Annotated in this window: 59 protein-coding genes and 1 rRNA gene (1 of these 60 cut by a window edge); 29 read left to right on the forward strand and 31 right to left on the reverse strand. The window is 70.4% G+C overall.

Annotated elements, in window-relative coordinates:
• Positions 1 to 94: ribosomal RNA gene (gene rrf, locus AC0699_RS17115) — 5S ribosomal RNA — on the forward strand; the annotation flags it as partial.
• Between the two features lie 113 nt (positions 95 to 207).
• Positions 208 to 789, forward strand: coding sequence for a GNAT family N-acetyltransferase (locus tag AC0699_RS17120; RefSeq protein ID WP_478660698.1), 582 nt, complete (start codon positions 208 to 210; stop codon positions 787 to 789).
• Here the strand turns inward: AC0699_RS17120 and AC0699_RS17125 are convergent.
• The 8 genes from AC0699_RS17125 to AC0699_RS17160 all read right to left on the reverse strand — a co-directional run bounded on the left by AC0699_RS17125 (position 779) and on the right by AC0699_RS17160 (position 9751).
• Positions 779 to 2386 carry a type IV secretory system conjugative DNA transfer family protein gene (locus AC0699_RS17125; protein WP_478660700.1) on the reverse strand — a complete coding sequence of 536 codons (1608 nt, stop codon included), beginning with the start codon at positions 2384 to 2386 and terminating at the stop codon, positions 779 to 781. The genes AC0699_RS17120 and AC0699_RS17125 overlap by 11 nt on opposite strands.
• A gap of 1 nt (position 2387) precedes the next feature.
• On the reverse strand, positions 2388 to 3797 hold the full coding sequence (locus tag AC0699_RS17130; RefSeq protein WP_469766827.1) for an ATP-binding protein: 1410 nt from the start codon (positions 3795 to 3797) through the stop codon (positions 2388 to 2390).
• A gap of 44 nt (positions 3798 to 3841) precedes the next feature.
• Positions 3842 to 5395: an SCO6880 family protein gene (locus AC0699_RS17135; RefSeq protein ID WP_478660702.1), complete on the reverse strand. Its 1554-nt coding sequence runs from the start codon at positions 5393 to 5395 to the stop codon at positions 3842 to 3844.
• A complete protein-coding gene (locus tag AC0699_RS17140) occupies positions 5392 to 6741 on the reverse strand; it encodes a hypothetical protein (RefSeq protein ID WP_478660704.1) in 1350 nt (449 codons plus the stop codon). The genes AC0699_RS17135 and AC0699_RS17140 overlap by 4 nt, the downstream gene beginning before the upstream one ends.
• Positions 6731 to 7564, reverse strand: a complete 834-nt coding sequence (locus tag AC0699_RS17145; protein ID WP_478660707.1) for a DUF8175 domain-containg protein — start codon at positions 7562 to 7564, stop codon at positions 6731 to 6733. Before AC0699_RS17145 ends, AC0699_RS17140 begins: the two co-directional genes overlap by 11 nt.
• A gap of 192 nt (positions 7565 to 7756) precedes the next feature.
• The gene (locus AC0699_RS17150) at positions 7757 to 8065 is read right to left on the reverse strand and encodes a hypothetical protein (protein ID WP_017945892.1); all 309 of its coding nucleotides are present in this window, start codon (positions 8063 to 8065) and stop codon (positions 7757 to 7759) included.
• A 435-nt stretch (positions 8066 to 8500) separates the two neighbouring features.
• Positions 8501 to 8641 (reverse strand): hypothetical protein, encoded by a 141-nt coding sequence (locus AC0699_RS17155; protein ID WP_469766831.1) that lies wholly within the window; start codon positions 8639 to 8641, stop codon positions 8501 to 8503.
• Positions 8642 to 8911: 270 nt separating this feature from the next.
• Positions 8912 to 9751, reverse strand: coding sequence for a thioesterase family protein (locus AC0699_RS17160; RefSeq protein ID WP_478660709.1), 840 nt, complete (start codon positions 9749 to 9751; stop codon positions 8912 to 8914).
• Between the two features lie 345 nt (positions 9752 to 10096).
• Between AC0699_RS17160 and AC0699_RS17165 the strand changes: the two genes are divergently transcribed.
• Positions 10097 to 11107 carry a C40 family peptidase gene (locus tag AC0699_RS17165; RefSeq protein WP_469767300.1) on the forward strand — a complete coding sequence of 337 codons (1011 nt, stop codon included), beginning with the start codon at positions 10097 to 10099 and terminating at the stop codon, positions 11105 to 11107.
• A gap of 278 nt (positions 11108 to 11385) precedes the next feature.
• Entirely contained in the window at positions 11386 to 12102 is a 717-nt protein-coding gene (locus tag AC0699_RS17170) for a phosphatase PAP2 family protein (RefSeq protein WP_478660712.1), read from the forward strand.
• A gap of 54 nt (positions 12103 to 12156) precedes the next feature.
• On the opposite strand, the gene AC0699_RS17175 is transcribed toward AC0699_RS17170, so the two are convergent.
• Positions 12157 to 12330, reverse strand: a complete 174-nt coding sequence (locus tag AC0699_RS17175) for a hypothetical protein (protein WP_478660714.1) — start codon at positions 12328 to 12330, stop codon at positions 12157 to 12159.
• A 61-nt stretch (positions 12331 to 12391) separates the two neighbouring features.
• On the opposite strand from AC0699_RS17175, the gene AC0699_RS17180 reads away from it, so the two are divergent.
• A complete protein-coding gene (locus tag AC0699_RS17180; RefSeq protein ID WP_478660716.1) occupies positions 12392 to 13219 on the forward strand; it encodes an SCO4651 family lipoprotein in 828 nt (275 codons plus the stop codon).
• Between the two features lie 172 nt (positions 13220 to 13391).
• Positions 13392 to 13562, forward strand: a complete 171-nt coding sequence (locus AC0699_RS17185) for a hypothetical protein (protein WP_478660717.1) — start codon at positions 13392 to 13394, stop codon at positions 13560 to 13562.
• A gap of 24 nt (positions 13563 to 13586) precedes the next feature.
• On the opposite strand, the gene AC0699_RS17190 is transcribed toward AC0699_RS17185, so the two are convergent.
• A complete protein-coding gene (locus tag AC0699_RS17190; RefSeq protein WP_469766837.1) occupies positions 13587 to 13931 on the reverse strand; it encodes a metal-sensitive transcriptional regulator in 345 nt (114 codons plus the stop codon).
• Positions 13932 to 14124: 193 nt separating this feature from the next.
• Here AC0699_RS17190 and AC0699_RS17195 point away from each other — a divergent pair, with 193 nt between their 5' ends.
• Together AC0699_RS17195 and AC0699_RS17200 are read left to right on the forward strand one after the other, a co-directional pair.
• Complete coding sequence (locus AC0699_RS17195) at positions 14125 to 14745, forward strand: DUF47 domain-containing protein (protein ID WP_027731940.1); 621 nt, start codon at positions 14125 to 14127, stop codon at positions 14743 to 14745.
• A gap of 6 nt (positions 14746 to 14751) precedes the next feature.
• A complete protein-coding gene (locus AC0699_RS17200; RefSeq protein ID WP_478660718.1) occupies positions 14752 to 15750 on the forward strand; it encodes an inorganic phosphate transporter in 999 nt (332 codons plus the stop codon).
• 154 nt (positions 15751 to 15904) lie between these two features.
• On the opposite strand, the gene pstB is transcribed toward AC0699_RS17200, so the two are convergent.
• The 4 genes from pstB to pstS form a co-directional block, all read right to left on the reverse strand.
• The gene (gene pstB / locus AC0699_RS17205) at positions 15905 to 16681 is read right to left on the reverse strand and encodes a phosphate ABC transporter ATP-binding protein PstB (RefSeq protein WP_469766838.1); all 777 of its coding nucleotides are present in this window, start codon (positions 16679 to 16681) and stop codon (positions 15905 to 15907) included.
• 25 nt (positions 16682 to 16706) lie between these two features.
• Complete coding sequence (gene pstA / locus AC0699_RS17210; protein WP_478660719.1) at positions 16707 to 17786, reverse strand: phosphate ABC transporter permease PstA; 1080 nt, start codon at positions 17784 to 17786, stop codon at positions 16707 to 16709.
• The gene (gene pstC, locus AC0699_RS17215; RefSeq protein ID WP_478660721.1) at positions 17786 to 18778 is read right to left on the reverse strand and encodes a phosphate ABC transporter permease subunit PstC; all 993 of its coding nucleotides are present in this window, start codon (positions 18776 to 18778) and stop codon (positions 17786 to 17788) included. Before pstC ends, pstA begins: the two co-directional genes overlap by 1 nt.
• Positions 18779 to 18906: 128 nt before the next feature.
• Entirely contained in the window at positions 18907 to 20043 is a 1137-nt protein-coding gene (gene pstS / locus AC0699_RS17220) for a phosphate ABC transporter substrate-binding protein PstS (protein ID WP_478660722.1), read from the reverse strand.
• A gap of 408 nt (positions 20044 to 20451) precedes the next feature.
• Between pstS and AC0699_RS17225 the strand changes: the two genes are divergently transcribed.
• Entirely contained in the window at positions 20452 to 20598 is a 147-nt protein-coding gene (locus tag AC0699_RS17225) for a hypothetical protein (protein ID WP_478660723.1), read from the forward strand.
• Here AC0699_RS17225 and AC0699_RS17230 read toward each other — a convergent pair.
• The 8 genes from AC0699_RS17230 to mshD all read right to left on the reverse strand — a co-directional run bounded on the left by AC0699_RS17230 (position 20561) and on the right by mshD (position 28949).
• Positions 20561 to 20992 carry an NUDIX hydrolase gene (locus AC0699_RS17230; RefSeq protein WP_478660725.1) on the reverse strand — a complete coding sequence of 144 codons (432 nt, stop codon included), beginning with the start codon at positions 20990 to 20992 and terminating at the stop codon, positions 20561 to 20563. The genes AC0699_RS17225 and AC0699_RS17230 overlap by 38 nt on opposite strands.
• Before the next feature lie 8 nt (positions 20993 to 21000).
• On the reverse strand, positions 21001 to 22122 hold the full coding sequence (locus tag AC0699_RS17235) for a CHAD domain-containing protein (protein ID WP_478660727.1): 1122 nt from the start codon (positions 22120 to 22122) through the stop codon (positions 21001 to 21003).
• Entirely contained in the window at positions 22109 to 24331 is a 2223-nt protein-coding gene (locus tag AC0699_RS17240; RefSeq protein WP_478660730.1) for an RNA degradosome polyphosphate kinase, read from the reverse strand. The genes AC0699_RS17235 and AC0699_RS17240 overlap by 14 nt, the downstream gene beginning before the upstream one ends.
• A 292-nt stretch (positions 24332 to 24623) precedes the next feature.
• Positions 24624 to 25568: an ABC transporter permease gene (locus tag AC0699_RS17245; protein WP_478660732.1), complete on the reverse strand. Its 945-nt coding sequence runs from the start codon at positions 25566 to 25568 to the stop codon at positions 24624 to 24626.
• A gap of 124 nt (positions 25569 to 25692) precedes the next feature.
• On the reverse strand, positions 25693 to 26598 hold the full coding sequence (locus AC0699_RS17250; protein ID WP_478660735.1) for an ABC transporter permease: 906 nt from the start codon (positions 26596 to 26598) through the stop codon (positions 25693 to 25695).
• Positions 26595 to 27521 (reverse strand): ABC transporter ATP-binding protein, encoded by a 927-nt coding sequence (locus tag AC0699_RS17255; protein ID WP_478660737.1) that lies wholly within the window; start codon positions 27519 to 27521, stop codon positions 26595 to 26597. Before AC0699_RS17255 ends, AC0699_RS17250 begins: the two co-directional genes overlap by 4 nt.
• Positions 27518 to 27916 (reverse strand): GntR family transcriptional regulator, encoded by a 399-nt coding sequence (locus AC0699_RS17260; RefSeq protein WP_478660739.1) that lies wholly within the window; start codon positions 27914 to 27916, stop codon positions 27518 to 27520. The genes AC0699_RS17255 and AC0699_RS17260 overlap by 4 nt, the downstream gene beginning before the upstream one ends.
• Positions 27917 to 28022: 106 nt before the next feature.
• The gene (gene mshD / locus AC0699_RS17265; protein ID WP_478660741.1) at positions 28023 to 28949 is read right to left on the reverse strand and encodes a mycothiol synthase; all 927 of its coding nucleotides are present in this window, start codon (positions 28947 to 28949) and stop codon (positions 28023 to 28025) included.
• Positions 28950 to 29083: 134 nt separating this feature from the next.
• Here mshD and AC0699_RS17270 point away from each other — a divergent pair, with 134 nt between their 5' ends.
• Both AC0699_RS17270 and AC0699_RS17275 read left to right on the forward strand, forming a co-directional pair.
• Entirely contained in the window at positions 29084 to 30916 is a 1833-nt protein-coding gene (locus tag AC0699_RS17270) for a bifunctional metallophosphatase/5'-nucleotidase (RefSeq protein ID WP_478660743.1), read from the forward strand.
• Between the two features lie 157 nt (positions 30917 to 31073).
• Positions 31074 to 31946 carry a phosphatidylinositol-specific phospholipase C gene (locus AC0699_RS17275; RefSeq protein WP_478660746.1) on the forward strand — a complete coding sequence of 291 codons (873 nt, stop codon included), beginning with the start codon at positions 31074 to 31076 and terminating at the stop codon, positions 31944 to 31946.
• Here the strand turns inward: AC0699_RS17275 and AC0699_RS17280 are convergent.
• The 5 genes from AC0699_RS17280 to AC0699_RS17300 form a co-directional block, all read right to left on the reverse strand.
• Complete coding sequence (locus AC0699_RS17280; RefSeq protein WP_478660748.1) at positions 31911 to 33335, reverse strand: sensor histidine kinase; 1425 nt, start codon at positions 33333 to 33335, stop codon at positions 31911 to 31913. The genes AC0699_RS17275 and AC0699_RS17280 overlap by 36 nt on opposite strands.
• Positions 33332 to 34063 (reverse strand): response regulator transcription factor, encoded by a 732-nt coding sequence (locus AC0699_RS17285; RefSeq protein WP_478660750.1) that lies wholly within the window; start codon positions 34061 to 34063, stop codon positions 33332 to 33334. The genes AC0699_RS17280 and AC0699_RS17285 overlap by 4 nt, the downstream gene beginning before the upstream one ends.
• Positions 34064 to 34083: 20 nt before the next feature.
• Positions 34084 to 35121 (reverse strand): S1C family serine protease, encoded by a 1038-nt coding sequence (locus AC0699_RS17290; RefSeq protein ID WP_478660752.1) that lies wholly within the window; start codon positions 35119 to 35121, stop codon positions 34084 to 34086.
• Positions 35122 to 35451: 330 nt separating this feature from the next.
• Complete coding sequence (locus tag AC0699_RS17295) at positions 35452 to 36477, reverse strand: LacI family DNA-binding transcriptional regulator (RefSeq protein ID WP_478660754.1); 1026 nt, start codon at positions 36475 to 36477, stop codon at positions 35452 to 35454.
• Between the two features lie 24 nt (positions 36478 to 36501).
• A complete protein-coding gene (locus AC0699_RS17300) occupies positions 36502 to 37305 on the reverse strand; it encodes a response regulator transcription factor (protein WP_478660756.1) in 804 nt (267 codons plus the stop codon).
• Positions 37306 to 37559: 254 nt separating this feature from the next.
• On the opposite strand from AC0699_RS17300, the gene AC0699_RS17305 reads away from it, so the two are divergent.
• From AC0699_RS17305 to AC0699_RS17340, 8 genes are all read left to right on the forward strand, one after another.
• Positions 37560 to 38414, forward strand: coding sequence for an alpha/beta hydrolase (locus tag AC0699_RS17305; protein ID WP_478660759.1), 855 nt, complete (start codon positions 37560 to 37562; stop codon positions 38412 to 38414).
• Positions 38415 to 38469: 55 nt separating this feature from the next.
• On the forward strand, positions 38470 to 38724 hold the full coding sequence (locus AC0699_RS17310; RefSeq protein ID WP_450718855.1) for a MoaD/ThiS family protein: 255 nt from the start codon (positions 38470 to 38472) through the stop codon (positions 38722 to 38724).
• A 10-nt stretch (positions 38725 to 38734) separates the two neighbouring features.
• Positions 38735 to 39859, forward strand: a complete 1125-nt coding sequence (locus AC0699_RS17315; RefSeq protein ID WP_478660761.1) for a hypothetical protein — start codon at positions 38735 to 38737, stop codon at positions 39857 to 39859.
• Between the two features lie 152 nt (positions 39860 to 40011).
• Entirely contained in the window at positions 40012 to 40701 is a 690-nt protein-coding gene (locus AC0699_RS17320) for an LmeA family phospholipid-binding protein (RefSeq protein ID WP_478660763.1), read from the forward strand.
• A 337-nt stretch (positions 40702 to 41038) separates the two neighbouring features.
• Positions 41039 to 41119 carry a putative leader peptide gene (locus AC0699_RS17325; protein ID WP_355172694.1) on the forward strand — a complete coding sequence of 27 codons (81 nt, stop codon included), beginning with the start codon at positions 41039 to 41041 and terminating at the stop codon, positions 41117 to 41119.
• A gap of 150 nt (positions 41120 to 41269) precedes the next feature.
• Positions 41270 to 42115, forward strand: a complete 846-nt coding sequence (locus tag AC0699_RS17330) for a sulfurtransferase (protein ID WP_478660766.1) — start codon at positions 41270 to 41272, stop codon at positions 42113 to 42115.
• A 44-nt stretch (positions 42116 to 42159) separates the two neighbouring features.
• The gene (locus AC0699_RS17335; RefSeq protein WP_017945923.1) at positions 42160 to 42447 is read left to right on the forward strand and encodes a DUF1416 domain-containing protein; all 288 of its coding nucleotides are present in this window, start codon (positions 42160 to 42162) and stop codon (positions 42445 to 42447) included.
• 106 nt (positions 42448 to 42553) lie between these two features.
• Complete coding sequence (locus tag AC0699_RS17340; protein ID WP_469766861.1) at positions 42554 to 42838, forward strand: DUF3099 domain-containing protein; 285 nt, start codon at positions 42554 to 42556, stop codon at positions 42836 to 42838.
• Between the two features lie 93 nt (positions 42839 to 42931).
• Here AC0699_RS17340 and AC0699_RS17345 read toward each other — a convergent pair whose 3' ends face one another.
• A complete protein-coding gene (locus tag AC0699_RS17345) occupies positions 42932 to 43294 on the reverse strand; it encodes a DsrE family protein (RefSeq protein WP_469766862.1) in 363 nt (120 codons plus the stop codon).
• Between the two features lie 315 nt (positions 43295 to 43609).
• Between AC0699_RS17345 and AC0699_RS17350 the strand changes: the two genes are divergently transcribed.
• From AC0699_RS17350 to ygfZ, 3 genes are all read left to right on the forward strand, one after another.
• The gene (locus AC0699_RS17350; RefSeq protein ID WP_478660770.1) at positions 43610 to 44182 is read left to right on the forward strand and encodes a heme-binding beta-barrel domain-containing protein; all 573 of its coding nucleotides are present in this window, start codon (positions 43610 to 43612) and stop codon (positions 44180 to 44182) included.
• Positions 44183 to 44328: 146 nt separating this feature from the next.
• Positions 44329 to 44766 (forward strand): Fur family transcriptional regulator, encoded by a 438-nt coding sequence (locus AC0699_RS17355; RefSeq protein WP_478660772.1) that lies wholly within the window; start codon positions 44329 to 44331, stop codon positions 44764 to 44766.
• A 10-nt stretch (positions 44767 to 44776) separates the two neighbouring features.
• Entirely contained in the window at positions 44777 to 45757 is a 981-nt protein-coding gene (gene ygfZ, locus AC0699_RS17360; protein WP_478660775.1) for a CAF17-like 4Fe-4S cluster assembly/insertion protein YgfZ, read from the forward strand.
• Positions 45758 to 45797: 40 nt separating this feature from the next.
• On the opposite strand, the gene dtd is transcribed toward ygfZ, so the two are convergent.
• On the reverse strand, positions 45798 to 46223 hold the full coding sequence (dtd, locus tag AC0699_RS17365) for a D-aminoacyl-tRNA deacylase (RefSeq protein WP_478660777.1): 426 nt from the start codon (positions 46221 to 46223) through the stop codon (positions 45798 to 45800).
• Positions 46224 to 46369: 146 nt separating this feature from the next.
• On the opposite strand from dtd, the gene AC0699_RS17370 reads away from it, so the two are divergent.
• On the forward strand, positions 46370 to 47032 hold the full coding sequence (locus AC0699_RS17370; protein WP_478660779.1) for an RsiG family protein: 663 nt from the start codon (positions 46370 to 46372) through the stop codon (positions 47030 to 47032).
• Positions 47033 to 47162: 130 nt separating this feature from the next.
• Entirely contained in the window at positions 47163 to 48410 is a 1248-nt protein-coding gene (locus AC0699_RS17375; RefSeq protein ID WP_478660782.1) for a GNAT family N-acetyltransferase, read from the forward strand.
• A 13-nt stretch (positions 48411 to 48423) separates the two neighbouring features.
• On the opposite strand, the gene AC0699_RS17380 is transcribed toward AC0699_RS17375, so the two are convergent.
• Positions 48424 to 48591, reverse strand: coding sequence for a hypothetical protein (locus tag AC0699_RS17380; RefSeq protein ID WP_478660785.1), 168 nt, complete (start codon positions 48589 to 48591; stop codon positions 48424 to 48426).
• A 213-nt stretch (positions 48592 to 48804) separates the two neighbouring features.
• On the opposite strand from AC0699_RS17380, the gene AC0699_RS17385 reads away from it, so the two are divergent.
• From AC0699_RS17385 to AC0699_RS17395, 3 genes are all read left to right on the forward strand, one after another.
• Positions 48805 to 49665, forward strand: a complete 861-nt coding sequence (locus AC0699_RS17385; protein ID WP_478660787.1) for a GntR family transcriptional regulator — start codon at positions 48805 to 48807, stop codon at positions 49663 to 49665.
• A 38-nt stretch (positions 49666 to 49703) separates the two neighbouring features.
• Positions 49704 to 50432: an HAD family hydrolase gene (locus AC0699_RS17390; RefSeq protein WP_478660789.1), complete on the forward strand. Its 729-nt coding sequence runs from the start codon at positions 49704 to 49706 to the stop codon at positions 50430 to 50432.
• Between the two features lie 205 nt (positions 50433 to 50637).
• The gene (locus AC0699_RS17395; RefSeq protein WP_478660791.1) at positions 50638 to 51828 is read left to right on the forward strand and encodes a phosphotransferase; all 1191 of its coding nucleotides are present in this window, start codon (positions 50638 to 50640) and stop codon (positions 51826 to 51828) included.
• A 92-nt stretch (positions 51829 to 51920) separates the two neighbouring features.
• Here the strand turns inward: AC0699_RS17395 and AC0699_RS17400 are convergent, their stop codons facing one another.
• Positions 51921 to 52892 carry a zinc-binding dehydrogenase gene (locus tag AC0699_RS17400; protein ID WP_478660793.1) on the reverse strand — a complete coding sequence of 324 codons (972 nt, stop codon included), beginning with the start codon at positions 52890 to 52892 and terminating at the stop codon, positions 51921 to 51923.
• A 175-nt stretch (positions 52893 to 53067) separates the two neighbouring features.
• Here AC0699_RS17400 and AC0699_RS17405 point away from each other — a divergent pair, with 175 nt between their 5' ends.
• Both AC0699_RS17405 and AC0699_RS17410 read left to right on the forward strand, forming a co-directional pair.
• Entirely contained in the window at positions 53068 to 53778 is a 711-nt protein-coding gene (locus tag AC0699_RS17405) for a TetR family transcriptional regulator (protein ID WP_478660795.1), read from the forward strand.
• Positions 53779 to 53821: 43 nt separating this feature from the next.
• Positions 53822 to 55558, forward strand: partial view of a HelD family protein gene (locus tag AC0699_RS17410; RefSeq protein WP_478660798.1) — the 5' portion only. It continues 378 nt past the right edge of the window; 1737 of the gene's 2115 nt are visible here — the first part of the coding sequence; it begins with the start codon at positions 53822 to 53824; its stop codon lies off the right edge, out of view.

A 55558-nucleotide genomic window follows, 5' to 3' on the forward strand; every position in this document is an offset into this window, starting at 1 on the left:
AACGCCCGGTTACATTCCGAACCCGGAAGCTAAGCCTTTCAGCGCCGATGGTACTGCAGGGGGGACCCTGTGGGAGAGTAGGACGCCGCCGAACACTTTTTAGCCTCAACCCCCGGACCATGTCCGGGGGTTGAGGCATTTTTGCGTTCAGCCGGACCCGGGCGATATCGCGTTGCCATGCGGCGGGGCGGTCGCCAGGATCGGGACATGGAACACGTGATGCGACCCGTACGGGCCGACGAGTGGGAGAAGTGCCGCGAGATCAGGCTCGCGGCGCTGCAGGACCCCGCCGCGCCAGTCGCCTTCCTGGAGACGTACGAAGACGCGGCCGCCCGGCCCGACTCTTTCTGGCAGGAGCGTACGGCCCGGGCCGCCGGGGACGAGGTGCACCAGTTCGTCGCCGAGGCGCCGGACGGGACCTGGTCGGGGACGATCACCGTCCTGGTGGAGCGGCCGGACGGAATCATCCGGTTCGGGGAGCCCGCGCGGGTGGACCAGACGCATGTGGTGGGGGTGTTCGTACGCCCCGAGGCGCGCGGGGCCGGCCTTGCGGACGCGCTGTTCCGGGCGGGTGTGGCGTGGTCGTGGGGACTGAGCGGGGCGCCGATCCAGCGGGTGCGGTTGTACGTCGACGAGCGGAACCCGCGAGCTGCCGCGTTCTACCGGCGGTTCGGGTTCGTGCCGACCGGGAGGACGATCCCGGTGCCGGGCGCGGAGTCGGGCGCGGCGTCGGGGGAAGAGCCGGCGCGGGAGCTGGAGTACGAGCTGGTGAGGCCCGTCACGGAGTGAGGGTCCCTTCCGGCCAGCGGGCGCGGGCCTGCTCCTGGGAGCGGAGCAGGACCAGGGGCGGCAGGCCCTGTTCCTGACCGGTCGCCAGCAGCTCCGGAAGCCGGGGAAGCGGAGCCACCGCCGCGACGTCGTCGAGGACGAGCGTCAGTGGTGGGTCGAGCCGACCGTCGGATGACCGTGCGGCCATGCGGCGGCCGTGCTCGACCACGCTTGAGGTGAGGGCGGTCAGCAGAGGCATCGCACCGGGGCGGGTGCGGGGATCCTCGATCGGTTCACCCACCACATAAAGGGTGCCCCCCTCGTCCACGAATGATTCCAAGGCGAGCGAATCTGCACGGTTGGGAGTGCAGGCCTCGCGGATGTGGATCGAGGAGAGAGAACTGAGCGTACGGGCCGTCAGTTCCTGGGCGATCTCGCGGCGTTCGACGTGGGCGGTGAGAGCGGACTCGAGGAGTCCCGCGAGGCCGGATGCGGCCTTGGGGTGAGTGCGGAGGATTCGTACGGGCTCATGGGCGCCGTTCCCGAGGGCCCAGCGGTGGACCTGTTTGAACGGGCGCCCGTCCACAGCGGCGGCGTGCAGCCAGCAGCGCAGGAGCGTTTCGGCGGTGTCGGCGACGGCAGCGTCGAGGCGGGAGTGCGGGCGTACGGGGGCGAAGAGTGCGGTGGCGCGGGCCGCGGCGGTGGCGGGGTCTTCGCAGCCGGTGGTGGGCGACCAGTGGAGGCGGGCGGGGGTCTCGCAGAGGTGGCCCGGGTCGTAGACGAGAACCGGGCCGAGCTTGGCCCGGGCGTCCTTGGTCTCCGCCCACACGGTGGGATCGGACGTGACGACGAGCGCGGGGCCCTCGGCGTCCCGGATCGCCTGGAGGGTGGAAGGCCGGCGGGCGGACGGGTCTCCGTAGAGAAGGCGGGGGCGGCGCGGCGCGGGGACGGTGTGCTCCACGAGGTGGTGCGATGCGGGGACGCCGGGCACCCCGGGGGCGGTGTGCACGGCGTCGGCTGCCGGTGCCGCCGGTGCTGGCGGTGCCGCCGCTTCGACGGCAGGCGCGGAGAGCACGGACGTACCCGTGCTGTGGCTCGTGTCCGATGCCGCGCCCGCCGCGGTGGCCGACGGTGTACTCGACGGCGTACCCGGGTCGAGACCCGTGCCCGCCGCTGCCGTGGTCGACGGCAGACCGGTGGCGTGTCTCGACCCCGGGCGGCCCCTGGCCGGCGCCTCGCCCGGGGCTCCCCGAGAGGCCCGGACCGCGCGCCAGCGGGCCAGGGTGCCGAGGGCGAAGACCGTCAGGACGACCAGGACCATCAACTGGCCGATGAGGAGGCCCCAGAAGAGGCCGTAGCCGGAGAGCTGGGCCGCCGGTGTGCCGGGCCAGGCGGCGGGGAGGTCGTGCGGCTCGGAGACGAGGCTGCGCATCGCCAGCGGGGTGTTCGTGAACGTCACGCCGTCGGGCCAGGAGCCCCGGGCGAAGAGGCCCGCCAGGCCCGTGGCCGTCCAGACCAGGACCGTCAGGCCGAGGAGGAAGCCCAGGACACCCACCAGCAGGCCGTCCGGGATGCCCCGCTCCTCGGCGCCCCGTCTCTCGCGTGCCTCGTGCGGCATGTCAGGCCACCGTCGACTCGGAGGACCGGGGGTTCAGCTGTTGCTGCTCGATGAGGGCCGCGCGCTGCTCCGCCTCCCGTTCCGCGGCCCGTACGTCGTCGGGCAGCGCGGAGGACTCCGTCATCGCCCGGTCCGTGTAGACCAGGGGCCGTTCCGCCTCCGTCACCAGGTGTTTGACGACCTGGACGTTGCCGTTGACGTCCCACACCGCGATGCCGGGAGTCAGCGTCGGGATGATCTCGACGGCCCACCGGGGCAGGCCCAGTACCCGGCCCGTCGCCCGTGCCTCGTCCGCCTTCTGGGCGTAGATGGTCCGAGTCGACGCCATCTTGAGGATCGCCGCGGCTTCCCGCGCCGCAGCCCCGTCGACCACATCGCTCAGGTGGTGGACGACCGCCACGAAGGACAGGCCGAGCCGGCGGCCGAACTTCAGCAGACGCTGGAAGAGCTGCGCCACGAACGGGCTGTTGATGATGTGCCAGGCCTCCTCGACGAGGAAGATGCGCTTCTTCCTGTCCGGCCGGATCCAGGTGTGCTCCAGCCACACACCCACGATGGCCATCAGGATGGGCATGGCGATCGAGTTCCGGTCGATGTGCGACAGGTCGAAGACGATCAGCGGCGCGTCGAGGTCGATGCCGACGGTCGTCGGACCGTCGAACATGCCTCGCAGGTCACCGTCGACCAGCCGGTCCAGGACCAGGGCGACGTCCAGACCCCAGGCCCTTACGTCGTCTATGGCGACGTTCATCGCTTCGGCCGACTCGGCCTCGGGGTGGCGGAGTTGTTCGACGATGTCGGTCAGGACGGGCTGCCGGTCGGTGACGGTCTCGTTGACGTAGGCGTGCGCGACCTTGAGGGCGAAGCCCGAGCGCTCGTCGAGCCCGTGCCCCATCGCGACCTCGATGATGGTGCGGAGCAGCGCGAGCTGGCCCGTGGTGGTGATGGCAGGGTCGAGCGGGTTGAGCCGGATACCGCCGTCGAGGGCGGCCATCGGGTCGAGGCGGATAGGTGTTATTCCCAGCTCCTCGGCGATGAGGTTCCACTCGCCGACCCCGTCCTCGCCCTGGGCGTCGAGGACGACGACCTGCCGGTCGCGGAAGCGCAGCTGCCGCAGCACGTACGTCTTCTCCAGCGCCGACTTGCCGTTGCCGGACTCGCCGAGGACCAGCCAGTGCGGGGCCGGCAGCTGTTGCCCGTACAGCTGGAAGGGGTCGTAGATATAGCCCTTTCCGCTGTAGACCTCGCGGCCGATGATCACGCCCGAGTCGCCGAGCCCTGGCGCGGCGGTCGGCAGATAGACGGCCTGGGCCTGGCCCGTGGACGTGCGCACGGGCAGGCGGGTCGTCTCGACCTTGCCGAAGAGGAAGGACGTGAAGGACTCGGTGAGGACGGACAGCGGATCTCGCATCGGATCAAGGCCCCTATCAGCGCGTATCAGCGCGTATCAGCGCGCTAGCGGCGGATGCCGGTCGCGAACGGCAGCGTGTTCACAAAGGCCCGGTGGTGCTCGCGGTCGCACCACTCCAGCTTCAGATACGACTTGCCCGCCGAGGCTCTGATCGTGCGTTTGTCCCTGGCCAGGGCTTCGGGCGTACGCGACGACACAGTGATGTACCCGACAAGATTGACGCCTGCCGCGCCACTTGCGAGATCTTCACCCCGCTGGTCGAGCCGCCCGTGGGCGGCGATGTCGCGCGGGTCGACCGTACGGTTCATCTTGGCGGCGCGGCTCGCCTCCGCCTCGTCGTTGGTCTTCTCGGTCAGCATCCGCTCGATGGCGACCTCGGTGGGCTCCAGGTCCATGCAGACCGCGACCGTACGGATCACGTCCGGGGTGTGGACGAGCAGCGGGGCGAGGAAGTTGACCCCGACGGGGGTCATCGGCCACTCCTTCACCCAGGCGGTGGCGTGGCACCAGGGGGCACGGGTGGACGACTCGCGGGTCTTGGCCTGGAGGTACGTCGGCTCCATCGCGTCCAGTTCGGCGGGCCAAGCGTTTCGTTTCGTCATCGCCTGGATGTGGTCGATGGGGTGGTCCGGGTCGTACATGGAGTGCACGAGGGAGGCGAGGCGGCCCTGGCCGAGGGGCTGGCGTACGCGGATGTCCGCCTCGGCGAGGCGGGCGCAGATGTCGGTGAGCTCGCGGGCCATGACGACGGCGAGGCCGGCGTCCTTGTCGAGCTTCTTCGTGCCGCTCGCCTGGCCGGCCGCACGTGCCATGGCGTGGGCCTCGGCGGCCAGTTCGCGGGTGTAGTGCATGCAGGCGACGAGATAGGCGCGGTGCTGCTCACTGGAGGTGGACACCATCGACTGGAGCTGGTCGTACGACTGCTGGAGCCAGCTGGGGGCCTGGGTGTCCCCGCGCTGGGCGACGTCCTTCGCGTGCGCGTCGGGGTCGGCGGGGAGGGTGCGTGCCAGCATCTGAATGCGGGTCACAAAGCCGTCGCCGTTGGCGACATGCTTGAGCAGCGTGCCGAAACGGTCCACCAGGGCTTCCTGGTCCTCGCTGTCGCGCAGGCCGACGCCGGGGCCCTCGATCTCGATGGCGGCGGTGACGGTCCGTCGGTCCGCGTGCAGCAGTACGGCGATCTCGTCGGGCCCGAAGGGGGCGGCGAGCCAGCTGATCCGGCCGATGCCGGGCGGCGGGCCGACCTCGACCTCGCGCCCGTCGACGCGGGTGCCGGCCTCCATGGCTGCGGAGCGGTAGACGGTGCCGCGGCGGAGGGTGCGCTTGTAGCTGCGGTTGATCTCGAACCAGCGGTAGAAGGTGCGCTGCTTGTACGGGACGTACACGGCCGCGAGGGCGAGCAGTGGGAAGCCCATGAGCAGCACGATCCGCAGGGACAGGACGGGGACCAGCAGTCCGCTCATCATGCCGAGGAACGCGCCGGCGATGATCAGGGCGATCTCGCCGGTCTCGCGGTTCTTGCCGACGATCGCGTTCGGCCGGGCGCGGCCGATGAGGTACGTACGGCGGGGCGTGATGGGTTGGGACTGCGTCGTCAACGCCCTCCACCTCCTGTGTTTCCTGTGCCTGTGCCGGCGCTGCTGCCGGAGTTCTTGCGGTGGCTGTGCGGGGTACTGGGGCTGCTGCTACGGGGCGGAGGTGCGGCGGCGGGGACGGTTCCGCCGCCTCCGGTGGTGCCGCCCCCGCCTCCGCGTGAGCTGTGTGCGGCGACACCGCCGGAGACGGGATTGGCGGAGTGGCCGCCGCCGGACCCACCCTGCTGGTCGCTGCGGCTGCTGTGGGTCTTGATGCCCTGTGAGACGAGGGCGGCGGGCGAACTGATGACGGCGGCGGCCTTGTTCTCTGCGCTGTTCTGGATGCGGTTGTTGCGGGATGAGGCGATCTCGTCGCCGAAGCCGGGAACGAAACGGTAGATCATGGCGGAGGCGAAGATCGCGAGCAGGATGATGGCGAGTCCGGTGACGACCGCGGAGAACGAGTCCGGTCCGTCGTCCGCGGACAGCGCCCCGGCCAGGCCGAGCACGATGACGATGACCGGCTTGACCAGGATCACCGCGATCATGATCCCGGCCCAGCGGCGTACGTGCCCCCACATGTTCTTGTCGACGAGCCCCGAGTACACGACGACACCGAGCAGCGCGCCCACGTAGAGCAGAACGGCCCGGATGAACAGCTCCAGGTAGAGGATGCCGGCGGCGAGGACCGTCACGAGCGACACGACGATCAGCATGATCGGCCCGCCGCCGATGTCGTCGCCCTTCTTGAGCGCCTCTCTGAAGCTGCCGAAGAAGACGTCTGTCTGGCCGCCGGTGCTCTGTGCGATCACATCGGTGATCGCGTCGGTCGCGGAGACGAGGGTGTAGAGGATCAGTGGTGTGAAGGCGGACGCCAGGACGGTGAGCCAGAGGAACCCGATCGCCTCGGAGATGGCGGTGGCGAGCGGGACGCCGCGGATGGCGCGCTTGGCGACGGCGAGGAGCCAGAGGAGGAGGGTGAGGAAGGTGGCGGCGGCGAAGACGACGGCGTACTGGCCGAGGAAGGTGGTGTTCGTGAAGTCCACCTCGGCGGTGGACTTCACGGCCTTGGAGAGGGTGTCGACGACCCAGGCGGCGGCATCGGCGCAACCGCGGGCGAGGGAGGAGAGGGGGTCGAGGGTGGTGGTGGGGTCGTCGAGGGAGGGGGCGCGGCGGGCGGCGCCGTCGCCGTTTTCGCAGTAGTCGCGTGCGGGGCCGACGATGAGGTCGCAGTTGTCCTTATTGGACGGGGACGGCGTCGGACTGGGAGTAGGAGCTGCGTGGGCGCGCGTCGCCAGCAACACGGCCGCCGCCTGAGCGGCCGCCAGCGCAGCTGTGATGGGAAGCGCGCGACGCGGGCTACCGGGCATACGTGAACCCTCCGTACTCCTCGACAGCCTTGGCGATCTCGTCGGCATTGGAGGCTGTGCGGTCCGCGTTCACCGGGGCGGGGCCTTCCTTCTGGGAGAAGCTCTCGACCTTCCAGTCCCCGTCGGCCCACCGCAGTTTCAGCGTCATCGTGAACCAGTCGTTGGTCACCGGGTTGGTGGATCCGACGCCCGCAGTCCCGAACACACCCGTGCACCAGACCTCCACCGTCGCGGAGCTGTCTGCAAACTGCGTGGTCTTGGTGCCCACGGGAGCTGTACGGGAGACGTAGGTCAGCCCCTCGGCTGCGTTCCCGTTGGCGTCGAGCCCGACCTTGTCCAGGAACTTCTTGCTGTAGGCCTTGTCAAAGCTGGCCTCGAGCTCGCTTACCTTGTCGGCGACAAACAGTTGGCGCACGATCTCGCCGCGTCGGGCGGGCTTGAGGATGTCGGCGGAAACGAGCGCAACGGCAAAGTTCGCCGCCGCACTCTGCGCCCCCTGCTCATCCCGCGCATACCCCACCGGAATCTCCCCGTCCTTCCCCGTCACCGGCCGCACCCCCGTCGCCGCCGTCGGGGCCGTGTGCTTGGCCTGTTCGGTGGTCTTCGGGGAGTCCGCTCCGTCGCCGCGGTTCGCGAAGGCGATGGCCGCGATGAGGAGAACCACCACGCCCACCACCGTGACGAGGGAGCGTGAGTTGTTGCGGACCGGGCGGCGGGCTCCGCCGTAGATGTCGCCGACACCGGCGTCGGGGAGGCGGGTGCGGGTCTGGCCCGTACCGCCGACGCCGCTGCCGAAGCCGTCGGTCTCGTCGTCGTGGCTCATGCCGTGTACGCCCCCTCAGCCGTGTGCGATGTCGCATCTGAGTACGACGGTAGCCGTGCTGGTTTCCGCGCGGGTGGGGTGTGATGACTCGACATCAGGGAGACGCAACCTCTGCCTAGGGCGCGACGGACGGATGGTGTCGGAGGCGGGTGGAGAGACGGGTGGAAACGGGCGCAGTGGGGTGACGGCCGGTCAGACAGCCATCCCGTACACGATGGTGAAGAGGGTCCCCAGCGACCCGATGATGAAGACGCCGGTCAGCCCGGCGACGATCAGACCCTTGCCCTGTTCCGCGCTGAAGGTGTCCCGGAGGGCCGTCGCGCCGATGCGCTGTTTCGCCGCTCCCCAGATCGCGATGCCCAGGCAGAGCAGGATGGCAACGGCCATCACGACCTCGATCATCACGCGGGCTTCGTTCCCGAGGCTCCCGAAAGGCCCCCAGTTCGGGGCGATTCCGCCGATGATGGTGGTGATGTCGCCCTTTTCGGCCGCCAGGTACATATAACTCACCGCCCCTGTTGGGTAGTTGTCTGCCCCTGCCCCACGGCACAGGCCATCGCTCTATCTTCGCTGATGAAACCGTCCGAGTGCGCCGACTTGGCGGCTCTCTTTACCCGATCCCCGCACGTATGACCGATCCAGCCGCGCTGACCTGGGGCGGCGTGGCCGGGTTCTTGCGTGAGGATGCGTATCGTCACTCTGTGTATCACGGAGCGTGACTCCGGGCAATGACTGTCGTTGTGGCACCCAGGGGCTGAAACAGGAGCCGGAAGAACAGCGGGAGGCGTGCGCCGGGACGGGATCGGGCGACGGCACGGGATCGGGTACGGAGCCGGAGCGGCGCGGGCCCGGCAACGGGAGCCGTGACGCGAACTCACATGCGCGCAGGGCGGCGCCGGAGTCCGGCGCCGCCCTGCATGAGGGTTGGTCACATGGTCAGCGGTTGGTGACCATGTAGCCGAGCAGGGCCACGGCCACAGCGATGAGCGCAATGACCGTCACCGCGGCGACCGTTCCCCCGGCATCGCCGCCGCGGCGTGATGCCGCCCTGTTCCCCACGTTCTGCACGTTCTCCACTTGATGCTCCTGAGCTGCTCGCCCCACCGTGGTCATCGGTGGGGTTGACCTCAGCCTTCCTGGCTGCGTGACACAGAGTAGCGGCGGCTGGTCCACACCACTTACGGGGGGCGTCGCCTCAGCAGTTGGCTCGTCGGTCGGCCCGGAGGTCCGGTCGACGACTCTCCGGCGGGTTGGCGTGGTGTCCCCTGAACGTGGTCGATCCCGATGGCGATGAAGCTGACGTCGATACGCCCCGCGGGACGGCCTGCCCCACGGTCCGGGCAGGGTTCAGCGAGGCGCGATGAAGAGGCTCTGCGCACTGCGGCCGATCGGGCCCTTCTCGTCGTGGAGCTGTGCGTCCGCCAGACCGATACCGGCCGCGTCCACGCTCGTACGGGCCTCGACGCACACCCATTCGCCGACCGGGTGGCGGTGCAGATGGACCGTCAGGTCCGCGTTGATGAAGACGTGCCGCCTGAAGTCGAGGACGTTGCTGATGCCGTTGCCGGAGTCGGCGGCGACCAGAACGCGGTCCAGGGGCCGTGTCTCCTCGTCGGCGACCAGCGGCATCCTCATCCGCATCCAGCACGTGCCGGGCCCCTGCTCCTGGAAGGTCCCTTCGGTGAACCGGGTGTCCATGGAGGTGTGGTAGCCCACTTCCCACGGCACCGCGAAGAACGGGGTCTCGGCGGTCTCCCCCGGCGAGGGCACCTGCGGCCCGGCCGCGACGGCCGGTCCGGGCTCCTCGAGCGTACGGATACGAAGTGCCCTGGCGAGCATCACCGGCGCCTCGCCCTCGGGCGCGAGGGCGGCCTCGACGAGCTCCACGCTACGCCCGGTCCGCAGCACGGTCGTGGTCACCTCGAGCGGCCGTATCGGCACCGGGCGGACGATCTCGTACGTGACCCGCGCGATCCGCATGTCGTCCCGCGCCCCCGGCCGCTCCTCCAGCGCCCGCCCCAGCAGCGCGGCGGGCGGCCCGGCGTGCTGGGAGGCCGCGTCCCAGGGGCCGCGGGTGTGTTCGGTCGACGTGAAGCGGTTCTCGGAGATCCGCTCGAAGAACGCCTCGGGCCACGACGGCCGCCTCTCCGCTTCCGATAGGTGTACGGCACTAGGTGTACGGCACACGCTACCCATGGGTAATCGGGCCGGGCCAGGGGCTGTGCCGAGGGAATTCCGAGTTTCTGCACCGTGACTGCTGTGACCGGCCGGCGAGCTGCCCGGACGGCCGGCTCGCCGGTCCCCGGGATGCCGCACCGGCCGTCGAGGTCATCTCCCGGTCCGGGAAGGGCCTCGCCGCCCCTCGCCGTCCCTCGCCGTTTACGGGCCCCCGGGCACGGCGAGTTGACGGCCCAAGGAGCCCAGGCTTCTGCGAACGATCCCGGACCGCCCCCTTCGACCGCCCCCTGATCCCCGGCCCTCCCACCTACACTTACGGACGGTGGACTGCCGTACGGCGGAGGGTGGTTGACGGTGCGTAAGGCGTGGCTGGTCGCGGGTGCCTCGATCGGGCTGTGTCTGAGCTTCGTCGGTCTGCTCGTCGTCGGGACGTACTCCGCCGCCGCGGGGCTCGGCGGCGGGGCCGGCAAGGGGGCTGTCGCGCTGGCCAAGGGGGCCGTCCCGGCGTTGTACCAGCCGCTGGTGCAGAAGTGGGGCAATCTCTGCCCGGCCATCAACCCCGCGCTGCTCGCCGCGCAGCTGTATCAGGAGAGCGGCTGGAATCCGCGGGCGCAGAGCCCGGCCGCGGCGCAGGGGATCGCGCAGTTCATCCCGGGGACGTGGGCCACGCACGGCGTCGACGGGGACGGTGACGGGGACCGTGATGTGTGGGACCCGGCCGATGCGATCCCGTCGGCCGCTTCGTACGACTGCGAGCTGGCCGGGTATGTGAAGAAGGCGCCCGGCGACGCGACGGACAACATGCTCGCGGCGTACAACGCGGGGGCGTACGCGGTCATCAAGTACGGCGGTGTGCCGCCGTACAAGGAGACGCGGAACTACGTGAAGGTGATCCGGACGCTGGAGAAGAGCTTCGCCCGGCCGGTCGGGCGGGTGGCGCCGTCGCGGCAGGCGGCCGGGGCGATCTACTTCGCGCAGCAGAGGCTCGGTACGGAGTATCTGTGGGGCGGGAACGGGACGCCGGAGCAGGGCGGGCGGTTCGACTGTTCGGGGCTGACGCAGGCCGCGTACCGGACCGTCGGGATCGAGCTGCCGCGGGTGGCGAACGACCAGTACAACGCCGGGCCGCATCCCTCGCGTGACGAACTGCTGCCGGGCGATCTGGTCTTCTTCTCGGACGACCTGACCAATTCGCGGGCGATCCGGCACGTGGGGCTGTACGTCGGTGGCGGATACATGATCAACGCGCCGTACACCGGGGCCGTCATCCGCTTCGACAAGATCGACACTCCCGACTACTTCGGGGCGACGAGGGTCACCAAGGACGGCGCCGCGGCACTGCCGACGCCCCCGCCCTCAGCCTGACGCGGGGCTGACGAAGTGTCGGCCTTGGCCGGAACTCTCCGTTAAGCCACGGCCCTGAGCTGCGACGATGTGTCACTCTTCGATAACGTCATGGTGATCGTTCCGTGGAGAGAGGAACGGACGCGCGAAGCGGGTCGTTCCCTGGACCGGAGCAGCACGTACACCGAGCAGTACGTACACACGGCACCGACCACGGGGGTTCGGGAGCGGCACACACGGGAGTGTGTGCCGCGGCACACAGAACGACGCAGGCGACACGAGGCAAGGGGCCGCACCGGATGGCTGGACTCGCACTGGACGGGGCGAATCCCGATGTCAGCCTGCTCTACGACATCAACGGGCTGGCCCGGTCGGCACCGACGTGGTTCGACCGTGTCATGGAGTTCGTCGGCGAGTACGGAATCCTGCTCGCGCTCGTCCTCGTCGTGCTCTGGTGCTGGTGGAGTGTGCGCCGGCGCGGCACGGTGGAGGACTCGGTCGGGGCGGTCGCCGCGCTGGTCTGGGCGCCGCTGGCCGCCGGTCTCGCACTGCTCGTCAACATCCCGATCCGCGGGTTCGTGGAGCGGCCGCGGCCGTTCGTGGATCACCAGACGCTGGAGGTCCTGGTCGCCGGGAAGACCGACTTCTCCTTCGTCAGCGACCACGCGACGATGGCGATGGCCATCGGGGTCGGTCTCTTCGTCGCCCACCGCGGTTTCGGGCTCGCCGCGATCGGGCTCGCGCTGGCGGAGGGTTTCTGCCGGGTCTACATGGGCGTGCACTACCCGACCGACGTCCTCGGCGGTTTCGCGCTCGGTACGGCCGTGGCACTGCTCCTCGCGCCGCTCGCGCTGGCGTTGCTCACCCCGCTGATGTCGGCGGTCGCGCGCTCCGGGCGGGCGGGGTGGCTCGTGCGGTCGCGGCGGAGCATGGCACGGGAGCGGCAGCACGAGACGCTGGACATCGCGGAGCCGCGGCCGGGCATGGCGCCCGGGCAGAACGACCTCGCCGCATAACTCCCCGAGCCCGGCCCGGACCGTCCGTCAGCCTCAGGCTGCCCCAGACCCGGCTCAGTCCTCGCCGAGCGTCGTCGACTCGCGGCCCTCGTGGCACTCATGGGATTCCGCGTCCGCGCGAGCGCGGTCCCGGGAACGGCGTGCGGGGCCCGCCCAACCGCAGGTGCAGTGCGCCAGGGTGAAGGAGCCGCGTTCGATGGTCGTCGTGTGGTGAGCGGAGAAGCGCACCCTTCAACGGTACCGGTCGTTATGCGATGCAGCGGCGAGACGTGTTGGGGGTTCGCAGGCGATGGTGGTGCAACAGCACAGGCTCAGGCGCGGCGCGTGTGCCGTCGCCGCCGTGGCGGGTGTGGCCGCGACCGCGGGGTGTTCCGGGGGCGGGGACGCAGTGGCCGACGCGAGGCCCGCCGCGAACCCCGTCGCCGCCGTACGGAAGGCCGCGGATGTGCTGGCCGGAGCCGGTACGTCGAAGGCGCGCACCGCGATGGAGATGGCCGCGGGCGGCACCCGCGTCACCATCCGCGGTGAGGGCGGATACGACTTCCGCCGGGCCATGGGCCGGCTGCGCGTCGTCCTGCCGAAGGACCCCGCGGGCACCAGCGGGCACCGGCCGATCACCGAACTGCTGGCCCCCGGCGCGCTGTACATGAAGGACCGCGGCGCCGGCGTACCCCCCGACAAGTGGGTCAGGGTCGATACGACGACCCTGGAGGACGGCAATCTGGTCACCGGTGGCGCGACCGATCCCGCCGCCGCGGCCGAGCTGCTCCGCGGGGTGCGGAGCGCGACGTTCGTCGGCCATGAGGAGCTCGCCGGGGTACGGGTCGCCCACTACCGCGGCACCACCGATATCGCGCACGCCGCGAGGGACGCGTCACCGCTGGCCCGCGGAGCGCTCGTCGCCGCGGCGAAAGGGTTCACCGAGGACACCGTTCCGTTCGACGCGTATCTCGACGACGCGGGCCGGCTGCGCAAGGTACGCCATCAGTTCAGCTTCGAGAACCGGGGCCGTACGGTCGCGGTCTCTTCCACGACACTGCTGTACGAGTTCGGCGCCCCCGTCGTCGTACGGCTCCCGGACCGCGGCGACATCTTCGCGGGCAAGGTCCGCGTGTAGGGCTCGGGACCGCTGGCCCAGGGCCATGGCTCAGGGCCTGCGCAAGGGCCGTGGGCTCAGGGCCTACGTATAGGCAACGCACTGTCGGTAAATGGTCCGGACGTGCCATGCGCGGTGTGTGTCCCGCTCCCTACGCTAGGAAGCCGACACCGGCCGGAAGAGGTGAAAGCACGTGGCTCCGCCCAGTACAGCGACAGTCCAGGACCACGTGGCCCTCGCCGAGATCGAGCTGTGCGGTGAGTTGATGATCGCGGCGTCGGCCGCGGACGGAGAGCGGCTCAGCCCGGACCGTATCGACGAGGTGCTCAACGTGAATGCCGTGACCACGCCCGACACCCCTTGACGCTTACGGGCGTCGTATCGCCGCTCACGTGCGCAGCATGCGCGCGATCGCCTTCGTGGCCTCCTCGACCTTGGCGTCGATCTCGTCACCACCCTTGACCGCGGCGTCGGCGACGCAGTGGCGCAAATGCTCCTCCAGCAGCTGCAGTGCGAAGGACTGCAGTGCCTTGGTGGACGCGGAGACCTGCGTGAGTATGTCGATGCAGTACGTGTCCTCGTCGACCATGCGCTGCAGACCGCGGATCTGGCCCTCGATCCGGCGCAGCCGCTTGAGGTGCTCGTCCTTCTGCTTGTGGTAGCCGTGCACCCCCTGGTCGTGGCCGGGGCTGTCGTCCGTGACCGGAAGGCCGGCCGTGTCCGTGGTCGTCATCGCGTCCTCCCGTTGTACGCCTGTACCCGATATACCCCTCGTGGGTATATGGTACCGATCCCTGACGGTTCGGGCAGGGCCCCGTGCTGATCGCTGTGTTCGATGGGCGACACTGAATGGACGCCGGTTAGCCGTGGCCGGATGATGCGCCTAGCATCAGCCTGACCGAAACCCAGTACCCCGAGGACCCCACGTGCGATTTCGTCTGACCCCCAGGGAGACGAGCTTCTACGACATGTTTGCCGCGTCCGCGGACAACATCGTCACGGGCTCGAAACTCCTGATGGAACTGCTCGGGGCGGACGGTCCTGCCCGGGCCGAGATCGCCGAACGGATGCGGGCAGCGGAGCACGCCGGGGACGACGCTACCCACGCGATCTTCCACCAGTTGAACTCCTCGTTCATCACGCCCTTCGACCGCGAGGACATCTACTCCCTCGCGTCGTCCCTCGACGACATCATGGACTTCATGGAGGAGGCCGTCGACCTGGTCGTCCTCTACAACATCGAGGAACTGCCCAAGGGCGTCGAGCAGCAGATCGAGGTGCTGGCGCGGGCGGCGGAGCTGACCGCGGAGGCCATGCCGCATCTGCGGACGATGGACAACCTCACCGAGTACTGGATCGAGGTCAACCGTTTGGAGAACCAGGCGGACCAGATCCACCGCAAGCTCCTCGCGCACCTCTTCAACGGCAAGTACGACGCCATCGAGGTGCTCAAGCTCAAGCAGATCGTGGACGTGCTGGAGGAAGCCGCCGACGCGTTCGAGCACGTGGCCAATACCGTGGAGACCATCGCGGTCAAGGAGTCCTGAGGCTTCGTGGACACCTTTGCGCTGGTCGTGACCATCGGGGTCGCGCTCTTCTTCACGTACACCAACGGCTTCCACGACTCCGCCAACGCGATCGCCACCTCGGTGTCCACCCGGGCGCTGACCCCGCGGGCCGCCCTGGCGATGGCCGCGGTGATGAACCTCGCCGGTGCCTTCATGGGCAGCGGGGTCGCCAAGACCGTGAGTGAGGGCCTGATCGAGACGCCCAAGGGCGATCGCGGCATGGGCATTCTCTTCGCGGCGCTCGTCGGCGCGATCATCTGGAACCTGGTCACCTGGTACTTCGGTCTGCCGTCGTCGTCCTCGCACGCGCTGTTCGGTGGCATGGTGGGCGCGGCGCTGGCGGGCGGGACCGAGGTCATCTGGGGCGGGGTGCTCGACAAGGTCGTCATCCCCATGTTCGTCTCGCCGATCGTCGGCCTGGGTGTCGGCTATCTGGTGATGTGCGCGATCATGTGGATGTTCCGGAAGTCCAATCCGGCCAAGGCGAAGCGCGGCTTCCGTATAGCGCAGACCGTGTCGGCGGCGGGAATGGCGCTCGGCCATGGTCTTCAGGACGCGCAGAAGACCATGGGCATCGTGGTGATGGCCCTGGTCATCGCCGATGTCGAGGACTACGGCGACCCGATCCCGGTGTGGGTGAAGATCGTCTGCGCGGTGATGCTGTCGCTCGGAACGTACGCGGGTGGCTGGCGCATCATGCGGACGCTGGGCCGGAAGATCATCGAGCTGGACCCGCCGCAGGGTTTCGCGGCGGAGACGACGGGGGCGTCCATCATGTTCGGCTCGGCGTTCCTGTTCCACGCGCCGATCTCGACGACGCATGTGATCACGTCGGCGATCATGGGTGTCGGGGCGACGAAGCGGGTGAACGCCGTGCGGTGGGGTGTCGCCAAGAACATCGTCATGGGCTGGTTCATCACGATGCCGGCCGCGGCCCTGGTGGCGGCGTTCAGCTTCTGGATCGTGAATCTGGCGTTCGGCTGAGGCTGGTCGGGGTCTGGCTGGGGGTCCGGGGGTCGTCCCCCGGTGAGACGCAGCCCCCCACGAGAAATGGGCCGGCCCCCTCTCTGTCGAGAGGGGGCCGGCCCTTTGCCTTGCGGTGGCACCGCCATGCAGCACCGCAGGCAGTCGGGGTGTCCTATCCGAAGCGGCCCGAGATGTAGTCCTCGGTCGCCTGGACGGACGGGTTGGAGAAGATCCGCTCGGTCTCGTCGATCTCGATGAGCCGGCCGGGCTGGCCGACCGCCGAGAGGTTGAAGAACGCCGTGCGGTCGGAGACGCGCGCCGCCTGCTGCATGTTGTGCGTCACGATGACGATCGTGAAGCGCTCCTTCAGCTCGCCGATCAGGTCCTCGATCGCGAGGGTCGAGATCGGGTCGAGGGCGGAGCAGGGCTCGTCCATCAGCAGGACGTCCGGCTCGACCGCGATCGCGCGGGCGATGCACAGACGCTGCTGCTGGCCGCCGGACAGGCCCGAGCCGGGCTTGTTCAGACGGTCCTTGACCTCGTTCCAGAGGTTCGCGCCCTTGAGGGACTTCTCGACGACTTCCTCGAGCTGGCGCTTCTTGTACGAGCCGTTCAGCCGCAGGCCCGCCGCGACGTTGTCGAAGATCGACATGGTCGGGAACGGGTTCGGGCGCTGGAACACCATGCCCACCGTGCGGCGCACCGCCACCGGGTCGACGTTCGAGCCGTACAGGTTCTCGTCGTCCAGGAGCACCTTGCCCTCGACGCGGCCACCGGGGGTGACCTCGTGCATCCGGTTCAGGGTGCGCAGGAACGTGGACTTTCCGCAGCCGGAGGGGCCGATGAAGGCCGTCACCGAGCGGGGCTCCACGGTCATCGAGATGTCCTCGATGGCCTTGTGGGAGCCGTAGAAGGCGGACAGGCCGCTGACGTCGATTCGCTTGGCCATTGAAATCACTTCCAAATCGCCGCGGTCAGCGGCCGGTCTTCGGGGCCTTCCAGCGGGCGATGCCGCGGGCCACCAGGTTGAGGATCATGACGAAGGCGATCAGTACGAGGGCGGCTGCCCAGGCGCGGTCGTACGACGCCTCGCTGCCGACCCGGTACTGCTCCCAGATGTAGAAGGGGAGCGAGGACTGGGCGCCTTCGAACGGGTTGGTGTTGATCAGCTGGCTGCCGAAGACAAGCAGGAAGATCGGGGCGGTCTCACCGGCGATACGCGCGACAGCGAGCATCACGCCGGTGGAGATTCCGCCGACCGCGGTGGGGAGGACCACCTTCAGGATCGTCCGGTACTTCGGGACACCGAGGGCGAGGGAGGCCTCGCGGAGCTCGTTCGGAACGAGCTTGAGCATTTCCTCGGTGGAGCGGACCACGACCGGGATCATCAGGATCGTCAGGGCGAGCGAGCCCATGAATCCGGACGGCTGAAGGCCGGCCATCAGCATGATCGAGAGGATGAACAGACCCGCGACGATGGACGGGATGCCCGTCATGACGTCGACGAAGAAGGTCACGGCCTTGGCGAGCGCGCCCTTGCCGTACTCGACGAGGTAGACGGCGGTCAGCAGGCCGATCGGCACGGAGATCAGGGTCGCGATACCGACCTGCTCCAGTGTGCCGATCAGTGCGTGGTAGACGCCGCCGCCGGGCTCGAAGCCGGGGACGCCGGCCATCGAGTGGGTGAGGAAGTATCCGTCGAGGGCCTTCACACCGCGGCTGATGGTGACCCAGATCAGCGAGAGCAGCGGGACGACGGCGAGGACGAAGCACACCCAGACGACGCTGGTGGCGAGGCGGTCCTTGGCCTGGCGCTGGTTCTCGACGACCGACGTGGTCACGTACGAGATGACGACGAAGAGCAGGGCCGCGGTCAGGCCCCACTGGACGCGGCTCTCCCAGCCGGCAGCGACGCCGATGCCGATGCCGAGCGCGATGGACACGACCGCGAAGACGGGCTGGGCCCAGCGGGGGAGCCGGCGGTGGCTCAGGGAGTTCCTGCGGTGCGGAGCGGGCCCCGAGGTGCGGGCGTCCTTGATGGTTGCGTGGCTCATCAGGCGTTCGCCCCCGAGTACTCCTTGCGGCGCGCGATGATCAGTCGAGCGGCGCCGTTGACCAGCAGCGTGAGGATGAAGAGGACCAGACCGGAGGCGATCAGGGCGTCACGGCCGAACTCGTTGGCCTCGTCGAACTTCGCGGCGATGTTCTGGGCGAACGTGCCGCCGCCCGGGTTCAGGATGTGCAGCGAGATGAGGAAGCTCGGGGAGAGCACCGCCGCGACGGCCATGGTCTCGCCGAGCGCGCGGCCGAGGCCGAGCATCGAGGCGGAGATGACGCCGGAGCGGCCGAAGGGGAGCACCGACATCCGGATGACTTCCCAGCGGGTGGCGCCGAGCGCGAGCGCGGCCTCCTCGTTCATCCGCGGGACCTGGAGGAAGACCTCGCGGCTGACGCTGGTCACGATCGGCAGGATCATGATCGCCAGCAGGATGCCCACGGTGAAGAGCGAGCGGGCGACGCCGACCTCGGTCTTCTCGAAGATGTACGTCCAGCCGAGGTACTCGTCGAGCCAGAGGTTCAGCCCCTCCAGGTACGGGACCAGGAAGAGGGCGCCCCAGATGCCGTAGATGATCGACGGCACGGCGGCGAGCAGGTCGACGACGTACGCGAGCGGCCCGGCGACCTTGCGCGGTGCGTAGTGGGAGATGAACAGCGCGATGCCGACAGCGATCGGAACCGCGATGACCATCGCGATGATCGAGCTGACGATCGTGCCGAAGAGCAGGACGGCGATGCCGAAGACCGGCGGGTCGCCCGCCGGGTTCCAGTCGAAGGTCGTGAAGAAGTTGCCTTCGTCCTTGGAGATCGCGAGCGCTGCGCGGTAGCTGAGGAATCCGGCGATGGACGCCATGATCACGAGCAGCAGAATGCCCGAGCCGCGGGAGAGGCCCAGGAAGACCTTGTCGCCCGCGCGGCCGGTGGATGTGGCTCGGCGCGAGGCTGCCGGCTTGGCCGGCGGTGTCTCTATGGGTGTAGTGGAAGCCATGATCTTTCCGGTCTGGGTGGGGGAAGAGCACGCGGGTTCGCGGCTTCCCTTGGCGGCGGTGCACCGGATGTGGCGGGAGGCCGGCCCGGAGTGGTGCTCCGGACCGGCCGTCGCCTTATGACGCCGGGTTACGAGAGGCTGTTGACCGTCTCGCGGACCTTGGCGTTGATCTCGGTCGGGATGGGGGCGTAGCCGGCCTCGGACAGGACCTTCTGGCCCTCGTCGGAGGCGGTGTAGGTCAGGAAGGACTTGACCGTGTTCAGCGTGTCGGCCTTGTTGCCCTTGTCGCAGACGATCTCGTAGGTCACCAGGACGAGCGGGTAGGCACCCTCGGCCTTGGTGGTGTAGTCGAGGCCGAGCGCCAGGTCCTTGCCGGTGCCCTTGATCTTGGCGGCGGCGATGGCCTTGGACGCGTTCTCGGAGGTCGCCTCGACCGGGGCGGAGGCGCCGGTGGCGATGGTGACCGCCGGGATGCTCTGCGACGTGGCGTAGGAGAGCTCGAAGTAGCCGATGGCACCCTCGACCTGCTTGACCTGGGCCGCGACACCGGAGGAGCCCTGGGCGGCCTGGCCACCGGGGGCGGGCCACTTCTTCTCGGGCTCGTACTTCCAGGCGTCCGGAGCGGCCTTGGCCAGGTACTTGCCGAGGTTCTGGGTGGTGCCGGAGTCCTCGGAGCGGTGGAAGGGCTGGATCGCCTTGTCCGGGAGCTTGGCGCCCGGGTTCAGCTTGGCGATCGCCGGGTCGTTCCACTTCTTGATGTCGGTGTTGAAGATCTTGGCGATCGTCGGGGCGTCCAGGACGAGCTTCTCCACGCCCGGGAGGTTGTAGCCGATCGCGATCGGGCCGCCGACCATCGGCAGGTTGATGCCCTGGCCGGTCTTGCAGATCTTCTTGGAGTCCTCGACCTCTTCGGGCTTGAGCGCCGAGTCGGAGCCGGCGAAGCCGACCGTGCCCTGGTTGAAGGCCACGATGCCCTCACCGGAGGAGGACGCCTTGTAGTTGACCTCCACGCCGGTGCAGGCGGCCATGTAGTTCTTGACCCACAGGTCCATGGCGTTCTTCTGCGCGCTGGAACCGGATGCCAGCAGCTGGCCCTTGGCGTCGCCGCACTTGATGTTCGACGCGGCGTTGGTCTTGCCGCCGCCGTTGCCACCAGTGCCACCGGCGTTGTCGTCCGAGCCGCACGCCGTGAGAACCAGGGCGCCGGAAACGGCGAGGGCACCGAGCGCTGCGGCGCGAAGCCCGTTCTTGCGCTGAAGCTTCACTTTCGGGTGTTCCTTCCAAGGAGCCGCCTGGACTCCGTCGGGGACTTCTGCTCGTCCTCGACGTTGTACGACGGCGTGCGTCGGGGTGTTCGGTGCGGCAGTGAGCCGGTCACCGTGTAAGCCCGAAATTAGGCAGAACAGGTGAAGCGGTCGACGGGTGGTGGTGAACGGAAGGTGAACCCTGTCGGTCGATGGGGTTCCGCCTTTATCTGCGCGTGACCTCGAGGAGGGGGAGGGAGTCTCCGCCGCCGTCAGGCTCCATGGTCGTAGGTGTTGTGGCTGTTAGCTCACCGGTAACAAGGCGACAGGAAGGAACGCCGAGTACTTGGAGGAGGAAGAGAAGGACCATCTGAAGGCCGAGGCCGGAAGGAATCTCCTCAGGGGATGGCACGGAGAAAAGTGGGATCCATGGATCTGCAGCAGAAGCGCGAGGTGATCGGTCAGGTCATCATTTCCGTGGCTGTTCTGCCGGTCCCGGAAGGTGTCAGCGACAAGGCCCCGTTCGATCCCGCTTTGCTCAAGGTCTCGTGGCGTGAGGGAAGTGAAGGGTGCTGAGAAGGACGGTGACCAGCTCTTTGTCCCTGTCCTGCGTCAGGTGGTTTTGTGCGGCCGCAGGAGATAGCCACAGCAGGCGGTCCACCTCGCGGTTCGGCACGAACGAGCCTTCGATGGCCTCTGCCGCCCAGTAGCGGACCTCCTTGGGCCGGTCGCCGACCACGTACCGGACCGTGGGCAGTTCCGGTCCCAGGACGCAGGTCATTCCGGTTTCTTCCAGTACCTCGCGCACCGCACCGTCACGTGCGTCCTCCCGCCGTTTCAACTTGCCCTTCGGGAGGGACCAGTCATCCCACTTGGGGCGATGAACCAGGGCGATCTCAATCCCGTGACCAGAAGGCGAGCGGCGCCACAACACGCACCCTGCCGCGAGAATCACGACTTCGCCTTCCATGCCGCCATTCATGGCGCGGCCACCGCCTGCTTCCCCAGGGGCCCGTCCGGTCCGGGTGCTGCCTCCTGCCAGATCTGCTGGAAGGCGAAGCGGGCGGCCTCGACCTCGTGGCGCTGGTCGGCGTGGAGCACACCGAGGGCGTATGCCGTGGCCGGGGCGATACGGGGAGTGCGCGCCGCGGCCGCGGCGGCCGCGGCGGCTTCCGCGGCGTCGCGGTGCCGGTCCAGGGTCCGGCCCGCCATGGCGAGGTGCGGGTCCGGGGCGGGCGCGCCGTCGACGGAGGACAGCACCTCGCGCGCGTACCGGTGCAGCCGCAGCAGCTGTCGCACCTGGTGCCACGGGGCGTCCTGGGCCTCGCCCGCGGAAGCGGCCGCCAGGCCGTGGACCAGTGCCTCCGCGTTGTACGGGTGTGCCGCGCGGGCCAGCGGCAGCACCGTGACCGCCTCCAGGAGCCTGCGCTCGGCGACATCGGCCTGCCCGGCCAGGGCGGCACCGGGCGCGGCCGCGGTCCCTGCCAGCGGCACCTCGGAGGCGAGCAGCGCGACCGCGTCGGCGACCGCGTGGAACCGCGAGGAGCCGAGCGCCTGCAGTGCGGCGGAGTGCGCCCGGGTCCGCGCGAGCGTCAGCTGCCGCTCCAGCAGGGCGCCGGCGCGCGCGGCCCCGACGGTGAGCGCGCTGCGTCCGGCCTGGGCCGCTCCGCCGGTGGCTGTGGCCGGCGCGGCCGGAGCTTCCGTACCGCCGTCGCCGTCGCCGTCGCCGTCCGGGACCCGGGCCGCCGGGACCGGAGCCGTGCCCGAGAGGCGGGCGAGGGCATCGAGGAGGCGGGCCAGCCGGGCCGTGCAGGCGTGCTCGGAGGCGAGGACGCCGGAGAGCCAGGCGAGCTCGGTACGGAGCTGGTCCGCCCAGGCGTGATCCAGCAGCGGGCGGAAGGTGTGGAGGGTGCCGCCGATACGGCGGGCGGCACGGCGCAGGGACCGGGCGGCCATCTCCGCGCCGGCCGTGTCCGCACCGCTCTCGCCGTGCAGCCGCAGGCTGCGGAGGAAGTCCCCGGCTTGAGTGTGCAGATACCGGGCCAGGACCTGGTCGGCGCCGGCCCCCCGCGGCACCAGGGGAAGGTCAGGGCTGTGCACGCCGGCGCCTCCGGGCGTCTATGAGCATTTCCTGTACGTGCCGCAGCGGCTGGCCGTCCGGATCCGTGGCATGCCGGGTCCACTCCCCGTCCGGGCCGAGATGCCAGGACGAGGTGGAGTCGGACATGCCGGTCTCCAGCAGCCGGGTCAGGGCCGCGCGGTGCGCCGGGTCGGTGACCCGGACGAGGGCCTCGATACGGCGATCGAGGTTGCGGTGCATCATGTCGGCACTGCCGAACCAGACCTCGGGCTCGCCCCCGTTGCCGAAGGCGAAGATCCGCGAGTGCTCCAGGAAGCGGCCGAGGACCGAGCGGACCTGTATGTTCTCGGAGAGGCCCGCGACCTCGGGACGGATCGCACAGATGCCGCGTACCCAGATGTCCACCGGCACACCGGCCTGGGACGCCCGGTACAGCGCGTCGATGATCGCTTCGTCGACCATCGAGTTGACCTTGATACGGACGTACGCGGGGCGGCCCGACCGGTGGTGGGCGGCCTCCTTGTTGATCCGGGCCACCAGCCCGTCGCGCAGCGACTTGGGGGCGACCAGCAGCCGGCGGTACGTCTCGCGGCGCGAGTAGCCGGAGAGCCGGTTGAACAGGTCGGACAGGTCGGCGCCGACCTGCGGGTCGGCGGTGAGCAGGCCGAGGTCCTCGTACAGCCGCGCGGTCTTCGGGTGGTAGTTGCCGGTGCCGACGTGCGAGTAGCGGCGCAGCGTCTCGCCCTCCTGGCGGACGACCAGCGACAGCTTGCAGTGCGTCTTCAGGCCGACGAGCCCGTAGACGACGTGGCAGCCGGCCTCCTCCAGCTTCCGCGCCCACTTGATGTTGGCCTGCTCGTCGAAGCGGGCCTTGATCTCGACGAGGACGAGGACCTGCTTGCCGGACTCGGCGGCGTCGATCAGTGCGTCGACGATCGGGGACTTGCCGGAGGTCCGGTACAGCGTCTGCTTGATCGCGAGGACGTCCGGGTCGGCGGCGGCCTGCTCCAGGAAGGCCTGGACGGAGGTCGAGAACGAGTCGTACGGGTGGTGCAGCAGTACGTCGCGCTCGCGCAGCGCCGCGAAGATGTCGGGCGCGGACGCGGACTCGACCTCGGCGAGGTCGCGGTGGGTGCCGGCGACGAACTTCGGGTACTTCAGCTCGGGCCGGTCCTGCGAGACGATCCCGAACAGGCCTGTCAGATCCAGCGGCCCGGGCAGCGGATAGACCTCGGACTCGGAGATCTTCAGTTCGCGTACCAGCAGGTCCAGGACGTACGGGTCGATGGACTCCTCGACCTCCAGGCGCACCGGCGGGCCGAAGCGGCGGCGCAGCAGCTCCTTCTCCAGAGCCTGGAGCAGGTTCTCCGCGTCGTCCTCCTCGACCTCCAGGTCCTCGTTCCTGGTCACCCGGAACATGTGGTGCGCGAGCACCTCCATGCCGGGGAACAGCTCCTCCAGGTGGGCCGCTATGACGTCCTCGAGCGGGACGTACCGCTGCGGCGACGCCTCCAGGAAGCGGGACAGCAGCGGCGGGACCTTGACCCGGGCGAAGTGGCGGTGGCCGCTGACCGGGTTGCGGACGACGACGGCGAGGTTGAGCGAGAGCCCCGAGATGTACGGGAACGGGTGCGCGGGGTCCACGGCCAGTGGTGTGAGGACCGGGAAGATCTGCTGCCGGAACAGGGTGAAGAGCCGGGCCTGCTCCTTCTCGGTGAGCTCGGGCCAGCGGATGAGGTGGATGCCCTCGTCGGCGAGAGCCGGCGCGACGTCCTGCTGGTAGCACGCGGCGTGGCGGGCCATGAGTTCCCGGGAGCGGTTCCAGATCAGCTCCAGGACCTCGCGCGGCTGCAGACCGGAGGCCGATCGGGTGGCGACGCCGGTCGCGATGCGGCGCTTCAGTCCGGCGACCCGGACCATGAAGAACTCGTCCAGGTTCGAGGCGAAGATCGCGAGGAAGTTCGCCCGTTCGAGGAGGGGTGTCGCGGGGTCCTCGGCAAGCTCCAGCACCCGTTCGTTGAACGCGAGCCAGCTGCGCTCGCGGTCCAGGAAGCGGCCCTGGGGCAGCTCGGCCCCCTCGCCGTCCTCTTCGTAGATGTCGAGGTCGGCGTCGATGTCGGGTTCCAGGTCGGACACCGCGGCGGACACCGTGTGGGGGCGGTGCGCGGCAATGGAACCCACGGACGGCTGGACGTGCTGGACCGGTACCTCGGCGGGCTGCTGACTCATGGCCCCATTCTTCCGCGCAAACGGGTGGTTGGGCGCGTCGGAGCGGGCCGTGGTGGAGGGAGGATGCCCATTTCGCGGGGCTGGGGGCACGGCGGGCTGCATTCACTGAGGGTCGCAAGGATCCCTGAATGCCTGGTAACGAGAACATGACACCTGGGCAAGCGGGGGCGTCGCGCCGGGAGTTCCGGGGGCGGTGCCCTGCCCTCCGCGGGGCGGATCCGCTCCGGGCGTCCGGCGACCGCCCGCGCGGATGTGGAGACCCCCGTCCACCACGCCCGCGCGGGAGCGCCCGTCAGGCGTGCAGCCGGCGCAGGACCCGGAAGGCCGCGAACGCCGCCGCGGCGGTGAGCGCCAGCACGATGCCGGTCTCGATCAGCTGGATCGGCCAGAAGTGCGAGGAGGGGTGGAAGACGGCGTACCACTCGCGGATGCCGGTTCCGGGGTGGCAGCCGGGCGGCATCGCCACATGCGGCTCCCAGCACTGCTCGACCCGTTGTCCGGTGGCGGTGACCAGGCCGTTCTCCATCTGCCAGGCGCTGCCCGGGAGCTCGCCCCGTGAGTCCCTCCAGACCACTTCCGCCGTCGGCCACAGCCGGTCCCGCCAGAGGTCGGCGGCCAGCATCACGAGCCCGGTGACGGCGAGGGCGAGTCCGCCGGCCGGCAGGGCGCGCCGGATCAGCAGGCCCGCGAGCGCGCCGGTGGCGAGGGCGAGCAGGTGATAGGCGAGCACCGCCGGGCCCAGTGCCAGGAAGACATCGGTGTAGTACCACTCGTCGCCCAAGGAGTTCCCGAGGGCGCCGCGGGTCCAGCGGTAGAGCAGGCAGAGGGCCGTGACGCCTCCGGTGATCATCACGGCGGGGACAGCGAGTTTGGTGGCGAGCCACCGGGCCGGGGTGACGGTCTGCGTCCAGGCGAGGCCGGCCGTGCCGCGCTCCAGCTCCGCGCCGATGAGTACCGCGCCCGCGAAGAAGGCCACGGCGAGGGGCAGCCAGGCGATCACGGTGGCCGCGGAGCTCATGTTGGCGCCGACATCGAGCCAGTCCCGCAGGAGGGACGGCGGGCAGGATCCCCCGTCGCTGACGCAGTCCGCCAGCATTCGCTCGGTCTTCGGCCCGGCGAACCGCAGGAGGGCCAGCCCGGCGGCGGACAGCGCGAGGAAGACCCCGAACAGCAGCAGGGCGCTGCGGTGCAGCCGGAGCACGGTCCGGGCGAGTCCCCTGGCGGCGAGGGTGCTCATGCTGTCGCCTCCACGGTCGGTCGGTGGCCCGTCGTGGGCGGTTCGGCTGCCGGGGGCCGAGCGGGCCCGCGGACCGGTCCGGTCGGCGGAGTGTGCCGGGTGGTTCTGGTCATCGGTGTGCTCCTCAGGCGTGCAGTCGGCGCAGGACCCGGAAGGCGGCGAACGCCGCCGCGGCGGTGAGCGCCAGCACGATGCCGGTCTCGATCAGCTGGATCGGCCAGAAGTGGGTGGACGGGTGGATCTCGGCGAAGTCGGTGACGCCGTCCTCCCAGGTGAAGCAGGGGTCCCGGTAGCCGGTGCAGTGGACCGTGGAGACACGCTCGCCCGCTCCGTCGAGATTGCCGGTCGCCACCCACCAGGCGGCGCGGGGGTGTTCCAGGGGCCGGCCGGTGATGATCTCTGTGGGCCACAGCTTGTGCCGGAGAGTGCCGAGGGCCAGCATGACCGTGCCGGTCGCGAGGCCCGCGATGCTCATCGCGGCGAGAGCGCGGTGCACAAGAAGCCCTGTGAGCGTGCCGACGGCGACGGCCAGCAGTGCGTACGCCACGGCGGTCGTGCCGTATGCCGCGTAGATCTGGTTGGACCACAGCGGGAGGAAGGCGCTTTCGCCGACCGGGGTCCGGCTCCACCGGAAGACGGCCACGAACGCGGTGGCCCCGGCGAGCACGACCGCGGTGGTGAGGGCCAGCTTCGTGGTCAGCCAGCGCAGCGGCGTCACGGACTGCGTCCAGGCCACCCGGTAGGCGCCGGTTTCCATCTCGCGGGCGATGAGCGGCCCGGCCACGTACACCGCGATGAGCAGCGGCGCCAGCATGACGGCCGTGCTGCCGTAGTCGAGGGCGATCAGGAGCTCGTCGTACGGACCGGCGTACGGGTCCGACGCGGCGACCCCGGAGCTGAACAGGAGGCGCAGGACGGTGAGGGTGCCGCAGCTCAGGGCCAGGAGGCCGAGGACCGTCCACAGGGCGCGCCGGTGCTGGTGGACGACGACCCAGCGCATGCCCGTCAATGCGGTGCTGAGGGCGCTCATGCGGCGACCCGCTCGGCGGACGGGGTGAGCAGTGCCGGTGTGTCCGGGGAGCGGAGATGGGCCAGCAGCAGGTCTTCCAGCGAAGGGGCCGCGGTCTGCCAGTCGCCGTCGAGCGGGCCTTCGGGGCGTACCAGCGCGGTCAGCTGACGGCCTGTCGTGCGGGATTCGACGACGGTGTGCGGCGCGAGGTCGCGCACCGGTCCGGTCACGAGGCGATGCGCGGCCAGCAGGTCCTCGGTGTCGCCGCCGAGACGGATCCGGCCGTGGTCGACGAGCAGGACGTAGTCACAGGTGTTTTCCAGCTCGGAGAGGATGTGCGACGAGATGACCACGGTGGTGCCGTGCTCGGCGGCGTCGGCCATCAGGGTGCCCATGAGCTGGTGGCGGCCGAGCGGGTCGAGGTCCGCGGTCGGTTCGTCCAGCAGTAGCAGCCGGGGGCGCTTGCCGATGGCGAGGGCGAGGGCCACGCGGGTGCGCTGGCCTCCGGAGAGCGTGCGGACGCGGGCCGCCGGGTCCAGGTCTCCGGCGTCGACGATCCGCCGGGCGGCGGTGTCGTCCCAGCGGCCGGGGTTGAGTTCGCGGCCCATGCGCAGGGTGTCGGCGACCGTGAGCTGAGGGAACAGCGGCTTGTCCTGGCCGACGTACGCGAGCTGTTCGCGGGCGGCGGCGGGGTCGGTGCCGAGGACGCGGACGCTGCCCTCGGTGGGCCGCAGCAGGCCGGCCGCGAGCGTCAGCAGGGTGGACTTTCCTGCCCCGTTGGGGCCGACGAGGGCGCAGATCCGGCCCGCGGGCAGCCGGAAGGAACAGTCCCGCAGCGCCCAGGTGTGCCGGAGTCTCGGGCCGGCTCCCCTGCCGGGACCCTTGCCGAGTCCCCTGCCGAACCTCCTGCCGAGGCCGATGGCTTCGAGTGCCGTGCCGGTCATGCGTGGTCCCCCTGGTCGTGTCGCGTGAAGTGCTCGTCGAGTACGGCGGTGAAGAGCGCGGCCACGTCGTCCCGCTCCAGGCCCGCCGCGCGGGCGCGGGCCGCCCAGTCGGCGAGTTCGCCGCGCAGGGGCGAGTCGGCCGGGCCGCCGCCCAGTGACTTCCGTACGAAGGTGCCGAGGCCGCGGCGGGCCTCGACGAGGCCTTCGCGCTCCAGCTCGCGGTAGGCCTTGAGCACGGTGTTCGGGTTGATGGCGGTGGCCTCCACCACCTCGCGGGCGGTGGGCAGGCGGTCGCCGGGCTCCAGCAGGCCCAGCCGCAGGGCCTGTTTCGTCTGCTGCACGATCTGCACATAGGTGGCGATGCCACTGCGCCGGTCGATCCGGTACTCGATCACAACTCACCACCCTTTCACTAATCAAGTAGTGAAAGGGTGGTGGAAGAAAGGGGGCGGTGTCAACCGCCCCCTGTCGTTCTCCTGCGGCCGGCTCCGCAGTGCCGGTTCACGTCTCCGTGCGGTACATCAGATCCACCTCGTGCGTGGTGAAGCCCAGCCCCTCGTACACCCGCAGTCCCGCCGTGTTGTCCGCGTCGACGTACAGCATCGCCGTCGGCAGGCCCTGGGACGCGAGGTGGCGCAGGCCGACCGCGGTCAGGGCCTTGCCGAGGCCGGTGCCCTGGGCGTCCGGGCGGATGCCGAGGACGTAGACCTCGCCGAGCTGCTCCTCCGCGTGGACCTTCGTCCAGTGGAAGCCGAGGAGCTCGCCCTCGCGCTCGGCGAGGAAGAAGCCCTTGGGGTCGAACCAGGGCTCCTCCTTGCGGTCGTCGAGGTCGCGCTGGGTGAGTGCGCCCTGCTCGGGGTGGTGGGCGAAGGCCGCCGCGTTGACCGCGAGCCAGGCGGCGTCGTCCTGGCCGGGGACGAAGGAACGGATCGTCACTCCCTCGGGGAGGACCGGATCCGGGATGTCGAGCGGGCTCAACGAGCGGCGCAGCTGGCGCAGTTCGCGGAAGAGCGTCAGCCCGAGGACCTGTGCGAGGTGGCGGGCCGCGGACTTGCCGCCGTGCGCCCACATGCGCAGCCGCTTGCCGGACGTCGCCAGCAGGGCATTGCCGAGCGCCCGGCCGTGGCCGCGGCCGCGGTGGCCGGGGTGGACGACCAGCTCGGCCGCGGGGGCCTCCACCGGGTCGGTGTCCTCCAGTTGGGCGTAGCCGCGGAGATCCCCGGCGACGGTGAGCAGGAAGTGGCGCACGCCCTCGCGCCGCCCGTGGCGCAGCTGGAGCCGGCCCTGCTCGGAGACGGCCTGCATCCCGTCGGCGCGGGCGGCGACGGACAGCAGGTGGAGGACGGCTTCGGCCTGATCGGGGGTGAGCTCGTCGAGCGTCTGGATCTGTCGGCCGGGCTCTAGGGCGGCAGGGGCTGAGTCGGTCATACGACGAGGGTACGGCGCCGGGCGCACCCGATCAGAAACCAGCTCGTAACCTGCTACCCCCTGTCGCGCTACGCGCGTTGACTCTAGGCTGCCCGGCTGAGCACAGTTGTCACGCTGAACTGACAAGGGGACAGATGTCAGCGACATCGCACCAGAAGCGCCGCCGCGCACTCGCGGCCGTGGCCGGACTGACCACCGTGGGCGCACTGGTCGCCGCGATGCCCGCCGGGGCGCACGACCGCGGTATCGAACAGGACCGCGGCAAGGGACACGGCCACGGGTACGGTCGCACTGTCGACGTACAGCTGCTGTCCTTCAACGACCTCCACGGCAATCTGCAGCCGCCTGCCGGCTCGGCCGGGCGGGTCACCCACACCAACGAGGACGGCACCACCAAGACCATCGACGCGGGCGGTGTCGAGTACCTCGCCACCCATCTGCGCACGGCCCGTGAGGGCAACAAGTACTCCATCACCGCCGCGGCCGGTGACATGATCGGCGCCTCGCCGCTGCTCTCCGGGCTCTTCCACGACGAGCCGACCATCGAGGCGCTGAACAAGCTGAAGCTCGATGTGACCTCCGTCGGCAACCACGAGTTCGACGAGGGCGCCAAGGAACTCGCCCGCATGCAGAACGGCGGCTGCCACCCCACCGAGGGCTGCTTCGAGAAGACGGCGAAGGGCAATCCCAAGAAGTTCCGGGGCGCCGACTTCCCGTACCTCGCCGCCAACGTGACGAACGAGAAGACCGGCCGGCCGCTGCTCGACCCGTACTTCATCTGGGAGAAGAACGGCGTCAAGATCGGCTTCATCGGCGTCACGCTGGAGGGCACGCCGGACATCGTCAACGCCGAGGGCATCAAGGGCCTCAAGTTCGGCGACGAGATCGAGACGATCAACAAGTACACCAAGGTGCTGGAGCGCAAGGGCGTGAAGTCGATCGTCGCCCTCCTCCACGAGGGCGGCGCGCCGGCCTCGGGCTCGTACAACTACAACTGCGACAGCCCCGGCCCCGGCGACGGCATCTCGGGCCCGATCGTCGACATCGCCAAGAAGGTCAGCCCGCAGGTCGACGCGCTGGTCACGGGTCACACCCACCAGGCGTACGCGTGCACCATCCCGGACCCGTCCGGCAAGCCGCGCACCGTCACCTCGGCGGCCTCGTTCGGCAAGCTGTACACGGACACGACGCTCACGTACGACCGTCGCACCAAGGACATCGTCCGTACGTCCGTGGCCTCTGCGAACCATGTCGTCACCCGTGACGTGCCGAAGGCCGCGGACATGACCCGGCTGATCGACCGCTGGAACGCGCTGGCCGCGCCGATCGCGAGCCGGCCCGTCGGCTACATCTCCGCGGACATCGAGAACCCCTTCGAGTCGCCCGAGAAGCCGCTCGGCAATCTCATCGCGGACGCGCAGCTGGAGGGTCTCGCACCGGCCGACAAGGGCGGTGCGCAGCTCGCGCTGATGAACCCGGGCGGTATCCGCGCGGGCCTGGTCCACAAGGCGACCGGTGGTGAGGGCGACGGTGTGGTGACGTACGGCGAGGCGTTCACCGTGCAGCCGTTCACCAACATGATGACGGCCGTCGACCTGACCGGTGCCCAGCTGATCACCGCGCTCCAGCAGCAGGTCAGCGGCCCGAACCAGGCCGCTCCGAAGATCCTCCAGGTGTCGAAGGGCTTCACCTACACCCTGGACATGACGAAGACCGGCGCCGACCGGATCGTGGCCGGCTCGGTGAAGCTGAACGGCGAGGCGATCGACCCGGCGAAGACCTACCGGGTCGCGATGAACGAGTTCCTCGCGGGCGGCGGCGACGGCTTCACCGTCCTGAAGGAGCACAAGAACAAGCTGGTGGGTGCGTCCGACCTGGACGTCCTCATCGCCTACTTCGCCGCGCACTCCAGCGCGGGCGCCCCGCTGGCGCCGCCGGCCACCGGCCGGATCACGGTCGTCAAGTAACAAGCAGCGCAACTGAGGGGCGGCGGGCCATCGGCCTGCCGCCCTCGGATGTTCTCCGTTTCCGCGCAAGCGGTTTTGTGTCATGGGCATGTCTGACATCATCCCGTCTGCCGACCGCGACCCCCCACATCGCGGAGGCCGACGAAGGAGACGGCACATGTCCCTGACCAGACGTGGTTTCCTCGCGGGCGCGGCGGTCGCGTCCGCCACCGCCCTCATCGGGGCAGCACCCGCCGGTGCTGCCCCGCAGCGCGCACTGGGCCCCCAGGACTGGATGAGCGGCATCGACAGCGGCAGGGCCCTGGGGACACTGACGATCCCCGGCACCCATGACTCGGGCGCCCGCTTCGGCGGGCTCTGGGCCGAGTGCCAGAACACGACCATCGCCGAGCAGCTGAACTACGGCATCCGCTTCCTCGACGTACGGTGCCGGGTCACCGGAGGCTCGTTCGCCATCCACCACGGCGCCGCCTACCAGAACATGATGTTCGGCGATGTGCTCATCGCCTGCCGCGACTTCCTGAACGCCCACCCCTCCGAGACCGTCCTCATGCGGGTCAAGCAGGAGTACTCGACGGACAGCGACGCCACCTTCCGCGGCATCTTCGACGACTATCTCGACAACCGGGGCTGGCGTCCCCTCTTCCGTATCGGCGACACCCTCCCGTCCCTCGGCCAGGCCCGTGGCAGGGTCGTCCTCATCGCCGACAACGGCGGGCTGCCGGGCGTCAAATGGTGGGACGGCGGCGCCTTCGACATCCAGGACGACTGGAACGCCGCACCATGGGACAAGTACCCCAAGATCGAGACCCATTTCCGCAAGGCCGTCGAGCAACCGGGCAAGCTCTTCATCAACTTCGTCAGCACGTCCGCGTATCTGCCGCCGCGCTGGAACTCCGACAACCTCAACCCGCGCGTCCACGGCTTCCTGGACGGCACGGCGAGCGGCTGGAAGGGCCTCGGCATCGTGCCGATGGACTACCCCAACACCCGCTCAGGGCTGGTCGACTCGCTGATCCGCCACAACTGACGGCGGCGGCGTCGGAGCTCCCGGCAGGGTGATCACCGCGACCGTGCCACCGCCCTCCGCCGGCCGCAGCTCCACCTCGCCGCCGGACTGCTGCACGGTCCGGGCCACGATCGACAGACCGAGGCCCGAACCGGGCAGCGCACGGGCCGACGGGGAACGCCAGAACCGCTCGAAGACATGCGGGAGATCCTCCGGCGGCACCCCCGGCCCATGATCGCGGACGCTCAGCACACCGCGGTCCAGCAGCACCTCGACCGACCCGCGCGGCGGGGAGAACTTCACCGCGTTGTCCAGCACGTTCACCACGGCGCGCTCCAGCGCCGCCGGCTCGGCCCGTACGTACCAGGGCCGCAGCTCGGCGCTGACGGTCAGCTCCGGGCCGCGCAACCGGGCTCGCTCCAGCGCCGTCCGCGCGATGTCGTGCAGCGCGACGACCTGGACCGGACCGGGCGTCGCGCTGTCCGGCCGCGACAGCTCCTGCAGATCGCCGATCAGCGCGGCCAGTTCCGTCATCTGCGCCTTCACCGAGGCCAGCAGCGCCGCGCGGTCCCCGGGCGGAAGCGCCCGGCCCGTCTCCTCGCTGCGGGCCAGCAGCTCGATGTTCGTACGGAGCGACGTCAGCGGGGTCCGCAGCTCGTGCCCCGCGTCGGCGATCAGCTGCGCCTGCCGGTCGCGGGAGGTGGCGAGCGCGGCGGTCATCTGGTTGAAGGAGCGGGACAGCCGGGCGATCTCGTCGTCGCCCTCGGCCGGGATGCGTACGGTCAGATCCTCGGTGCGGGCCACGTGCTCGACGGCTTCGGTGAGGCGGTCGACCGGCTTCAGCCCGGTGCGGGCCACCCACAGACCGGCGGCACCGGCGGCGACGACACCGGCGCCCGCGAGGAGGGTGAGGAGGAGGGCGAGGCGGCCCAGGGCGGCGTCGATCTCCTTGAGGGGGCGGGCCACGGACACGGTGAGGTCGATCCCGCCGGGCCCCTGCATCCGTTTGGTGTGCACCTGCACGTCGTCGCCGTCGTCGGTCGTGCTGCCGTGCAGGACGTCGTCCGTGAAGCCCCGGGCGACGGCGATGTCCTCCGGTTGCACCCTCACGGGCTCGGAGTACGCCGACACGCAGCGGGACCCGTCAGGGCCGACGATCTGGACGTAGGCGAAGTTCTTCCCGGCCCCGGGAGGTTTGGGGCTCGGGCTGCGGCAGGCGCTCCAGGTGGCGAACACATCGCCGGCGGGAGCTTCGGTGTTCCGCAGTGACGTGTCGAGCTCGTGCTGCAGCTGCGCGCCGGCCAGCAGCCAGCACGCCACGGCGACCGCCGCCACCGCCGCCGCGACCGCGCTCGCGGTCAGCAGCGCCAGCCGCGACCGCAGCGGCAGCGCCCGGAATCTGCGGATCACTCCGGCGACCCCTCCCGCAGCGCGTAGCCGACCCCGCGCACCGTGTGCACCAGGCGCGGCTCGCCCCCCGCCTCCGTCTTGCGGCGCAGATACATCACGTACACATCCAGCGAATTGGAGCTCGGCTCGAAGTCGAAGCCCCAGACGGACTTGAGGATCTGCTCCCGGGTGAGCACCTGCCGTGGATGTGCCAGGAACAGTTCGAGGAGGGTGAACTCGGTACGGGTCAGGTCGACGCGGCGCGGGCCGCGGGTGACCTCGCGGGTCGCCAGGTTCATCCGCAGATCGGCGAACGAGAGGACGTCACCGGACTCCTCCCGGCCCGCGCCCGCCGCGGCGGCGTACGAGCTGCGCCGCAGCAGCGCCCTGATCCGCGCGAACAGCTCGTCGAGCTCGAACGGCTTGACCAGATAGTCGTCGGCACCCGCGTCGAGGCCGGTGACACGGTCGCCGACGGTGTCGCGCGCGGTGAGCATCAGGATCGGCAGGGTGGACCCCCCGGAGCGGAGGCGGCGGGCGGTGGTCAGGCCGTCCATGCGCGGCATCTGGATGTCCAGTACGACGAGGTCGGGCGCGTACGACTCCACCTTGGCGAGGGCGTCGATGCCGTCGACCGCGACCTCGGTGGCGTACCCCTCGAACGCGAGGCTGCGCTGGAGCGCCTCGCGTACGGCGGGTTCGTCGTCGACGATGAGGATGCGTTCGCCTTCACCGGGTGTGGTCGTCATGGAGCCAGCCTCGCACGTGGTCAGTCGGAGGAACCGGAGCGGAGGTCGTCCAGGTCGGCCTTGACCGTGTCGATCGGGATGGCGAAGCCGAGGCCGACGCTGCCCGCGGTCGAGCCGCCCGACGAACTCGGCGAGTACATGGCCGAGTTGATGCCGATGATCTCGCCGTTCATGTTGATCAGGGCGCCGCCGGAGTTGCCGGGGTTGAGCGAGGCGTCGGTCTGGATGGCCTTGTAGGTGGTCTTGGAGTCGCCGGTGTCCCCGTTGAACTCCCGCCCGCCGAACTCGAAGGGCCAGCCCTCCCGCGGGTCCTGCTGGGGCTGCTTCCCCTGGTCCTTGGCCACGGTCACATCGCGGTCGAGGGCCGACACGATGCCGCTGGTCACGGTGCCGGTGAGGCCCTCGGGGGAGCCGATGGCGACGACCTCGTCGCCGACCTTGAGGCTGCTGGAGTCGCCGAGGGTGGCGGCCTTCAGCCCGGTCGCGCCCTTGAGCTTGATCAGGGCGAGGTCCTTGTCCGGGTCGGTGCCGACGATGTCCGCGGTGTACGTCTTGCCGTCGCTGAGCCGGACCTTGACCGAGTCGGCGCCGGCGATCACATGGTTGTTGGTGATGATCTCGCCGTCCGCGGTGATGATCACGCCTGAACCCGTGGACTGTCCGGAGGTGGTCGACGCGTTGATCTCCACGATGCTGGGGGAGACGGCCTGGGCGACGCCCGCGACGGTGCCCTTGCTGCTCTGCGACACATTGGTCCCGGTGACCCCGGTCCCGGTGGCCCCGCCGCCCTCCCCGGTGAACCGCTCCATCAGCGTGGCCGCCCCGCCGCCCACAGCCGCGGCGACGATCGCGACGGCGACGAGCAGCGCGACGGGCCGCTTGGCGCGGGGTGACGGCGCCGCGTGAGCCGGGGCGGCGGGTGCGGGTGCGTGCGGGGGCGCGGGTGCGTGCGGGGGCTGCGGCGGGTAGCTCCCGTGCCCCGAGTCCCCGAACCCCGCGTACGGGTACTGCTGCGGGTGCGTGCCCTCGTCGCCGCTGCTGCGGTAGTAGTCCGTCATGGTGACGACTCTCGGGCGGGTTCATGAGAACGCTCTGAGGACGGCCTGAGAAGCCCGACAGAAGCGTGTATGCCCGATGTAAGGGCCGGGGTCCGAGCGGGATTTCCCCCACCCCGCCCCTCCCCGAAACCCTGACGGGACACGGGGGGCGGCAGCCCCCGTAGCCCCCCACGGGATGCGGCGGCTTGCGGGCGCGCCGCGAGGACCGTCCGGCTGCGCGGCGGGTGGGCGCCCGGGGTGCCGTTCGGGGCGGGACCCTGCGGTCTGGCGGGATGCGGCGGTCCCCGCGCCGCGGGGCCCGGCCCGGGGGTGTCCCGCACCCCCGGGGGGTCAGACCTCGCAGCCGCAGGAGCGGCGGACTATCAGGGCCGAGGGGAACTGCTTCACCCGCTCGCGGCGCGAGCCGACCACCCGCAGTCCGTCGTCGAGGACCAGATCCACCGCCGCGCGGGCCATCGCCGTGCGGTCGGAGGCGATCGTGGTCAGGGGCGGATCGGTCAGCGCCGCTTCCTTGACGTCGTCGAAGCCGGCCACCGCCAGCTCCCCCGGTACGTCGATCCGCAGCTCGCGTGCCGCCCGCAGGACGCCGATCGCCTGGTCGTCCGTGGCACAGAAGATCGCCGGCGGCCGGTCGGGACCGGACAGGATCTTCAGCGCGACGACATACGCGTCGTAGCGGTTGTACGGGGCCTGGAAGAGCCGGCCCTCCGTCGACCGCCCGGACTCCAGCATCGCGCGCCGCCAGCCCTCGACGTGGTCGGCCACCGGGTCGCCCACCGCCGGGGTCGACTCGACCCCGCCGAGACAGGCGACGTACGGGTGGCCGTGCTCCAGCAGATGCCGGGTGGCGAGCTGCGCGCCGCCGATGTCGTCCGTCACGACCGCGACGTCGTCGATCGCCTCGGGCCGCTCGTGCAGCAGCACCACCCGGGCGTCCCACGCCTCGATCTCGGCCGCCGCACGCTCGCTCGGTCCCTGGCTGACCAGGATCAGTCCGGCGACCCGCATCCCGAGGAAGGCCCGCAGATAGTGGACCTCGCGCTCGTCGCGGTAGTCCGAGTTGCCGACGAGCACCATCTTTCCGCGGTCGGCGGCGGCCCGTTCCACGGCGTGCGCCATCTCCGCGAAGAACGGCTGCCGGGCATCCGGAACGATCATGCCTATGAGGTCCGTACGCCGCGAGGCCATCGCTTGCGCGACCCGGTCGGGCCGGTAGCCCAGCTCCTTGATCGCGGCGAGTACCCGCTCGCGCGTGGCCGGGGCGACCGGCCGGGGTCCGTTGTTGATGACGTAACTCACGACAGCGGTCGAAGTACCCGCCAGTCGCGCAACGTCGTCCCGCGTCACCTTGGCCACGCGCGGCAGTCTACGCGTGGTGACCTACCTCTGGGCAGGGCGTACGGCCGCTTCGACGTTCTCGACATCGTCCGTCACCCGGTCCGCCGACCGGGTGACGGATTCCGCAGCGGCCTGCTTCGCCTTCGCGGCGGCCTCCTCCGCGGCCCGCTCGACCTTCTCCGGAGTGACGAAGCGGTATCCCACGTTCCGTACGGTGCCGATCAGGGACTCGTGCTCGGGGCCGAGCTTGGCGCGCAGCCGCCGTACGTGCACGTCGACCGTGCGCGTACCGCCGAAGTAGTCGTAGCCCCAGACCTCCTGCAGGAGCTGGGCCCGGGTGAAGACCCGGCCGGGGTGCTGGGCCAGGTACTTCAGAAGCTCGAACTCCTTGAAGGTGAGGTCCAGGACCCGGCCCTTCAGCTTCGCGCTGTACGTCGCCTCGTCGACCGAGAGATCGCCGTTGCGGATCTCCATGGGGGAGTCGTCGGCGGTGATCTGCTGCCTGCCCATGGCGAGCCGCAGGCGGGCCTCCACCTCGGCGGGGCCCGCGGTGTCCAGGAGTACGTCGTCGATGCCCCAGTCGGCGGTGACGGCCGCGAGACCGCCCTCCGTGACGACGAGGAGCAGCGGGCAGCCGGGCCCGGTGGAGCGGAGCAGCTGGCAGAGGCTGCGCACCTGCGGAAGATCGCGCCGGCCGTCGACCAGGATCACGTCGGCGCCGGGGGTGTCGACGAGGGCCGGGCCCTCGGCGGGGGCCACCCGCACGCTGTGGAGCAGCAGGCCGAGCGCGGGAAGCACCTCCGTGGACGGCTGGAGGGCGTTGGTGAGGAGCAGCAGAGAACTCATCGCGTCCCACCTGCCTGGGCCGTCGTTCCTGCCTGGGTCGTCGTCTTTCGGTCGTGCACGGTTCGCTCGCCCATAACGTCGGTTCCTCCTCGGTCCCTGCGAGGACGTTTACGGCACTGCTTCTTTCCCGGCCGCGGCCCCCGCGCCCCGGGGTTCCGCGATCGTTTCGTTCACCTGCCTGTAACAACGGACAGGAAACACAAAAGGACCCGGGGGCTGCGTCGCCCGGATCCTCTTCCCCGAGAATAGCCCACATGAGTTCCGTGTCGGTGGGTCGATTTCACACTCTGGATGTTTCTTCGATCACTCGGAGTCCGAAGCGCGCAACTTTGCGGACCTCCGACGGAGTGCGTATCGAGGCCGTCCATGAGCCGTGCACGACCGGTGCCGACGGCACGGCGATCGTCGTCGCGCACGGCTTCACCGGGTCGGTGGACCGGCCGGCGGTACGGCGGGCGGCACGGGTCTTCGCGGCCCGCGCGTCCGTCGTCACCTTCTCCTTCCGTGGTCACGGACGGTCCGGCGGCCGCTCCACGGTGGGCGACCGCGAGGTGCTGGATCTGGCCGCGGCGGTGGCGTGGGCCCGCTCCCTCGGACACCGGCGGGTGGTGACGGTGGGCTTCTCGATGGGTGGATCGGTGGTGCTTCGGCACGCGGCGCTGTACGGGACGGCGGACGGCGCGGCTCCGGGGGCGCACGAGGGGCTCACCGGTGCACGCGACGCCCTCGCAGCCACGGACGCCGTCGCCGCGGTCAGTGCGCCCGCCCGCTGGTACTACCGCGGTACCGCCCCGATGCGGCGGCTGCACTGGGTGGTCACCAGGCCCGTCGGACGCCTGGTGGGGCGGTACGGCCTCGGCACCCGGATCCACCACGCGGAATGGGACCCGGTCCCGCTCTCCCCGGTCCAGGCGGTCCCCTTCATCGCTCCGACCCCGCTGCTGATCGTCCACGGCGACCGCGACCCGTACTTTCCGCTGGACCATCCGAGGATGCTCGCCGCCGCCGGGCCGTCCGAGCTCTGGCTGGAGGCGGGCATGGGCCACGCCGAGAACGCGGCGGACGACGAGCTGCTGGGGCGCCTCGCGGACTGGCTCGTCCGGGCATAGCCCATCATGGACAGTCGACGAGCCGAAGAGACGAGCCGCTGAGAGGGGTGTCGCCATGGCAGCGGGGACCATCCGCTACTGGGCCGCGGCCAAGGCCGCCGCGGGGGTGGCCGAGGAGCCGTACGCCGCGGAGAACCTGGCCGAAGCGCTGGACGCCGCCCGCGAGAGGCACCCGGGCGAACTCGTCCGGGTGCTCCAGCGGTGTTCGTTCCTGGTCGACGGTGACCCTGTCGGGACCCGCGGCCATGAGACCGTACGGCTTGCCGAGGGCGGCACGGTCGAGGTGCTCCCGCCGTTCGCAGGAGGGTGAACCGCACATCATGAGCAGCGATCAGCAGTATCCGTACGGTTCGTACGACCACGACCCGTACGGGCAGAACCACCAGGACCCCAACGTCACACAGACGTGGGAGGGCCAGACCTGGGACACGCATTACCAGCCGACGGTCCAGCCCGTGCAGCACCCGCAGCACCCCCAGACCGGCCGGCCCGTTCCGTACGGACAGGCCGCCGCCGAGACGGCGTATGTGCCTCCGCAGACGCCTTCCGGGGCGTACCCGCTGCCTCCCGAGGCACCGGCCGCACCCGTCGCACACGAGCCGCAGCGTGCCGCCCATGAGCCGCAGGCCGTGTCTCCGGCAGGCGAGGAGCCCGCGTACAGCGCGCCCACGACCATGGGCAACGCCCGGATCACCGATGCGCAGCGGGCCCGTGCCGAGGGGCGTTCGCCGATCATCGCGCCGGGGATGCAGCCCGCCGGGCTGACGGCCGCGATCGGCCTGCTGCTCGCGGCGACCGCCGACGCCTCGCCGTATCTGCTTCTCGTTCCGCTCATCATGCTGCAGGCCCTCACCGCCGCCGGCTGGTTCCGGCTGAACGGCATGTGGCCCGCCCGCCAGGGCATCGCCCTCGCCTTCGCCGGCGGCCTCGCCGCGGACGTCGCACTGCTCACCGCGGGCCGGGAGCACGCCCCGGCCGCGATCATCGGGACCCTCGGCGTCTGGGTGCTGCTCACGCTCGTGCTGCAGCTGCGCAGCCACGCCTCCCCGGACGAGCGGATGTACGGCCTCATGGCGACGGTCGCGTCGGCCGCGCTGACGATCGTCGCGGCCGGATATCTCGCGGCCGTGCCGGACGCGGTGGTCATCGGAGGTACGGCGGTCGCGGCCGCGACCGCCGCGCGTGCGCTGCCGCTGCCGGGTGCCGCGTCCGTCGTGGTGGCGCTGCTGGCCGCCGCGGGCGCCGGTGTCGCGGCGGGCGGGGTCACCGGCGTGGGCGCGGACGGCGCGCTGCTGGGCCTCGGAGCCGGGGTGTGCGCGCTGGTGGGCCTGCGGGTGGCCGGCTACGACTACCCGTCGCGCTTCGTCCACATGACCGCCGGTATCGCCCTGCCGCTCACGGCCGCGGCGCCCGCCGTGTATCTGCTGGGCCGCGCGCTGGTCTGACCGGCCTTCCGGCGTGGTCGCCCGCCGGTCCGGCCGGCGGGGAAGCCCCTGGCCCGAACCGGTCGGGAACCAATAGCGTGCGGCCGGACGTCGATCATTCAGGCCGTTCCGGTCCCGGGCCGGCCAGTACAGGGTGGGGGAACACCGAAGTCATGCGCGCACTGCGAATACTGCTGATCACCGTCGTGATCATCGGCGGGCTCTTCGCCATCGCCGACCGGCTCCTGCTGAACTACGCGGAGTCGGAGGCGGCGGACCGGATCAAGGCCCGCCAGGGTCTGTCCGGCGCGACCGAGGTGTCGATCCAGGGCTTCCCCTTCCTGACCCAGGTCGCGGGCAAGGAGCTCGACCGGGTCGACGTCAACGTCCGTGACATCGAGACGACCGCGAACGGCCGCAAGGTCGTCATCAGCGAGATGTCGGCGGCCCTGCACGACGTGCGCCTGGGCAACGGCTACTCCAGCGCCACCGCGGCGACCGCGACCGGCACGGTCCGCATCGCGTACGACGACCTCACCAAGGCGGCCGAGCAGGACGTCGTCGTCTCCTACGGCGGGAGCGGCAAGGTGAAGGTCACCGGCACGGTCAGCATCCTCGGCCGCTCGCTCTCGCGCAGCGTGGTCTCCACGGTCAGCCTGGTGGACGGCGACACGATCCGGGTGCGTGCCGACAAGGTTCCGGGCGAGGGCATACCCCGGCTCGAGGAGCTGGTCCGCGAGAAGACCGACTTCGACCGGCAGATCAGCGGGCTGCCGGCGGGCCTGAAGCTGGAGAAGGTCGAGGCGGCCTCGGACGGCATCGTCATCACGGTCGCGGGTACGAACGTCCCGCTGGCGGGCTGACCCGACGGGACGCACGGGCGCCCGTGAAGCAGCACGCGCGTGAAGCAGCACGCGCGTGAAGCAGGGCGCACGTGAAGCACGGCGCGTGAAGCACGGCGCGTGAAGCGGGACGTACGAAGCGGGGGCGTACGAAGAGGGACGTAAAGGGAACTTCTCGGCCTGGTGGCCGGATGCTGAGACGGCGGCGTCCGGTCCGTAGATGCCGAAGGGGCGGCGAGCCCCGGGAGCCCGCGCGGCGGCCCCTGCGTCGAACACTCGTCCCACCTTGCGGACGATCGCGTCTCAAAATGCGACACACCGGTGACATGGCCGCCGACTCGTCCCTACGATCGGACGCATGAAGCGACAGGCGGATCTCACGAAGCGGCGGGCAGTAGACCTGTGCCGCGTCGCCGCCATGCTCTGTCGCGCTTTCTGAGCGGAGCCTGGACTTCCGCATTCCCCGGGCCCTGTGAGCACCGACAGGCCAGGGCCCCTCGTGCCGGACGCCAATGCGGCGTACCCGCACACCCCTCGCGCACGATCTCCGCGCACCACCCGCCGCACACTGCCCCGGAGGAGAAAAAGCATGAGCCGCAGCGACGTCCTGGTAGACGCCGACTGGGTCGAGGCCCACCTGGACGACTCGAAGGTCGTCATCGTCGAGGTCGACGAGGACACCTCGGCGTACGACAAGAACCACATCAAGAACGCCGTCCGGATCGACTGGAAGAAGGACCTCCAGGACCCGGTTCGCCGTGACTTCGTCGACCAGGCCGGCTTCGAGAAGCTCCTGTCGGAGAAGGGCATCGCCAACGACGACACCGTCGTCCTCTACGGCGGCAACAACAACTGGTTCGCCTCCTACGCCTACTGGTACTTCAAGCTCTACGGTCACCAGGACGTGAAGCTCCTCGACGGCGGCCGCAAGAAGTGGGAGCTCGACTCCCGCGACCTGGTCGACGGCGCCGACGTCCCGCAGCGCCCGGCCACCGAGTACAAGGCCAAGGCCCAGGACACCTCGATCCGCGCCTTCCGCGACGACGCCGTCGCCGCGATCGGCAACCAGAACCTGGTCGACGTGCGCTCCCCCGACGAGTTCAGCGGCAAGCTGCTCGCCCCGGCGCACCTCCCGCAGGAGCAGTCGCAGCGTCCGGGCCACATCCCGTCCGCGCGCAACATCCCGTGGTCCAAGAACGCCAACGACGACGGCACCTTCAAGTCGGACGACGAACTCAAGGCGCTCTACGCCGACGAGCAGGTCGACCTGGCCAAGGACACCATCGCCTACTGCCGTATCGGCGAGCGCTCCGCGCTGACCTGGTTCGTCCTGCACGAGCTGCTCGGTGTCGAGAACGTCAAGAACTACGACGGTTCCTGGACCGAGTACGGCTCCCTCGTCGGCGTGCCGATCGAGCTCGGCGCCAACAAGTAAGCCCCAGGCACTCAGCCCTCCCCCGACCGTAAGGAAAGAAAAGAATGTGTGGAGCGAAGGCCGGCGGCCCCGACGCCTCGACGATCAAGCCCGGTGAGACCACCATCCAGGGCCAGGTGACCCGCGACGGCGAGCCCGTCACCGGTTACGTGCGCCTGCTGGACTCGACCGGTGAGTTCACCGCCGAGGTCCCGACCTCGGCGACCGGACAGTTCCGCTTCTACGCGGCCGAGGGCACGTGGACCGTGCGCGCCCTCGTCCCGGGCGCCACGGCGGACCGTACGGTCGTCGCCCAGACCGGCGGCCTCTCCGAGGTGGCCATCGCCGTCTGACGGCGCAGTTCGACCGGCCGGAGGGCCGCATCCCAGGGGGTTGGACGCCTTACTGCGGGATGCGGCCCTTCGTGCCGTTCCCGGCGCACCGGCCTACGCTGGAGGTATGTACGCGCGGCGCCGTCACGCCTACTTCCTGCTCATGGGCGTATGCCTCGTCCTCTTCGTATCCGCCTGGGCTTTTGTGCGGCTCTGGTCGGTGCCGCTCGCCGTCGGGATGTGCGTGGTCGCCATGGTCATTCCGCCGCTCGCGGCGGTGGTGGCGAACCGGCGGGGGCCCGAGGACCGGTGGTGGGACGATCCGTCCGGCGATCCGCAGTCCGACGAGTGGTGGGACGAGCTCGACGGCAAGCGGAAACCCGGCTCCGGCCCGGACAACCAGCGCCAGTAAGGCGTCGGTCGGCCTGTTGCCGGTGGCCGAGCCCACTGGATGAGCCCGGTCTCGTCAGCGGGCGAGCTCAGTGGACGAGCCCAGTGGGCGAGCTCAGTAGACGAGCGCCTGGGTGTCGTCGGCCATCGCCTCGCTGACGAAAACCTGCGCGCCCGCGATCCGTACGCCCTCGATCACGTCCTTCTCCGTGATCTCGCGGCGGGCGGCGCACTGGGTGCAGAGCGTGATCTGCCCGGCGGCCAGGATCGACTCGACCAGGTCCGGCAGCGGCGCGGCATGCGGCAGTTCGAACTCCGCGGCCCTGCCCGGCAGCGCGAACCATGACGATTCGCCGGTCAGCCAGAGGGAGACCTCGACGCCGCTGGCCACGGCGACGGCCGCGACCGTGAAGGCCTGCGAGCAGCGTTCGGGGGCGTCGGCCCCGGCGGTCACCTTGATCACGAGCTTCTTCGCCATATGTCGCACTGTAGTGCGCGGCGGTACGACTCCGGCCGGGAGGCCGGGGTGGAGCCCGCTGCCCGGCCGGCTCGTCGGCGACCTCGCAGAGAGGGCCGGGCTCCCACCCATTAGGCTGGGGCTCGGCCCTACCGCCCACCCGCGCACCCGAGGAGCACCCCGTGCTTGAGGCTTTCTTCTCCGCCCTGCTGGTCCTGGTCTGCGTCGGCGTCCTCGCCTTCGCCGGTCTGACCGTGAAGAAGCTGTACCAGGGCCAGCGCTGAACCCCGCCCCAGACACCGTCGCCGTCACAGACACAGATCGCCTGAGCCACTCATGATCGAGATCCCGTCCGACCTCAACCCCGACCTCGTCCCCCTCGCCTTTCTTCTGGGCACCTGGGAGGGCGCGGGCGTCTCGGACTTCCCCGGCGCCGAGAAGTGCAACTTCGGCCAGTCCGTGACGTTCAGCCACGACGGGCGTGACTTCATCGAGTACGTCTCGCACACCTGGGTGCTGGACTCCGAGGGCGGCAAGGTCAAGCCGCTGGAGTCCGAGTCCGGCTACTGGCGGATCGACAAGGACCGCAAGGTCGAGATCGTCATGGTCCGCGACCAGGGCATCGTGGAGATCTGGTACGGCGATCTCGCCGACCAGAAGCCGCAGATCGACCTGGTGACGGACGCGGTCGCGCGGACCGCGGCATCCGGTCCCTACACCGGTGGCAAGCGGCTCTACGGCTACGTCAAGGGCGACCTCATGTGGGTCGGCGAGAAGGCCACCCCCGAGGTGCCGCTGCGCCCGTACATGTCGGCGCATCTGAAGAAGGTCGTCACCCCGGAGCAGGTCGAGTCCTGGGCCAAGAACCTCGGTGACCTGCCGGACGACGGCATCGCGTTCTTCAGGTAGTCCTTCGGTTCTTTCCGGGCCCGGGCCTTCGCCCGGGCCCGGTTCACGCCCGAGCCCAGGCCGGGCCGGGCCCGGCCCCGCCCGGGTGCCGCGGGGCGATCCGTGATCCCCCCGCCCGCCCGGATCGCGCTGCCTACACTGGACGCGTGGTGAGCACCGACTGGAAGAGCGATCTGCGGCAGCGCGGCTACCGTCTGACTCCGCAGCGCCAGCTTGTCCTCGAAGCCGTCGACACCCTGGAGCACGCGACCCCCGACGACATCCTCGTCGAGGTGCGCAAGACCGCGTCCGGGGTGAACATCTCGACGGTCTACCGGACCCTGGAGCTGCTGGAGGAGCTGGGGCTCGTCTCCCACGCCCACCTCGGCCACGGCGCGCCCACGTATCACCTGGCCGACCGCCACCACCACATGCACCTGGTCTGCCGGGACTGTGCGGACGTGATCGAGGCGGACGTCCAGGTCGCCTCCGGCTTCACCGCCGAACTCCGCGAGAAGTTCGGTTTCGAGACCGACATGAAGCACTTCGCGATCTTCGGTCAGTGTCGCAAGTGCGCCCGCAAGGCCGCTGCTGACCAGTCGTAGGCTTGTGCGTATGCAGCGACATTCAACGATCAGCCCTTTGCTGTCCCTGCCCGGCGCCGTCCCCGCCGAGGGACCTGACGAAGGTGTCGCCGCGCACTACGGCGATCTGTTCCGCGAGCAGCGCGCGCTTGCCGACGGCACCGGTCTCGTCGACCTCTCGCACCGGGGCGTCATCACCGTATCCGGCAGTGACCGGCTCAGCTGGCTGCATCTGCTGCTCACCCAGCATGTCAGCGACCTGCCCGCCGGGCAGGCCACCGAGGCCCTGATCCTGTCGGCGCACGGCCACATCGAGCACGCGCTCTATCTCGTCGACGACGGCGAGACGGTGTGGGCGCACATCGAGCCCGGCACCCAGGAGGCGCTCCTTGCCTACCTGGAGTCGATGAAGTTCTTCTACCAGGTCGAAGTCGCCGACCGTACGGACGAGTTCGCGGTCGTGCATCTGCCCGCCGGCTCGATCGCCGAAGTCCCGGACGATGTGGCCGTACGGGAGACCCCGCAGGGCCGCGATCTGTTCCTGCCGCGCGCCGACCTGGAGTCGTACGCCGCGGCCAACGGCCCCGCGATCGGGGTCCTGGCCTACGAGGCACTGCGCGTCGAGGCGCACCGCCCGCGGCTCGGCTTCGAGACGGACCACCGCACGATTCCGCACGAGATCGGGCTGATCGGCACGGCCGTGCACCTGCAGAAGGGCTGCTACCGCGGTCAGGAGACCGTGGCGCGCGTCCACAACCTGGGGAAGCCGCCGCGCCGGCTGGTCTTTCTGCATCTGGACGGCAGCGAGGTGCACCTGCCCGGGCACGGCACGCCGATCCGGCTGGCCGCGGACGGGGAGGACGGCCGTCAGCTGGGCTTCATCACCACCTCGGCGCGCCACCACGAGCTGGGCCCGATCGCGCTCGCACTGGTGAAGCGGAACGTGCCGGTGGACGCGCCGCTGCTGGCGGGCGGCACGGCCGCGGCCCAGGAGACGGTCGTCGAGCCCTGATACGGCCTTTCTTCGCCCCAGGGCCCGTCCTCTTCGGGCCTCACACCTCCAGCAGCACCGTGAACGGGCCGTGATTCGTGAGCGAGACCCGCATCTGCGCTCCGAACCGGCCCGTCTCCACATGCGCCCCCAGCGCCCGCAGCTGCGTCACCACCTCGTCGACCAGCGGCTCGGCGATCTCGCCTGGCGCCGCCGCGTTCCAGGTGGGCCGGCGGCCCTTCCGGGCGTCCCCATAGAGAGTGAACTGAGAAATCACCAGCAAGGGCGCATTCACGTCCGAGCAGGACTTCTCGGCGTCAAGAATTCTCACCGACCACAGCTTGCGGGCGAGCTGGGCCGCTTTCTCCGGTGTGTCCTCGTGGGTGACTCCCACCAGCACACACAGCCCTTCGCCGACGATCTCGCCCACGGTCTCACCGGCCACCACGACGCTCGCGCCGTCGACCCTCTGCACCACTGCACGCATACAGACCAACCTATCGGGGGCTGAACGGGTGTAGACCGCCTGCATCGGCACCGTTCGTAATGGCACGATGCACGAAGGCGGTGCGTCCCCTCGGCCCTCCGGGCCCGGGAAGACCCCATGCACCGGTCGAGGGGACTGATTCACGCATGAGCACACCTGGCATCGGGCAGCCGCCCGGTCCCGTACCGACGACCACCCGCACCGGGGCCGGTACAGGCAGCGGAGCAGGGGCCGTGCGCCCGCCCGCGCAGCGCACCGCGGGCACTCTGCCCGAGCCCCGTACGCACGACCTCGCCGCCCTGCGGCTGCCGGAGCTGCGGGCGCTGCGCCGCGACTCGCAGCGGGACGAGGCGGACCTCAGCTATGTGCGGCGGCTGCTGCAGGGCCGTATCGACATCCTGCGCTCGGAGTTGTCCCGGCGGACGGATCCCCCGGTGCCCGTGGCCCAGGTGGCGATCGGCGGAGTGGGCCTGACCAGCCCGGACGCCGCGGTCGTCGACCGGCTCTCGCAGATCCTCGCCGATCCGCCGTCGCAGCGCGGCAGCTCGGCCCGGCACGTGACGTTGTCCACGCCGCGCGGCGAGGAGTACCGGCGGCTGGCCTCGGAGATGCTCGCCGAGGTGGAGCTGTCGGACCTGGATGCCCGTACGGACGAGGAACTGCATACGGCGATGGGGCGGCTCGCCGGCTACGAGCAGCAGGTCTCGCGGCAGCGCCAGCAGCTGCAGCGGACCGCCGACGACTGCAGCGCGGAGATCGCCCGCAGGTACCGCGAAGGGGAAGCGCAAGTGGACGACCTGCTCATCTGAAGCACCGTCCGTCTGAAGCACTGCTCGCCCGAAGCACTGCTCGTCGGGGTGACCCGGGCGGCGTTCCACTCCGGTCCCGCGGCCCGGAAAAGTCTGTGACGTGCGGGACGTCGGCACATAGCGTGCAGGCATGAGTCCTGATGTCCGTACCGTCACCGAGTCCGACTTCGCCGACTGGCTGCGTGCCTGCAAGACCGGTTTCCTGCAGCAACCGCTGGTCAGCGAGGAGCAGGCCGCGAGCCGGCTGGTACATACGGATCTGACCCGCGTCCAGGGCGCCTTCGACCGCGGCCGCTGTGTCGCGACGTACCGTTCGTTCGCGCAGGAGCTCACGGTCCCCGGCGGTGCGGTCGTCCCGGCGAACGCCGTCTCCGCCGTCACCGTCTCGCCGACCCACCGCCGTCGCGGACTGCTCACCAGGATGATCACGGCGGATCTGGCGGCCGCGAAGGAGCGCGGTGAGATCGTCTCGACGCTGATCGCCGCCGAGTACCCGATCTACGGGCGGTACGGCTTCGGGCCCGCGGCCTGGTACACCGAATGGAGCGTCGATGTCGCGCGCACCGGTCTCGACCCGCGCTGGTCGGGCCCCGAGGACGGCGCCCGGATCGATCTGGCCGACGCCGAGGAGGTGCGCACGCTCGGCCCCGGGCTCTACGACCGCTTCCGCGCCCGGCAGGCCGGGGCCACCGACCGCGACGAGCGCTGGTGGCGGGTGAACACCGGGCTGGAGGAGTCAGGGCCCGAGCCCTGGAAGGAGCCGTACTACGCGCTGTACCGCTCGGCGGCCGGCGAGGTGGAGGGCCTGGTCGTCTACACCGCCGAGATCAGCTGGTCCGACGCCGGACAGCCCGACAACACGGCAGTCGTCCAGAAACTGATCGCCGTCTCGCCCGCCGCCGAGCGCGCCCTGTGGCACTACGTCTGCTCGGTCGACTGGATCACCACGGTGAAGTCGGGCCGCCGCGCGCCCGACGACCTTCTCCCGCTCTTCTTCCCCGACGCGCGCGCCGTCAGGACGGTCACGCACGCGGACTTCCTGTGGGTGCGGGTGCTGGACGTCGTACGGGCCCTGGAGGCGCGTACGTACGCCACTCCCGGCGTTCTCGTCCTGGATCTGCACGACCCGACGGGCCTGGCCGGTGGCCGGTTCCGGCTGGAGGTGTCGGCCGAGGGTGCCGCGGAGTGTGCCCCGACGGACCTCCCGGCCGATCTCTCCCTGGACGTACGGGAACTGGGGACTCTGTACCTGGGCGATGAATCGGTCCTGCGGCTCCAGGCCCTGGGCCGTGTGACGGAGGAGCGCCCGGGCGCGGCGGCGCTGGCGGACGCGGTGTTCCGGGCACCGCGGCGGGCGTGGTGCCCGGACATCTTCTGACCGGCCCGGCCGCTTATGCCGAGGCGGAGTGGAGGAGGAGCGCCAGCATGATGCTGCCGACGCCGGTGCATGTCGGGTTCTTGGCCCGCAGGCCGAAGCTGAGCAGTCCCAGGCCGACCAGGCCCATGAAGCCGAACCGCCACTGGACGAATTCCTCGACGGCGAAGGTGATGAGCGGCATGGCAGGTCCCTCCTTGGGGTCGGGGAGGAGCGCAGGTGTCGAAGAATCTGCCAACTCGGGGCGCTGGAGGCTCGCTTCGACCATGTTTCGAAAGTTGGTGCCAACTCACTTTGAGTTGTCCCCACTTGGTGGTCCTGCATAACCTCGGTACTGCAACTCCACATACTTGGTGGAGAGTTGTAGCGTCGAGTTGTGAACCACGAAGGCGACACGATGAACGGAAGAAAGCCGACGTACCATGACATCGCCGACACTCTGCGCGGGCGCATTCGCAGCGGCGCGCTCAGGGCCGGCGATCACATGCCCACGCAGTCGCAGCTCGTCGAGGAGTTCGGCGTGGAGCGCGGCATCGTGCGGCAGGCACTGAAGATCCTTCAGGACGACGGTCTGCTCACCCACGTGACCAGGGGCGCGCCGGCCCGGATCGCCGATCTCGCCGGCGGGTCCGGGGCCGTGGTCCCCCCGCCGCAGCCGACGATGGTGGTCCTCGCCCCGCGGATGGTGGAAGCGTTCTCCGTCCCCGACGTCCGGATCGACGCGGTCGGTCTCACCGCCGAGACCCTGATGCTGGCGCTGAGCGAACCGCTACGACTGATCCACGAGGGGCGGATCAGGCCGGACAGTGTGGAGGCCCGCCTCCTGCTGCCCGACCGCAACATCGACCTTGCGTTCCCGACGCCCGTCGCTGCCGCGGAGGACGACAACCTGGTCCACCAGCGCTGGCTGGACCAGCGCAACGCCCAGGGCCTGGTCCTGCGCCACAACCTCCTCGCCCTGCACACCTCGCACGGCATCGACGTCAAGGTCACCTTCCGCGCGCTGCCGCTCACCCCGCCCGTGAAGCTGTACGTACTGAACGGCTCCGAGGCCCTCTTCGCGTACTACACCGTCACCCGGCGTGAGGAGGAGATCCACTCGACCACCGTGGAGATGTTCGACGCGTTCGGCATGCAGTCGCTCCTCTTCCCCTTCGCCGCCGGGAACGGACCGCGCGACGCCGCGTTCGTCCAGCAGTCGCAGATGTGGTTCGACGCACTCTGGAACACCATCGCCACGAACCTGACACTCTCTTAGTGAATTCTGATGCGGCACATACGGAAGAGGCGGCGCGCGTGGCCGAGACCATCGAGGACCTGATCGCCGGAGCCGAGCACGTCCTCTTCGATTTCGACGGCCCCATCTGCCGTCTCTTCGCCGGTCACCGGGCCCACGACGTCGCGGAGAAGCTGGTCGAGTGGCTGGAGAAACGGGGCAGCCATGTGCTGCTGACGGAGGAGGAGCGGGCCTCCGCCGACCCGCACGACGTCCTGCGCGCGGTGAGCCGGCTGCAGCCCGGCAGCGAACTGGTCGAGGGGCTGGAGGAGAAGCTCACTCTCGAGGAGCTGCACGCCACGGCGAGCGCGTGGCCCACCGCCTACGCGGACCCGTTGATACGCACCTGGAGCGCGGTCGGCGTGGGTCTGGCCATCGCCACGAACAACTCGCCGAAGGTGGCGGAGGAATACCTCACACGCCGCGGGCTGCACGGGTGCTTCGCCCACCACATCCACGGACGTACCACCGACCTCGGCCGCCTCAAGCCCGACCCCGACTGCGTCCTGCGCGCCCTCGCCTCCCTCGACGCCGACCCGGCCACGTCCCTGATGATCGGCGACACCCCGGCGGATCTGTACGCCGCTCGCGACGCGGGCGTCGGCTTCCTCGGTTACGCCCACGGCGCCCACCGCGCCGAACGGCTGCGCGCCGCGGGCGCGACGGTGGCCCTGGAGTCGCTGGAGCCGGTGCTCCGTGCGGTGCGGAACATCGGACGGCCCCGGCCGACAGGCGGCGTCGTCCGGTGACGAGCCGGTCGCTCGGCCCGCTCACCGCCGCAGCTTTGCGTGAACGGCCGACCGGTGGGCCACCACGCGGCGGTGTCGTACGGACGAGCGCATTTACGCCCGGAAGTGTCGAGCCGGACCCGACTGCCGCAGACTCCGGGGCGAGTGAGGCGTTAGCGTGCACTTCTTACGTCTGGCATCACCTCGGGCGAGAGAGTTGCACGCCATGGCCGCCGCCGAACCGATGTCCGCAACTCTTCGGCTAGCCGTCGAGCTCAGCGGGGACGGCGAGCTGCCCGAGGGGCCGTTGCAGGGCTATCACCACGAGACGTACGTGTTTCCTCTGCCGCCCGGCGTGGTTGCGGACGCGGGCCTTGGCGACGGCGTCGGCGCGGGCACTGGCGCCGGAGCGGGCGCCCGTGCAGGCGCGGGAGCGGGCGCCGGTGCGGCCGGGCGGGTGCGCTGGAAGTGCCGGGAACCCAGGAACGGGCTCTTCTGGTTCGACCGCAGGTGCTTCGCCTCCGAGGAGCAGCTGATCCGGGAGCTCCAGGGTCGTATCAGCAGCCTCCCCGGCATCATCGAGGTCGAGAACGTTCCGCTGATGCGATTCGTCGAAGGCGCGACCCTCGGATCGGCGTGCGGCGACGGGGAACGGGTGCCGTGGCCCGTCGTGCGGCAACTTCTCGCGCTCTTCAGGGAGTTGGCTGCCATCCGGCCCGCCCAGCTCGACCTCGAACGGACCTGTGACCCGGACGACCGCCCCAAGGACGGTGACACCGCCGGGTTCCTGGAGCGCCTGATCCGCTTCGTCGAGACGCGCGTCTACCGGGACCACATCACCGCGTACGGGGAACTCTTCGCGGACCTCGGCATCACGGATGCCTCCCTGGACATCCTGATGAAGCAGGCAGACGGGCTCCGGAAGCGGCCCTTCTGCCTGCTCCACGGGGACCTGCACCGGGAGAACCTCATCCTGGACGCCCACGCGACGGTGTGGACGATCGACTGGGAGCTGGCCATGGTCGGCGATCCCCTCTACGACCTGGCCACCCATCTGTATCTCGCGCGCTACCCCCGCCTGCAGGCCAGGGCTGTCGCCCGGGCCTGGGCGCACACGGTCGAAGACGTCCTGGAGGGAGGCTCGCAGGGCTGGGACGAGGACCTGGACCGGCTGCTCGCCTTCAAGGCCGCGCAGTCCGTCTTCACCGACGTCATCCGCTCGGCGCTCACGCTGGGCGCCGGCCCCCAACCGGACCGGCGTCTGCTGGACGGCACGGCGCAGCGGCTGCACCAGGTCCTCGCCCGCGGAGCCCGTCCGCTGGGCATGGCGTCCGCGCCCCCCGCCCAGCGCATCGCCGACGCCCTGCACGCCTGGTACAAGCGCCCCCGGCAGCCGGTCACTTCGTCCGCGTCCTGATCAGCACCGGCCGGGCGAACGCACCGAGGAGCGCCGAGGGTCGCAGAGGGGGCCGCGGGTCGCAGAAGGGCGGCAGGCAGCCGACGGCGAGCTCAGACCGTGAGGACCACCTTCCCCAGCAGCTCCCGGGACTCGATCGCCGCATGTGCCTCGGCCGCGCGGTCCAGCGGGAACGTGCCGCCGATCACCGGGCGCAGGGCGCCCGAGGCCGCGGACGCGAGAGCGCGGGCGGCCAGCTCGGCGTGCGCGGTGGCGGAGAGCTGGACGTCCGCGATACCCAGGAGGCGTACGCGCCGCTGCTCCGCCTCGCGTGCGTCGACCTGGGCGAAGCCGCCCGTCGGGGCGCCGTGAGCGGAGAAGCGGCCGCCGTCGGCGGTGAGGGCGAAGGCCGCGAGGCCGACGTCGCCGCCCACGCCGTCGAGGACGACGTCGGCGCCGCCACCGCCGATCACCTCGCGAGCGCGCTCCGGCCAGCCCGGGACCGCCGCGTCGACCACGGCGTCGGCGCCGAGTTCCCGTACCAGCGCGGTCTTGCGCTCACCCCGGGCGACGCCGACGACGTACGCGCCCGCCGCCTTCGCCAGCTGGACGAGCAGCGTGCCCATGCCGCCCGAGGCGCCGGTGATCAGTATCCGTTCGTCCGGCTTCAGGCCTGTCGTGTCCAGCAGCGCGGTCGCGGTGACGCCGTCGTGGATCAGTGCGGCCGCGTCCGTGAGGGACAGTCCGTCCGGTACGGGCGCCAGGGACTCGGCGGCCGCGACGGCCCGTTCCGCGTAGCCGCCGGTGAAGCCGATGGACGCGGTGACCCTGCGGCCCAGCCAGGCCTCGTCCACGCCGGTCCCGACCGCCCGTACCGCGCCGGCGATGCCGCCGCCCGGTACGTACGGAGGCTGTACCGGGAAGAAGTCCGTGCCCCAGCCCGCCCGGACCTGTGTCTCCACGAAGATCGTGTCGATGGCGGTGACGTCGACCACCACCTGGCCGGGGCCCGCCTCCGGCTCCGGTGCCTCTGCCGGAACCAGCACCTCCGGGCCCCCGAACGCGACCACCTGTGCCACACGCATGTTTTCCACTCCCCTCCGGTCGGGCGTTCCGGCCGTTCCGGAGCCCGTACGCAGAAGTCTGGAACTTAAACCCAGGTTGAGGTCAAGCGTCTTCGTCCGGCGGTCCGTGCCGGGCACCCCGCGGCCCCGCACCCGCGCCCCGCGCCCCGCAGCCCGTGGTGCGTACGCTCTGTCCATGAGCGGTGAGCTGGGCCTGCGTGAGCGCAAGAAGCGACAGACGTACCGGACGATCTCCGACGCGGCGATCGCCCTCTTCCTGGAGAAGGGCTTCGACGCCGTCCCGGTCACCGAGGTGGCGGCCGCCGCCGAGGTCTCCAAGCCGACCCTCTTCCGGTACTTCCCGGCCAAGGAGGATCTCGTCCTGCACCGGTTCGCCGACCACGAGGACGAGGCCGCCCGAGTGGTCGCCGCCCGGCCCGAGGGCGTGACCGCGCTCGACGCGCTGCACCGCCATTTCCTGGAAGGGCTGGCCCGCCGGGACCCGGTGACCGGCCTCAGCGACCACCCGCACGTCCTCGCCTTCCACCGGCTGCTGTACGGCACCCCGAGCCTGGTCGCGCGTCTGCACGCGTATCAGGAGAGGTCGGAGGCGGCGCTGGCGGCGGCGCTCGGCGGCGGCACGGGCGAGGGCGAGGGCACGGGCACGGACGCAGACGCGGGCGAGGGCGTGGCTGCGGACGGGGGCGAGGGCGTGGCTGCGGGCGCGGGCGCGGGCGTCGGTGCCCGGCTCGCCGCCGGGCAGATCGTCGCCGTTCTGCGGGTCCTCGCCGAGGAGAACTGGCGGCGCATCGCGGCCGGCGAAAGCGCGGACGACGTCTACGCGGACGCCGTGGCCGCCACGGATCTCGCCTTCCGTCAGCTCGACGCGGGACTCTCGGCGCCCTGAGTCTCAGTTAAAAATTTAACTCGGTTACGTTATTCTGGGTGGAATGACGGCACTCGAGCATGCACTCAGCCAGGAACGCGATTACCACGACACCTGCCGTACCGCCCTGACCGCGATGGTCGAAGGCGCCGCCACCCGCGTCATCACCGGCGAGGACGTCGCCGCCTCGGGCGCCGACGCCGAGGTGCTCGGCTACGAGCTCCGCAGCCACGCCCAGGAACTGCGCGAACTTCCCCCGAGCCCCCTCTTCTTCGGCCGTCTCGACCACGAGGACGGCCAGAGCCACCACATCGGCCGTCGGCGCATCAGCGAACACCCGGCCGCCCCGCCGCTCGTCGTCGACTGGCGCGCCCCCGTCTCCCGCGCCTTCTACCAGGCGAGTGCCCGCGATCCGCAGGGCGTAGCAGTACGTCGCCGCTTCGGCTGGGCCCCGCACAGCAAGGGTGATTCGGTCGATCTGACCGGCCTGGAGGACGAGCCTCTGACGCGTGGCGGCCAGTCGACGCGTGGTCCGCAGCCGGCGCGTGGCGAGTATGTGCCGGGTGGCGAGCGTCCGCCGGGTGGCGAGCGTCCGGCGCCGGGCGGGTCATGGACGAGCGCCATCGTCGCCGGTGAGATCGAGCGGCCCCGCGTCGGCCCGATGCGCGACATCGCCGCCACCATCCAGCCCGAGCAGGACGATCTCGTACGGTCCGGACTCACCGACTCCGTCTGCGTACAAGGCGCGCCCGGTACCGGCAAGACCGCGGTCGGGCTGCACCGCGCCGCATTCCTTCTCTACACCTACCCGCAGCGCATCCGGCGCGGCGGACTGCTGATCCTCGGCCCGAACCGCACGTTCCTCTCCTACATTTCCGAAGTGCTGCCCGCGCTCGGCGAGATGGACGTCCGGCAGTCGACGATCGACGACGAGATCGCCCGTCATCCGGTACGGGCACGGGACAGCCACGCCGCCGCCGCGGTCAAGCACGACGCCCGGATGGCAGCTGTACTGCACCGCGCGCTGTACGCCCGCGTCGGCTCCCCGGCTGCCGAACTGGCCGTTCCGGACGGCTCGTACCGCTGGCGCGTACCGCTCACCGAGCTGGAGCGGATCGTCGACGGCGTACGGGCGGAGGCGCCGCCGTACGCCGTCGGGCGCGAACGGGTCCGTACGCGCGCCGTCCGCGCGGTGCAACTCCAGGCGGAGCGCAGGTCGGGGCCGAGGAGCAGCACCTGGACGCAGCGCATCGGCCGGTCGCGGGCAGTCTCCGCCTTCGTCGACGCGGTCTGGCCGAAGGTGCGGCCGGAGGAGGTACTGACGGCGCTGCTCACGGACCCGGACCATGCGCTGCTCACGGACCCGGCCGATGTACCGGTCACGGACCTGGCTGACGCCCCGCTCACCGCGGAGGAACGGGAAGCGATCCGCTGGGAACGGCCGCCCCGCACCTGGAAGTCTGCGGCATGGTCGGCCGCCGACCTCGTCCTCCTCGACGAACTCGCCGGCCTGATCGAACGGCCCGAGGGCTACGGCCACATCGTCATCGACGAGGCACAGGACCTCTCGCCGATGCAGTGCCGCGCGATCGCCCGGCGCTCCGCCTTCGGCTCGCTGACCGTCCTCGGCGATCTGGCTCAGGGCACCACGCCGTGGGCCGCCCGCAGCTGGCCGGAACACCTCGCCCATCTCGGCCGGCCACAGGCCGCCGTGGTGTCGCTGACCACCGGTTTCCGCGTCCCGGCGGCCGTCGTCGAGCTGGCCAACCGGCTCCTCGGAGCCCTGCCGGTCGATGTGCCG

The organism is Streptomyces sp. NPDC043870 (assembly GCF_056435785.1).

Coding starts and splice junctions, on each gene's coding strand:
- AC0699_RS17120 (WP_478660698.1), top strand. CDS start 208: ATGGAACACGTGATGCGACCCGTACGGGCCGACGAGTGGGAGAAGTGC.
- AC0699_RS17125 (WP_478660700.1), bottom strand. CDS start 2,386: ATGCCGCACGAGGCACGCGAGAGACGGGGCGCCGAGGAGCGGGGCATC.
- AC0699_RS17130 (WP_469766827.1), bottom strand. CDS start 3,797: ATGCGAGATCCGCTGTCCGTCCTCACCGAGTCCTTCACGTCCTTCCTC.
- AC0699_RS17140 (WP_478660704.1), bottom strand. CDS start 6,741: ATGCCCGGTAGCCCGCGTCGCGCGCTTCCCATCACAGCTGCGCTGGCG.
- AC0699_RS17145 (WP_478660707.1), bottom strand. CDS start 7,564: ATGAGCCACGACGACGAGACCGACGGCTTCGGCAGCGGCGTCGGCGGT.
- AC0699_RS17150 (WP_017945892.1), bottom strand. CDS start 8,065: ATGTACCTGGCGGCCGAAAAGGGCGACATCACCACCATCATCGGCGGA.
- AC0699_RS17170 (WP_478660712.1), top strand. CDS start 11,386: ATGGCTGGACTCGCACTGGACGGGGCGAATCCCGATGTCAGCCTGCTC.
- AC0699_RS17180 (WP_478660716.1), top strand. CDS start 12,392: ATGGTGGTGCAACAGCACAGGCTCAGGCGCGGCGCGTGTGCCGTCGCC.
- AC0699_RS17190 (WP_469766837.1), bottom strand. CDS start 13,931: ATGACGACCACGGACACGGCCGGCCTTCCGGTCACGGACGACAGCCCC.
- pstB (WP_469766838.1), bottom strand. CDS start 16,681: ATGGCCAAGCGAATCGACGTCAGCGGCCTGTCCGCCTTCTACGGCTCC.
- pstA (WP_478660719.1), bottom strand. CDS start 17,786: ATGAGCCACGCAACCATCAAGGACGCCCGCACCTCGGGGCCCGCTCCG.
- pstC (WP_478660721.1), bottom strand. CDS start 18,778: ATGGCTTCCACTACACCCATAGAGACACCGCCGGCCAAGCCGGCAGCC.
- AC0699_RS17225 (WP_478660723.1), top strand. CDS start 20,452: ATGGATCTGCAGCAGAAGCGCGAGGTGATCGGTCAGGTCATCATTTCC.
- AC0699_RS17230 (WP_478660725.1), bottom strand. CDS start 20,992: ATGGAAGGCGAAGTCGTGATTCTCGCGGCAGGGTGCGTGTTGTGGCGC.
- AC0699_RS17240 (WP_478660730.1), bottom strand. CDS start 24,331: ATGAGTCAGCAGCCCGCCGAGGTACCGGTCCAGCACGTCCAGCCGTCC.
- AC0699_RS17245 (WP_478660732.1), bottom strand. CDS start 25,568: ATGAGCACCCTCGCCGCCAGGGGACTCGCCCGGACCGTGCTCCGGCTG.
- AC0699_RS17250 (WP_478660735.1), bottom strand. CDS start 26,598: ATGAGCGCCCTCAGCACCGCATTGACGGGCATGCGCTGGGTCGTCGTC.
- AC0699_RS17255 (WP_478660737.1), bottom strand. CDS start 27,521: ATGACCGGCACGGCACTCGAAGCCATCGGCCTCGGCAGGAGGTTCGGC.
- mshD (WP_478660741.1), bottom strand. CDS start 28,949: ATGACCGACTCAGCCCCTGCCGCCCTAGAGCCCGGCCGACAGATCCAG.
- AC0699_RS17270 (WP_478660743.1), top strand. CDS start 29,084: ATGTCAGCGACATCGCACCAGAAGCGCCGCCGCGCACTCGCGGCCGTG.
- AC0699_RS17275 (WP_478660746.1), top strand. CDS start 31,074: ATGTCCCTGACCAGACGTGGTTTCCTCGCGGGCGCGGCGGTCGCGTCC.
- AC0699_RS17285 (WP_478660750.1), bottom strand. CDS start 34,063: ATGACGACCACACCCGGTGAAGGCGAACGCATCCTCATCGTCGACGAC.
- AC0699_RS17290 (WP_478660752.1), bottom strand. CDS start 35,121: ATGACGGACTACTACCGCAGCAGCGGCGACGAGGGCACGCACCCGCAG.
- AC0699_RS17300 (WP_478660756.1), bottom strand. CDS start 37,305: ATGAGTTCTCTGCTGCTCCTCACCAACGCCCTCCAGCCGTCCACGGAG.
- AC0699_RS17305 (WP_478660759.1), top strand. CDS start 37,560: ATGAGTTCCGTGTCGGTGGGTCGATTTCACACTCTGGATGTTTCTTCG.
- AC0699_RS17310 (WP_450718855.1), top strand. CDS start 38,470: ATGGCAGCGGGGACCATCCGCTACTGGGCCGCGGCCAAGGCCGCCGCG.
- AC0699_RS17315 (WP_478660761.1), top strand. CDS start 38,735: ATGAGCAGCGATCAGCAGTATCCGTACGGTTCGTACGACCACGACCCG.
- AC0699_RS17320 (WP_478660763.1), top strand. CDS start 40,012: ATGCGCGCACTGCGAATACTGCTGATCACCGTCGTGATCATCGGCGGG.
- AC0699_RS17325 (WP_355172694.1), top strand. CDS start 41,039: ATGAAGCGACAGGCGGATCTCACGAAGCGGCGGGCAGTAGACCTGTGC.
- AC0699_RS17330 (WP_478660766.1), top strand. CDS start 41,270: ATGAGCCGCAGCGACGTCCTGGTAGACGCCGACTGGGTCGAGGCCCAC.
- AC0699_RS17335 (WP_017945923.1), top strand. CDS start 42,160: ATGTGTGGAGCGAAGGCCGGCGGCCCCGACGCCTCGACGATCAAGCCC.
- AC0699_RS17340 (WP_469766861.1), top strand. CDS start 42,554: ATGTACGCGCGGCGCCGTCACGCCTACTTCCTGCTCATGGGCGTATGC.
- AC0699_RS17345 (WP_469766862.1), bottom strand. CDS start 43,294: ATGGCGAAGAAGCTCGTGATCAAGGTGACCGCCGGGGCCGACGCCCCC.
- AC0699_RS17350 (WP_478660770.1), top strand. CDS start 43,610: ATGATCGAGATCCCGTCCGACCTCAACCCCGACCTCGTCCCCCTCGCC.
- ygfZ (WP_478660775.1), top strand. CDS start 44,777: ATGCAGCGACATTCAACGATCAGCCCTTTGCTGTCCCTGCCCGGCGCC.
- dtd (WP_478660777.1), bottom strand. CDS start 46,223: ATGCGTGCAGTGGTGCAGAGGGTCGACGGCGCGAGCGTCGTGGTGGCC.
- AC0699_RS17370 (WP_478660779.1), top strand. CDS start 46,370: ATGAGCACACCTGGCATCGGGCAGCCGCCCGGTCCCGTACCGACGACC.
- AC0699_RS17375 (WP_478660782.1), top strand. CDS start 47,163: ATGAGTCCTGATGTCCGTACCGTCACCGAGTCCGACTTCGCCGACTGG.
- AC0699_RS17380 (WP_478660785.1), bottom strand. CDS start 48,591: ATGCCGCTCATCACCTTCGCCGTCGAGGAATTCGTCCAGTGGCGGTTC.
- AC0699_RS17385 (WP_478660787.1), top strand. CDS start 48,805: ATGAACGGAAGAAAGCCGACGTACCATGACATCGCCGACACTCTGCGC.
- AC0699_RS17395 (WP_478660791.1), top strand. CDS start 50,638: ATGGCCGCCGCCGAACCGATGTCCGCAACTCTTCGGCTAGCCGTCGAG.
- AC0699_RS17400 (WP_478660793.1), bottom strand. CDS start 52,892: ATGCGTGTGGCACAGGTGGTCGCGTTCGGGGGCCCGGAGGTGCTGGTT.
- AC0699_RS17405 (WP_478660795.1), top strand. CDS start 53,068: ATGAGCGGTGAGCTGGGCCTGCGTGAGCGCAAGAAGCGACAGACGTAC.